Consider the following 57,671-nt stretch of genomic DNA (forward strand, 5'->3'; position numbering starts at 1 on the left):
GAACAACCACACACCATCAGAACACCCGACCAACAGGCACCCCTCCGGGGAACAACCCGCACCCACCTCGCGGCGAGCACTTTTACTACGTTACCTTACCGTCTGGCCCGTGTCAACCGGTGTGTCCCGGTACGTCACGCTTCTGGCGGTTCGGCATCCGTGATCAGGCACAGCGGTGACCGCTTCGCTCGATCGTCGGATTTGGCAGGCCGGCCGCTGCGGTCTCCCGCTAGCTCGCCCGGTTCCCTGCCGGTCGTGAACATTACCCGGTCGTTTCCGCTCCGCCAAATCCGCCCCTCGGCGTCTTCGTCGGGCCCCGCCCGGGCCGCGTCCATTGAGGATCACTCCGCACTGAACTCGGCACCGCCTGGTCCGGACCTCGTGGCTTTCGCCCCGTTTGCCCGTTCCGCAGCGGCAGAGAGAAAGTTACGCGTCCACAGGTTTGATCGTCAAATCCGGGGGAAGCGGTCCCCGTCACACTCCGGCGCCCGCGAACGCTTCCCCGGTCCGAAGTGGTCCGTCCGACCAGGCCCACACGCAGCGGCACAGGGGAATCGGGCCGCAGCTCGCCCCGAGGCGGGCCGACTCGTTGGCGACCCGTTTGCCCAGCTCAGCGCGGGACGCGTCGGGACATCCGCCAGGCGCGTACGCCGAACAGACCCACTGCCGTACCGATCGCCAGTGACGCCCCGATCAGCAGCGCGTGCACCCAGAGGAAGCCGGTCGCCGGCCAGTCACCGACCGTGCCACTCGACCAGGACCGCTCGTCGTTCCAGATGGCCACCGCGAACCTCGGCCAGATCACCCAGGTCCACACGCCCACACCTGCGAGGAACACGGCCCAGCCACGCGACACCACCATGGTCGGCGAGTATGCCAGCGGACGACGGGGACAGTGCCCGGATCGGCCGATCGGTACGGTGGGTCGATGACCCCGCCGCTGAGCCGCACCAACGCGGAGGCGCATCTCTACATGGACCTGCGCCCCTGCTCGTGCGGGAACGTCCGCTTCCCTCGTCAGAGCGCGGTCGTCGCGTTGGCCGACGGCGAGCTGGCGAGTCGCTACACCGGCGCCTGCGCGGGGTGCGGCCGGGAACGGGAGTTCGTCTTCCGGCTGCCGCCGGGACTCGGCGCGGCGGGCACCGGGTTCCGTTACGGTGGCGACGAGCCGTCCGAGCTGCTCGACCCGGGCGAATGGCTGCTCGTCGCCGACGCGTACGCCGGACAGGTGCCGGCAACGCTTGCGGACGGCGACGCCGGGCAGCGGGCTCGCGTCGCGTTGACCCGGGCCGTCGCCGCGCTCGACGAGGTCGGCAAGTTCATCCCGGCGGGCGGTGACACGGTGCCCCCGGAGACCTTCGACAGTGACCGGGGGCGTCAGCTGCACCGGCGTGAGCCCGGTCGGTTCCGCCGGGACCGGCTGCGGGCGGTGCGCGACACGTACGCCGGGATGCTGACGCAGCTCGGCTGAGGCGGCCCTGCCGGCCCCCGACGGCGGTGCCGCGGTCAGAGGCCGCGGGCCTCGTCCAGGCAGGCGGCGTTGGTGGCCAGCAGCATGGGCAGTGCCCCGAGGAACTCCCGCAACACGTGACGGGGATCGTGCTCCCGCTCGTCGACGAAATCGACCCGTGCGCCGGCCTCAGCGAACACCTCGCACACCTCCCACAGGCTGTCGCCGACGCTGCTCCACTGCCAGACGTCGTGCACGAGCGTCGGCACCCGGATCACCGGCTCCATGCCGAACAGGCCGATGCCGTAGTTCAGTGGGTCGTCCGGACTGTTGCCGAGTGACACCATCAGCGGCAACACCCGATGCGCCCGGGCGAACCCCTCCAGATCGGGATCGTCCGGGCTCACCTCGATCAGCAGACCGTCCTCCAGGAACCCCTCGACGATCCGCTCCGGATCGGTGACCCCGACGGCGGTGGCGGACTCCACCAGGGCGCTCCTGGTCCACGCCCGAGCCGTCGCGTCGGTCGGAGGATGGGCGGCAGCCCAGACGGCGAAAGCCTGCGGGTCCTCCATCGTCACCACGAGGCGACCGATGCCCAACGAGTAGTAGGCGACCGGGGCGCCCGCCTCCGGATGGAACTCGCCGGTGTAGCGGCCGACCGGCAGGATCAACGGCTGGGTCATCGGCGGCGTCCTCGTCTCGGTCACGGCTGCGGCTCCAGGTAGACCACGCTGGCCAGCAGCAACGGGTGCAGGGCACGGAAGAGCGCGGTGAGCAGCAACTCCGGCTCGGTCAACTCCGTGTCGGTGCCTCCGCTCTCGCGCTCGTCGGCGGCCAGCGACTCGCACACGTCCCAGAGGCTCTCCCCGGAGCGCCCGCTCTCCCAGAGGTTGTACACGGTGCGGGTGACCTTCACGATCGGCCGCTCGAAAAAGCCGATCGACCACAGCCAGGGCTCGTCGGCGCTGTTGCCCAACCCCACCATCCGTGACCCCAGCCGGTGCCGCTGGGCGAAGTCGACCGCCGCCGAGGTGTCCGGCGTCACCTCGGCGAGCAGACCCTCGGTGAGCAGGCTGTCGAGAAGCGGTCCGACGTCCACACCGGGAAGGTGTACGGCCGCCGCCTGCCGCACCGAGGCGAGCGACCAGGGTTGCTCCTCCTCGCGGTCGGCGGTGCTGTGCGCCAGCGCCCACAGCGCGAAGCGTTGATCGTCCAGGTCCCAGACGTCCGGGCCGAGCCGGACGCGCTGGTAGCGCTCCGAGGCGCCGACCTTGGGGTGGAAGGTGCCGAAGAACTGCCCGAGCGGAAGCAGCAGGGCCTCTGGGGTCGGCGTACTCATGGCTGCCCGTCCTGGTGGTTGCGGGGGTCGGTGAAGGTGCCGGGTGGCAGCATCTGCGCCGGCGGGAGGTGGTCGACCTCCACGGGGGTGAGTCGGCCCAGCAGATAGCCCATGGACCTGGCCACTCCGCGTAGCTTCCTCTCCCGGGCGGCGGAAGCAGGTGGACCGGGCGGGCCGACCAGGTCCAGTTCGTGAACGAAGTACACGATCGAGTCGCCCGACTGCGTCGAGACGACCAGCAGTCCGCCGGAGGCGTTCGCGATCACCAGCCAGGCCGGCGACAGCCACAGGTCGCGGTGTCGGCGCTGGGCATACACCAGATCGAAGAACGGATAGTCGGGGTGCACTCCGAACAGCGGGCGTTCCGGCGTCAGGGCGAACGGCACGCCGGGTACGTGGTGCGGTACCTCGGGCTGCGCGCCGTTGTTGCGGCGCAACCATTCGCGGTAATCCGCGGGCAGACGGAGCCCTAGGGCGGACTCGACCGACTGGAGCTGTGTCTCGTCGAGTTGGCCGTAGGTCCGCAGCCGAGCGGGCTTCCACAGTCGTCCGGTGGGTGGATCCATCACCTCGTTGGCGTCCACCCGACGAACCGTGACCTCCCACTGGTCCTCGCTGGCCATGTCGAGGTCGGCGAACCGCCAGGTCTCGTCGCCCACCGGGAACGTCTCACCCAGCCTCACCTCGTGATGCGTGGACTCCTCGGCCCAGTGCGGAATGACGATCATTTCGGCGCGCACCGGCGGCCCCACGTCGACCCATCGCACCGCGAGGCGGGCGTGCCCGATGTCGACCGGGACGTTGTTCGGAATGGAGGTGATCTCCGTGAAGGAGCGCAACGGCCGTTCTCCCTGTCCTGTCGTCGGCATCGTCAGCCGTTCACCATGTCGTGCAGCACGGACTCCTCAGGGAGCCTGAACCCGAGCACGTCCTGCGCGAGCTGTTCGGCGGCCTCCCGACTCACGGGCATCGATCCACCGACGCCTGGTTGCCCACCGTCGGCGCTCCAGTGGGCCGTGCGCTGCCCATGCTCGGAGAAGACGACCACGAGCAGACCATTCACCGTACCGTCGGCGCCGAGCAGGGCGAAGTAGCCGACCGTCGTCGGGTGCTCTTCCAGGAAGGTCCGACCGAGCGAATGACGGTGCGAGCGTTCCGACTCTCTCTGAGCAGGCACCTTCGGCGCGGCACCAGGCGTGTCGAGCCGCGCCGGGGCGGCATCGGTGACGAGCGGGCCGGAGGCTGCTTCGGCTGGCCCGGCCGCGACTGCGGGCGCGATGTCCAGGTGAGCGTAGGAGGCACTCATCAGTTCCAGGAAGTCCCGGATCGGCATCGCCGCCGGATGATCGAAGTTCCACGGATTTCGTAGCGACACGCGACCATCGGCGACCGCAACCACTTCGTACGCGTGGCCGGGTACCAGGCCGAACGGGAGATCATCTCGGATCTCCTCGGGGTAGTCCCGCTTGGGCAACGTGCAGATGATGACAGGGCTGCCGGAGGCCAGAAGTTCGCCGAGTCTCGCCGCGACCGCAGCCTCCTGTCCTGGCCGGGCGTCGAACGTCGACGCACGACTAGGAGCACCCGTGATCTGGGTCAACAGTTGCGCCTGCATGTCTGCGGTGCTTCCGACGTCCAGTCGCGCGTAGCCGGTCGGCGCCGCCTGGTGCGGATCGTTCGGGCTGTGCCAGGCCAGCCATCTCGACTGCCAGAGTTGGCGCTGCTCCGCACTCCAGGTCCGGTCGACGGCCGCCAGAGCCTTCTCGAGCAGGGAGGCCCAGGCCGCCCCATTGAACGACTGGTCGGCGTAGGCCGTCGATCCGGCCGCCACGGATTGTAGAGGTACGTCAGGGGTCACTGTGATGCGCAGTCGACGACCTGTGGGCGCCATCGTCTCACCGAGCATGGTGCTCTCGTGCAGCAGCACGTCGACGGTGCCGTCAGCATTCGTACGGAAGAGTTGCGCCAGCACGTCCGGCCGGTGACCGGCGACGGCAGCGATGCTGGCGAGCATTCCGCAGTCACCGAGCATGCCCTGTCGTACCTGGTCACGGCGTGGTGGACCGTCGAAGACCGGTGCTGGTCGCCCAGTCCTGGCATCCATCGGTCGCCCGTACTCGACGGGGCGTCGGGGAGCAGGGTCGGGCAGGGTGAGCCGATCGGCTGCCACCACTACCTCGTTGCCGGTGTCGACGGAGGTGACCTCGATGTCGACCTCGGTCTCCGGCGGCATCATCAACCGCAGCGCCTCGGTCAGCGCGTTCGGCACCAGCGCCATCCGCCGCGCGTCGGTCTGGTAGTGGAACGCGTGGGTGGCGAGTGCGGCCATCGTGGCGGAATTCGTGTCGTAGGCGGCCCGGAAGGCGGCGTCGACGCGGACCCGGTCCTCGGCCAGGAGGGCCTGGCGGCCTGCCGGGGTGCGCAGGTCGTACGCGGGGGCCGACGAGCCGAGTGTGAACGCCGGTACGCCGTCGAGGGTGTACGGGCGCAGGTCGAAGCGGCCGGTCAGGTCGACGTAGACGCCTTCGGCGGCCACCCGGTCGGCCAACCGTGGATCGACCTGGCGGATCTGGTCCAACAGGTTCGGCGGCAGATGGATGAGCTGCCCGGCCAGGGCTGGCATCCGGGGCATCGAGGACTGGCGCTGTTCCCCGTGCACAGCCAGCTCGCGCAGCTTCGCGGTCAGTTCGGCAGCCTCCGGCGGCGGCCGGAAGTCCGGGGCCAGATGATCGCGGTAGTCGATCGCACGGTACCGCTCGACGAGCGTCGGGTCAGGTTGGTACGCCAGGACGTCGGTCACCGTCTCCGGTGTCATCGCCGGCAGGCTGAGCATCAGCACGTGGTGCCAGACGTCACCGGGCACGACCGCCAGGCGTTCCTGTACGTCCGGCGTACCCCAGCGCAGGCCCAGGTGGTCGACCAGCGCGTCGATCTCGGCGCGCAGTGCCACCCGGGTCGCCGGTTCTCCCTGCACGTACCAGGCGGCCATCACGCGCAGCTCGGCCAACCGCCCCCGGTCGGCGGCGGTGAGACCGGCCGGGTCGATCGGTCCGTCGACGGCGTCCAGGTCGAAGAGGCCGACCTGGGCGTCACCGGTCTCGTGCCGGGCCAACAGTTCGGCGGTCTCGTGCGCCAGCGCACGGTCGACCGCGCTGGCGGCGGCCCGGTCGGAGACGGTCAGGGTGAAGGTGCCGTCCAGGCTGCGGATGGTCTGCGCCACCGTGCCGGTGGCCAGTTCGCCGGTGGTGACCCGGACCCGCAGGGGATCCAGGCCGTCGGCCCGCACCTCGAAGACGTCGGGGCCGACGGCGACGACCTGGGTCGCGCCGATCGTGTCGGCGAGGGTGGGCAGCACCAGTCGGGCCCGGTCCAGGACCGCCGTGGGATCGGCCCCGGGGCGACCGTGACCGTGGAATCCGGAGTCCGGCAGCGCCGTGACCGTGCTGCGGGCCAGTTCGACGTGCGCGTACGTGGGGCTCGTCAGGTCGAGGAAATCGCGGATCGGCATCGGCGCGGGGTGGCTGTCGTTCCACGGGTTGCGCAGCCGCACCTTGCCGTCGGTCACCGACACGACCTCGTACGCGTGCCCGGCGTACAGCCCGTGGGGCGGTTTGCCGTGCTCGTACGACTCGTAACTCTCGGCGGGACGCGTACCGGTGATCACCGGGCTGCCGGCGGCGAGCAGCTCGGCCAGTCGGGCCTGGGCGTCGGCCTCCCGTCCGGGTGTCGGGTCGAATTCGTTCACCCTGGTCGGCAGGCCGGTGAGCTGGCTGAGCAGTTCCGCCTGCATGTAAGCGGTGCTGCCGTTGTCCAGCCGGGCGTAGCCGAGTGGGGCGGCCTGGGCGGCGTCCACGTCGGGTTGGGCGCTCCACCCGCGCTGCCACTGGTCGTGGCGTTGCGGGGTCCAGGTGCGATCGACGGCTGCGATCGCCTTCTCCAGCAGGGAGGCCCAGGACGTGCCGACCGTCGACTGGTCGGCGTAGGCGCTGCGTCCTCCCGCGGCGGCGTGCACGGGCACATCCGGGAACACGGTGACCCGTAGCCTGCGTCCGGTGGGGGTGTTCGTGCTGCCCGACCCGTCGGTCTCGTGCAGCAGCACGTCCACCGAGCCGTCCGGGTTCGGCTGGAACATCTGCGCGACGGTGTCCGGCAGGTGACCGGCGACCGCGCCGATCACGGCGATCATGCCGCAGTCACCCAGCCCACCCTGCTGCACGTCCGCCCGCTTCGGCGGACCGTCGAACAGTGGCGCCGGTTGGCCGGTGCGAGCATCGCGCGGCGAGCCGTAGACCGGTCCGCCGCCGGTTGTGTCGGAGGGGAGCGTCACCCGGTCCGCGGTGACCGAGACGTCCCCCGACGGCTCCTGGGTCGGGACGGTCTCGGCGGCGACGACGCTGTCCCGTGGCACGGGGGTGATGGCGCGCAGCGCCTCGGTCAGGACGTCGGGCACCAGCCCCATCCAGCGGGCCGTGCCGTGGTACTGGAACTCGTGGTCGGCGAGCAGGACGGCGGCCTGGTCGCCGTGCAGCGCCCGTAGGGCGGCATGGGCACGTTGCCGGTCCTCGTGCAGTTGGGCCCGCCGGCCGGACTCGGTGGTCAGGTCGAACGCCGGCCGGGCCGCGCCGAGGTCGATCTCCGGAACGCCGTTCACCATGTACGGGCGCAGGTCGTAACGGCCCGCTACGTCGACGTAGACGCCGTCACGGGCGACTCGGTCGGCGAGGTCGGGATCGACCGCCCGGATCCGTTCGATCTGTCCGGGGCGCAGGCCGACGATCTGTCCCGCGAAGGACGGCATTCGGGGCAGCCCGGTCTGTGCCCACTCGACCTCGACGGCGAGTTCCCGCAGCCGCGCCGTCAGATCCGCCTGCTGCGGCACCTGGAAGTCCGGTGCCAGCCGGGCCCGGTAGTCGAACATGCGAACCCGCTCGACCTCGGTCAGGGTAGGTGCGCCCGCCAGCACCGCCGACACCGCGTCCGGAGTGAGGGCGGGCAGGCTGAGCTGCACCAGGTGGGCCAGCACGTCGCCGGGGAGCAGCGCCCACCGGTCCCGGACGTCCGGATCGCCCACCCGGAGGCCGAGGTGGTCGGCGAGGGCGTCGATCTCGGTACGCAGTGCGAGCCGCCCGGCCGGGTCGGCGTCGGCGTACGCGGCGGCGAGCAGGCGGATCTCGGCCATCCGGCCGAGGTCGTGGGCGCTGAGCCCGGCCGGGTCGATCCGGCCGTCCACGTTGCCCGGGTCCAACGGCCCGACGAGTGCCTGCCCGGACTCGTGCAGGGCCACCAGCTCGGCCACCTCGTGCGCGAGTGCCCGCGCCACGACCTGGTCGACGGCCCGGTCGGACACGGTGACGGTGAAGGTCCCGTCGGGCTCGCGGGTCGACTGGGCCACCACGCCGTCGGTCAACGTGCCGGTGGTGAGGCGCACCGTCAGCGGGTACTGCCCGGCCGCGCGGATCTCGAACAGGTCCGGACCGACCTGCACCACGGCGTCCACCTGGGCGTACGGCGCGATCTGCGGCAGGGCGGCCCGCGCCAGATCGAGTACGGCCGCCGGGTCGGCGGTCGGACGGCCCAGTCCGTGGAACCCGGAGTTCGGTACGGGAGCTGCGGTGATCCGGCCCGAGTCCGGGTCGGTCCCCCCGTCCGGCCGACCGGCGGTCGGGTCCGGCGAGGTCGGGTCCGGCGAGGTCCGACCCGGAGCGGTCGGGTCAGGGGCGGCAGGGTCCGGCGAGGTCGGGTCGGCGGCCGGGTCGGCTGAGCGCTGGAAGGCACCGAAGAGACGCCCGAGCACGCCGTTGCGCTGCTGTGCCCCGGCCAGGCGCTCGGTGAGCCGGTCGGCCGCCGACTCGGCCGCGTCGAGCCGGGCCTCCAGGTCGGCGGTCGCCTGTTCGAGCTCCCGGACCGGTTCCTGCAACTGGTCGACGACCTGGTCCACCCGGTCGGCCGCCGACCGGGCGTCACTACGGGCGTCGAACCGGGTCCGTACGTCGTCGGCGGCGAGGCCGGCACGTTTCGCGTACCACTTGGCGGCGCCGATCACCGGGACGGCGGCGAGCGCGGCGACCGGGATGATCGGGGCGAGCGGACTCGACAGGGCGATCGCGATCGCGGTACCCCCTGCGGCGGCCAGACCGGTCGTGGCGATGCTGGCACGCAGGTACGCCTTCAGGCTCGGCACGCCCGGCGGACGGTCGACGCCTCTCTGTTCGGCGCGCAGCGTCCGGAGCCGGACCGACCGGCTGGCCCGGTCGCCGCCGTAGTCGACGACCACCTGGCGCGCCTCGGGTGGCAACTGGGCCAGCCGCTCCGCCCGGCCGAACATGCCCTCGCGCAGACCGAGTCGGTCGATGACCGCGTACAGCTCGCGCAGGGCGGGCTTGAGGGACATCGGGTCGGCGTTGCGTACGTGGCTCTGGGCGACCTGCAGTTCCCACGAGTCCGCTCGACTGAGGACATCCCGGCCCTCGGTCGTGGTGGTGTCGCCGTCCTGAGAGGTCGGCGGGGTCGGTGCCGGCGGTCCGGTCTCCGAGCGATGCGCCGCCAGTCGGTCGACCGCCGCGGTGACCCGGTCGAGGTTCGCCACCGCTACCCGGAGCCGGCGGGCCGCGTCGGCGACGACGACCTCGGTCGGTGCGGCGAGCCGGTCCACCCGTGCCGACGAGTCCGCCGCCGGGTTCGGATGGTCCAGGTCCCACTTGCGGCGGGCGTCCTTGACGCTGGTCTCCATCCGCTTCAGCGCCAGGTCGCGGACCGGGCCGAGGACGCCACCGGCGGCCATGTTCAGCGGTCCCGCCCCGGCCGCGACCTGGACGACACCCGCCAGACCGACGGTGGTGGCGGCCTGTACCAGCGGCCCGGGGCTCTGTTCCACCGCGTACACACCGGCGTTCGGCACATTGCTCGGCCGGGCGTCGCTGTCCGTGGCGTCGGCCGGTCGGCCGACGAAGATCCGTGCCATCCGGTCGGCCAGCAGTCGACGGCCGTGGCGCTCCGCGACCGGCCGCAGCTCGGCCGGCAGGTGCTCGCGTCGCTGCTCCGCCCCGGGAGTGCCGTCGCGCAGGCCGAGCTGGTCCAGCAACGCCCGCAGGTGACGGGCGTGTCGGATCCGGGCCGGACCGCTGGCCGCGTCGTGCTGGGCCGCCAACTCGGCGAGCTGCGTGAGCGCCGCCGCGTCGCCGGGATCGCGGGTACCGGTCGACGGATCAGCGGTGGTCGTGACAGCACCCGCCGGATCGCCGGGTCGGGCCGACGACGTGGCGTCGGGGGCGGTGAGCCCCGCCCAGGCCGGATCGCCGAAGAGCAGTCGCCGGAACGAGTCGGCGGCCCCGTTGCGGCGGTGCGACTCGGCCAGCCGCCGGTCGAGGTCGGCCACCCGCTGTTCCAGGTCGGCGGCGCGGCGGGAGACGTCCGCGACCCGTTCGGTCACCAGGTCCACCGGACCGGCCACGGCCTCGGTGAGCTGGGTGAGCTGGGCGTCCGCCGGCATCGCCGGGTGGTCCGTGTCCCAGGTGTCGCGGGCGTCCTTGGCCGCCGCCTCACGACGAGCCATGATCGGGTCGACCACGGCCCCGCTGGCCATCGCGGTCAGACCGGCGGTGATCGCGAACCAACCGAGCCGGAGCTGACCGATCAGGTCACCGACGACGGCGATGCTGCCGGCGGCGAGCACGCTCGGCGTGTTCTCCACGGTGCCCATCCACCAGGGCGCCACCTTGCCGGGCCGGTCCCCTTCGGCCGGTCGCCCGTCCGCGACCGCCGCCAGCCGGTGCCGCACCATCGCCGTACGCGTACCGCCGAAGCGGTCCGCCATCGACCGAAGGTCTTCCGGCAACAGTTCCCGGCGCTGCGCGACGCCGGGCGTGTCCTGCCGCAGACCGAGTGCGTCGAGCAGGCCCCGGATCTCGCGGGTCACCCGGGGACGGGCGAACGTCGATGCGGCGTCGCGTTGCGCGGCGAGGGCCCGCAACTCGGCGAGCCGCCCCTGTTCGTGCGGGGTGAGGCCGACCGGGTCGGGGGAGGCCGTCGTCGCGGCCGGATCGCCGGGCAGGTTGGTGGTCGGTGCGGGGGCGGTGCCCGCCGACGGGCCGGGATCCGGCGGGGCGAAACGTCGCGGCCGGCCGATCAGTCGACGGCGGCGCTCCCCGGCGTCGAGCCGCTGTCCGAGCGCCTCGACGTGGCTCTCCAGGCTGACAGTCGCCGAATCGGCCGCCCGGGAGGAGGCACCCACGTCGTCGGCCCGGCCGGCGACCTCGCGGCCCGTGGTGAGATCGGAGTCGGCGGCGGAGCGGGCGTCCTGACGTGCGTCGTGCCGGGCCCGACGGTCCTCGGCGGCCAGACCGACCCGCTTCGCCAGCCATTTCGCCGGGCCGGTGGCGACCGCGCCGATCGCCCCTCCGACGCCGAGCATCAGTGCCAGCTCCGGTCGACCTGCGTCCACGGTCAGCTTCACCGCCAACGCGGCGAGCAGCGAGTTGGTGGCGAAGTGGGTGATCACATACGTACGCAGCCGGGGCAGACCGGTCGGACGGGGGTCGCTGGTCGGCGCGGCGGGCAGACGGTCCAGCGCTTTGCCCCTGCGGTCGGTGTACCAGTCCGGGTACACCTCGGTCAGGGCGGTGCGCGTCGCATCCGGCACTCCGGCGAGGCGCTGCTCCGCGCCGAGCATGCCGTCCCGCAGGCCCAGGCGGTCGACCACCGCGGCCAGTTCGCGTCGGGCCGCGCCCAACGACCAGCGGTCGGCGACGGCGACCTGGTGCGCGGCGGTCCGCAGCTCGGCGAGGTCGGCGGGCGAGAGCGGGGCGACCGTCGGTGCCCCCGGGTCCATCGGTCGCCCGAGGGCCGACAGCTCGGCCACCTCGTGCGCCAGCGCCCGCTCGACCACCCGGTCAGCGGCCTGGTCCGAGAGCGTCACCACGGCGACGCCGTCGCTGCCGAACCGGCCGGTCGCCACCGCGCCGTCCGCCACCGGCCCACTGGTCAGGCGGAGCGTGAACGTGCTGCCGTCGGCCCGGGTGACCTGGTACGTACCGTCCGGGCGGATCGACACCTCGGCGACCCCGGCGTGGGTCGCCACCTGGCCGGCGACCGTACGTGCCCGGTCCAGCACCGCGTTCGGGTCCGGGTCCGCCCGGCCCTGACCGTGGAAGTCGGTACCGGGCAGCGCGCTGGCGGTGATCACCGTGCCGGCGCGGTCACCGTTCGCCCGGGCGTCGCCGACCTCGGTCCGGTCGGCTGGTCCGGTCAGGCTGTCGGTTCCGCCTCGGGCCACACCTGCCGGCCCCTGGTCCGTCCCTCGCGTCGCGCCTGGGCGTACTCCTGCATGACCCGCCGGGGCGGCAGGCTGGGGTGAACGGTGATCACTCCCGAGCGGTCGATGATGTAGCTCCCCTGGCCCACGTGCGTCCCCGAGGCCCGTTCCTGCTCCGAGAGTCTCTCCCGGGCCAGCCAGCCGAACTCGAACTCCCGGAGCACGATCGGATTCCGGGTCGCCAGCAGACGGCTGATCAGTGTCAGCGCCTCGTCCTCGGTCAACTCGCCCCTCTCCGTCAGGCATCATCATCGCCCAGAGGGCATGGGTTTCCCGGATGTCCGCGGCTGGCATGTCCGTCGACGTCGTCCCGCTCTGCGGATCCCACCACACCGGCGCGTCGGCGCCGATCGGGAAGACGATCACGAACGCGTGGGCACCGTCGATGTCCAACTGACCGCTGGCGTCCAGGACGGGCTGCCCGGCGGAGTCGACGTACACCCAGTCGGCCACCACCAGCGCCGATGCGCCGGGCCCGGCCTCCACCACCTGCTGGTAGAGGTCGGCGTACTGGTCGGCGACCGCCTCGGTCCGGGCCGACAGGTCGGTGGGCAGGATGTCCGGCCCGCCGATCCACTCCCCGCCGATCCACGCCTCGGCGCGCTGGAGGCCGCCCCGCTCACCGGAGACCAGGTCGATGGCGCCGTCGTCGGCGCGGTCCGCCCAGCGGGGCACCGACACCTGCGGGTCGCCGTGGAAGCTGGCCAGGGCCGCCAACGACGCGTCGAGACAGTTGTTGGCCCGGCCCGGCTGCTCCGGCCCGCCGTCGTTGACCAACTGACCGTACGGGTGCGTGGACGGGTCGGCGAAGACCGCGTACCCCTCCGGTGTGGCCAGGCTCGCGGCCAGATCGTCCTGGAAGCGCGGATCCTCAAGTGGTGCCAACGCGCCCGGCCCGTACCGCCGGCTCTCCGGCAGCGACGGCGCGGGACCGACGTCGGTCAGGCCGTCGGTTCCTCCGTCGGCCAGACCTGGCGGCCGGTGATCCGGCCCTCCCGGCGGGCCGTCGTGTACCGCTTCATGACCAACGGTGGCGGCAGGCTGGGATGCGCGGTCACCACTCCCGTCCGGTCGATGATGAAGACCCCCTGGCCCATCTGTCGTCCCTGGGCCCGCTGCTGCGGGGAGAGCGTCTCCTGGGCTGCCCAGCCGAACTCGAACGGGAAGACCGCCACCGGGTTGTCCGTCCCGAGCAGCCGAGTCATCAGCTGCTGGGCTTCCTCCCTGCTCATCGGCATAACCGGGGTGCACCTCCATCGACCACAGGTTGTGCGTCAGTCCAACATAGTCGCCGGGGTGCGGGTCGGTGGCGGTGCTGGCGTACAGCGGGTCCCACCACACCGGCCCGTCCGCGCCGTCCGGGTACACCAGCAGGAAAGCGTGCTGGGCCGCCGCCTGGGTGTGACCGTCGGCGTCGAGCAGCGGAGCCGCGTTCCCGTCGAACTGCACCCAGTCCACCACGACCACCGCCGCCGCGCCCGGCCCCGCGTCGCGGACGCTCTGGTACAGCTCCGCGTACCGGTCGGCCATCGCCTCGGCCCGCTCGGCGGGCGTACCCGGCATCGCGTCGTTGGCACCGTCACCGACCCAGTCGCCACCGATCCAGTTCGCGATCCGGTCGACGCCGGCCAGCTCGCCCAACTCGGCCTCGATGGAACCGTCGTCGAGCCGATCCGGCCAGCGCGGGTGGGACACCTGCGGGTCACCGTAGAAGCTGGCCAGCGCGGCGAGCGTGGAGTCGACGCAGTTATTGCTCCGCCCTGGCTGGTCCGGCCCACCATCGTTGATCAAACGCCCGTACGGGTGCGTGGACGGGTCGGCGAAGACCGCGTACCCCTCGGGGGTCCACAGGCTGTCCGCGACGTCGTCCTGATAGCGCGGATCCTCCAGCGGCGCCAACTGCTCCGGCCCGTACTGCCGGGTGTCCGGCATCGGCCAGCCCTGCATGTCAGGCCAGATCGCGGCGTTCGGATCGGTGAACCTCGGGTCGACCACCGACGCAGGATCGATGCTCTGCTCGATCCTCGGACCGTCGTCCGACGCGGTCGAAGCCGGCGGCAGGACCGCGCTCGTGGTGCCGTCGGTCTGGGCCGGCAGAACCGGGTCGCCCTCGGCGTCGAGGACGATGACCCAGACGTCGCCCACCCTGTCGGCGTACAGAGGCTCACCGTCAGACAAGGTCGCGTTTTGGCCATCGAGCCAGATGATCGTTCCCTCGTGGTTGACGGCGTTCCATGTGTGCCCACGCTCGTCGGAATCCGCAAGGTTGGCCGCGACCAGGGCCGCCGAGCCGGGTCCCGCCTCAAGAAGCCGCGCCGCAACGGCCTCCAGAGCCGTATTGCCGCTTCCCTGATGGGAGAAGCGTGCCTGCAATGCCTGTTCCTGACGAGCAGTACTGCCAAGCTCTGCCTCTGCCGAAGGTTCCGTCAGCGCTGCCACTTCTGGACGGCCGTACCAGGTTGAAAGGACAGAAAGGCCGACGTCCGCGCAATTCGTACTCCGACCTGGAACGGTGGGACCACCGTCGTTCAGTAGTCCAGCCCAAACTCCAAGACGGGGATCTGGGTAGGGCGTCGGGCGTCCGGTTACCGGTTCTCGGGGCACGGCATCGGCTAGAGCATCCTGGTCGGCCTGCTGCGGCGCTACCAGACCCTCCGGTCGCCCATACGGTCGAGTCTCGCTCAGCGGTCGTGCGTTACCCACCAATCCGGGCACCGGTGGTTGGTATGTATCGACGCTCCGTTCTGAGTCTGTTAATGGCTCTACATTGAACTGCGGCAGAAAGTGTGCGCAGGACCGGCAAGGCGGCCGATAGTGCCCGAGTTCATAGGGAACACCGTCTACCCATGCGGACTTAACCTGGTGAGTGACGATCTTGGCGCCGTTCAGTGCTGTCAGCGCGTATTGCTCAAAGGCGCCGGGTTTTCCCGCGTCGTGCCACTGCTGCTCGATTTGGTAAAGCTGATCGGAAACCAGAGCTACCTCGGCACATTTCCCGTGGCCTCCTCCCTTTCCTTTACCGAGTTGCGCTGCAATACGATCAAGCGCAGCCTGGGCAAGGGGGTGCACTGCAGGCTGCGTTGGAGGACTGGTGCTCCTGTCTGCAGTCATGCTGGTGTGGGTCGTAATGACACCACCGGGCATGAGTAGCGCTCCAGCCATGCCCGGCTGTTTGCTCTTGGAAACAACCGCGCTTTTGATCGCCCTTCGGACGGTCTCGGCCAGCGTCCGCGAAGCCTCTACGAGGCTGCGTTGAGCATCTGGACCTGCAGGGTCACCATCCACCGATGTCGGATCGAGCTGCCAGCTGTGCGTACCCCGGCCGGTCGGTGACTCCGAGCGTCGGAGAGTCTCCGGGTTCACCTGCCCGGTGTCCGCCCCCGGCCCGACCGGCCCGCTGTTGACGGTGCTGCCCGTACTGCCCGGAACAGGAACGACGACCGGCCCGTCGGTCTGCGAGACCTGGTCGGTCCGCCCCAGCGCAGGATCGCCGGCGGTGTCGGGAGCGGTCGGCCCGCTGGTGTCGACGGTGGTGGCTGCCGGATCGCTGCCGGCCGTCTGGGCCGGCACCGTGGGTGCGGTCGGCACACCCGCGTCCGCCCGGCCCGGAGCGGGTCGATTGTCCGGGCGGCTCGTGGTGTCCTGCTGGGCCGGCACGCCCTGGGCCGGGGTGGCCTGCTGGTGGGGGGCGCTCTGCTGGGGACCGGTGCCAGGCTGGTTGGGGCTGGTGGAGGTCGGGCCGGTGGACGGGGACAGCGATACCGATCCCGCCGAGTTCGCCGCCGCCGGATTGACGGTCGGCCCGACCGGAGGCGTACGGTTCGCCGCCGGCTGCGCGGTGGGGTTGGTGGTGCTGGGCGCAGTGGTGGTGGCCGCATTGTTCGTGCCGGTCGTCGGCGGGCCGGCGGTGGTCGGCGGTGCGGTGTTGGCCGGCGGTGCGGCGTTGGGGCCCGCCACCACCTGGGGACCGGTGGACACCGTAGATCCGGCCGGGGGAGCCGAGTTCGTGGCGGGCGGGACCGTCGCAGCGACGTTGCCCGGCGTCTGAGCGGCCGGCGGCGCGGTGACCGAGTTGCCGGGAAGCACGGCTGGTGGCGTGTCCGCGACAGTGGGATCGGCGCGAACATCGACAGACCTGGTGTCGGCGAAGCCGTCCGTGGTGGGTGTCTCGGTCACGCTGCGGGCGGGTCCGGCCGCGCTGTCTCCGGGTGTGGTGGTACCCGCTTCGGGCCCCGGAGCCGTCACCGGTCCACCGCTGGCCTGATCGGTGGAGCCGCTGCCGAGTCGGTCGGCACCGACCGAATCGGGGGTCGGGGCGACCTGCCCGTCCGGGACACGCTGTGTAGTGGTGTCGCTGGCGGGTGGGCTCGTAGCGGCGGTGTCGCCGGCAGGCGCCGTGGCCGGGCCCTCGGCGACGACACCGGCCGGAGTTCCGGTCACGCTGTCCGTCGTGGTCGGAGCACCCGTCGTAGCCGCGTCGGCCGACGGGACCGCCGAGGTGTCGGCCGGCGAGGTGACCGCCGTGTCGGCGGTAGGCGGCGCGAGGCTGATCGAGCCTGAGCCACTGTCCGGCACGGTGTCTACGGGAGTGGTGTCGATGTTCCCGTCGCCGGGGACGTTCAGCGCACCGTCGGTGCCACCGGTGACCGTCGCGCCGGAATCGGCACTGGTGCTGCCGGTCGCGCCGGACGCCGTACCACTGGTGTCGGTGTTCGTCGCGCCGGTGCTGCTTCCCGACGTCGCGTTGGTGGCGGCACCGCCGTTGGTGCCACCTGTGGCACCGCTACCGGTGGAGCCGGCTCCGGCCGAGCCGGTGCCCGCGCCGCCGTTGACGCCGCCGACGTTGCCGAGACCGTTGGCGCCGCCGACGTTCAGCGCCGGGTCGATCCCGCCCGCCGGGAGACCGGCGCCCGGGTTGAATTCCGCACCCGTCCGGCCGAGGCCCCAGTTGGTGACGTTCGCACCCACGTTGCCCATGCTGCTGCCGATCATGGTCAACCCGGTGCGGCCGGCGCCGCTGGTGAACCCGCCGAGGAACGCTTCCGCGCCCGGCATCGCCCACTGCCCGTTGACCGTGCCGTTGGCGAGCACGCTGGCCGCAGGGGACACGACCGCGTTCTGCATGCCGGAGGCGAGACTCCTGCTGCCCCAGCGGACCACCCCACTGCCCGGGAAGGTGAGACCGGAGGGGCTGAACGAGAAGGGCATCCGGGGTGCCAGCCGCCGGCCGGCGAAGCTCATACCGGTGCCGAGCACACCGCCGAACGCGCCGCCCACCCCGGCGGTCAGCGTGCGGTTGCCGTCCCACTGCCGCCGCTCGCCGGTGTGCATCTGGTACGCCTGGGCGCCCACGTCGATGATCAGCTCTTCGCCGATCTCCTCGACAAGTTCCAGGCCGAGCCGGGTCATCCCCTGACGGAATCCCTGACTGCTGACGATCTGCCCGAGCCGGGTGCCGGCGGCGCGCAGGGCTGTCTGCATGCCGGCGCGGGTGAGCAGTTGCCGGCCCATCTGGGCGATCAACCGGCGGAAGGCGACCGTCACGGCCTGCCGTCCGGCCGCCAGGATGCCCGGAATCGCGCCGGCCGACACACCACCCAGCCAGGCCATCAGCAGCGCGACGAAGACCGCGATGACGGTGATGAAGACCGCGATGAGTACGGTCAGCTTGGCGTACTCGATCTCCAGGGCGGCCTGGTCGCAGCCGGCGGCATACGCTGCGGCGACCTCCTGCATCAACGGCAGGCCGGTGTTCGGGTCGACGGCGATCTGGTTCCACAGCCCGCCGAACGCCTCGCCGGCACCGCCACCCCAGGCCTGCAAGATCTTCATGACCGCCGGGTCGGCCTCGCCCAACGCCTCGGTGATCGCGTCCGCCATCACCTGCCAGGCGTCGGCGAGCTCCCGCATCTTGTCTTCGTCGCCGCTGGGCCACGCCTCGCCCGCGCTCACCCAGCAGATGGCGTCCCAGACCCACGCGTACTCGCCCAGCGAGTTCCTGGGATTGGGTACCGCCACCCCGCGTGCCCTTCCGTCCGATGTCGACCGGTGTACGGCCGCCGGCTACTTCTCTTCGCCGCCGAACAGCGTCCGGGTCATGTCGTCGACGTCGACGGTGCCCTCGACCGCACCCTTGACGGTCGGACCCAGCAGCTCCACCACCGGCACCAGTCCGTGGCCCATCTCGAGGACCTTCTGCGCCGGCTGGTTGTCACCGCCGAGGTAGTTCTTGTTGAACTCGTTGCCCGGTTCGTCGTCGCCCCACGGCCGACCGCCGTTGAGCGTCTCGATCGTCGTGGCCGCACTCCGGAAGCGCATGGCCAGCAGGGCACCGGCGGAGCCCAGTTGGTTGGCACCGTCCAGAGCCGCGTCGGGCTTGACGAAGGTCTCGCGCAGTTCGCTCACCGCTTCTCCTCCCCGGGCAGGTCACTGTCCAACTGTCGGAAGATTCCGTCGAGATCGTGGTCGATGTAGGCCTGGAACTGGCTGTCCGGCACGTACGGCTGGAGGAGCTGCTCGACCTCGGCCATGGCCTTCTCGCTCGCCCGGCGGATCGTCTCGGTGACGGTGGCGGACAGCTCCTTGGAATCTGGCCGGCGATAGATGCGCGGGTCGAACTCGACCTTCGTCACCTGCCCACGGGGCCCGGCGGTCACGGTGACCAGGCCGTCGTCGGAGGTGACCGTGGCCTTCACCGCCTTGATCTTCTGCTGGAGATCACCCACACCGGAACGCATCCGCTCGAACTGAGCCATCAGTTCGTCGGCACGCGCGCGCAGCGCCTGTACGTCCATGGCGTGTCCCTCCCCGCGCACGTCCAGCCCTTCCCGCGCACGTTCCTTCCCGCGAACGTCCACGTCTCGCCCGCGCCTTGGGCGTGGCGACTCGACCATACTGAATGGGCGCGACATCGGGGTGGTCGGTCTGCGGCCGAGCGTCGTTAGGATGCACCCGCACCGGTCGACGGGGAGGTGGGCAGGCAATGTTCCGTGACCGTCCGATGGCGGCGTTTGCCCTCGTGGGAGCCATCCTGGCCACGATGGTGACCGCACCCGCTCCGACCCCGGCCCGGGCCGATCCGACGATTTGCCGGAATCCCAGCGATCCGGGAGAGATGAACATCGAGACCCCGTGGCACCAGCGGTGGTTGGCACCGCAGCGGGTCTGGCCGTTCAGCACCGGCGCACGGGTGAAGGTCGCCGTGATCGACTCCGGCACGGACAGCACCCACCCGCAGATGGCCGGTCGGGTGGCCAGCGGATTCGACGCGTTGCGCGGCGCACCGGGGGGCGATGTGGACTGCGTCTCCCACGGCACCGCAGTGGCCAGCATCATCGCGGCCGGTCGGATGGAGGGGGTCGGGTTCTACGGCCTCGCCCCAGACGCCACGATCGTGCCGATCCGGGTCAGCGAGCGCAACGCCAACGAGCAGCCGGGGACCGGTGGCGAAACCGTCACCGGCGAGGTCTTCGCCCGGGCGATCCGGCGGGCGGTCGACGATGGCGCCAAGGTCGTGAACATGTCGGTGACGCTCTACTACTGGGACAAGGACGTCGAGCAGGCCGTCAAGTACGCCGTGGACCGGGACGTCGTACTGGTGGCCGCCGCGGGCAACCAGCACCAGGACGGTGCCCGTCCCGACCCGGTGCCGTACCCGGCGGACTTCGACGGGGTGATCGGCGTGGGCGCCGTCGACCAGAACGGGGCCCGGATCAGGCAGTCCCAGATCGGGCCGTACGTGGACGTCGTCGCTCCGGGAGGGGCGGTGGTGGCCGCCACCCGCGTGTTCGGCCACAGCGTCTGGGACGGCACCAGCTTCGCCGCCCCGATGGTGAGCGCCACCGCCGCGCTGATCCGCGCGGCGGAGCCGAACCTGTCGGCCAAGGAGGTCACCCGCCGGATCCTGGCCACCGCCGACCCGGCCCGTGGCGACGCCGAAGCCGGGTACGGCAGTGGAGTCGTCAATCCGTACCGCGCGGTCACCGAGCGGCTGACCAGCGCGCCACCGGTGGCCCAGCCTCCGCTGCCCGACGTGCCCTATGACGCCGCATCGGCGGCCCGTGCGGAACGGTGGGCGGTCTTCGGCCGGTGGGCGCTCTGGATCGGCCTGCCGCTGGCCGTGCTCGCGGTCGGCGTGGCGGTGCTGGCGGCGTTGCTGCCGCGCGGGCGACGCACCCGGTGGCAGCCCACCCGGCCGTCCGCGCCACCCGCCCCGATGCCCGAGATCGACGAGCCCGAGGAGGCGTTCTTCCGGGTGCCGACGTCGACGCCACGCGGCTGAGCAGCGCGGCTCTCAAGAGAGGGTGAGACGCCGACGGCCCGGCACAGGGCCGGGCCGTCGAGGTGTCTCTCGGGGGCGGGGTCAGCCGCCGAACTTCTGGCGGTTGGCCGCCTCGCGGGCCTGCATCTTGCCCGCCGACTCGCGCAGCGCGCGCTCGATGCGGGTGAGCAGGTCACGCAGGTCGTTGGCGGCCGACTCCCACTCGCCCTGCCGCTGGAAGTACGCCTCGCGGGCGTCGCCGTCCCAGGTGGCGAGCAGCGGGGCGATGCCGGACTTGAGCCCGTCCAGCTCGCCGGTCATGTTCCGGACCGCACCACCACAGCTGTCCGCCGCCGCGTTCAGGCCGGCGAAGTTGTACCGAATCTCCGTCATGACTTATCTCCCCGTCAGAGCTTCAGCGCCGCGGTGATCTGGCCGGCGGTCGCGCCCGCGCCCTCCATGTCCGACCGGATCTCCTCGTCGCTGACGTCGTAGTCCTTACCGGCCGATCCCACCGCCTCGGCGATCGCGCGCAGCGCGACGTTGAGCCGGGCCATGTCCTGGTCGAACCGCTCACGAACCTGGTGGAAGGAACCCGCGCCAGCACCCTTCCACTGGTCGTACAGCGGAGCGAGCTGGTCCATCAGCGAGTTGAGGTTGCCGGTGAGCCGGTCGGCGACGGCATCGACGTCACCCTCGGTCTTCAGCATCAAGCCGGTGTCGGTATTCATCGACATGGCGGAAGTCACCCCCGTCCTCGTTCGATCGCCCCGCGTCACCGGGGGCGGCGTGTCAGTCGGCGCTCACGCACCATCGTCGTACGAACGGTAACGGGTCGTGTCCAGTCGACGCTAGACCAGGAACCCGGCCCGCCATATCCATTGTGGCTGGTCGGGTCATTCCGGGTCGAGTGCTCGCTTGGCTATCGCCGGGTCGAGGGCGGGACCGGCGGGCAGCCGGACCACCAGGCTGGCCGGCAGGCGCACCGGCTGCACACCGGAGTAGCCGAGCATCGCCGCCACCCCCTGGGATGCCAGCGGGTAGCGGTAGCCGATGTCGGTGACCAGGTTGAGAGTGCCGGTCCGCTGATCCGGCGAGGGCACGGCGTCGACCAGGACGCCGAAGCCGGGTGCGATCACCACCCGGTCGGCCAGCGGGATGCCGTCGCCGGTCTGCTCACCGGTCCGCACCGGCTCGCGTACCGGTTGCACCTGGGCATCGAGCAGCAACGTCGGCTCGTCCTGGTCCGGCTGGTACGCGGCACAGACGGCGGGCTGGTCACCGGTCAGTCGGGCGATCTCGGGCCGCTGCTCCGGGGCACGGTGCCGGCCCTGGGCCGGTGCCTCGCCCTTCGGCGCGGCGGCGGCGGTGCCGGCGGCGAGTTCCAGCGCCCGGGGCTCCGAGGAATCCGGGTACGCCGCGCGGGTCTCCGGGTCGGCCAGCACCACGTCCGCCTGCACCGGAGTCAGCGGTACGAGCCGGTTCCGCTCGGCCTGGTAGTGCTGGCGCGTGCCGTTCTGGCTCTCCACCACGAAGACCTGACCGACCCGGGCGTTCGCCAGCGCGGTCGAGGTCGTACCCCGGTCGGAGACCCGACGAGGCGCGATCGGTTCTCCGGCGGGCAGCGCGTTCAGCCAGGCGCCACCGACCTCCACCACCGGTTCGGCACTCATGGTGAGTCCCTCAAGCACGATCTTCTCGTTGCGGATCTCGTACCGGTGGTCGCGCCAGACCAGGTGCAGTCGCTCGGTCTTACGGTCGCGTACCAGCAGCGCCGCGTCGCCGGGCTCGCGCCCGCCCTCGGGTGCCCGGCCGACCGTGAGCACGGTGGTGGCGACGATCCCGCCGGCCGGGTTACGGGCGGGCTGCGTGCACAGCGTCCACGGTCCGTCCAGGATCCGGTTGGCGGCCGGCAGCGAGTCCGGCGCGAACGGGATGCCGAGGCGGGGGCCACGGGGAGTACCGACCAACGAGTTGCGCGAGACCGACACGGTCGGTGCTGCGGACTCCATGGCCAGCAGGGCCGAGGCGTAGTTGAGCACCGGGTGCAGGCGGCCCTCCCGGTAGAGGTAGCGGGTGCCGGTCTCCTTCTCCAGGATGACCGCGCCGCCTTCCTTCCACTTCGTGGCACCGCCGGGACGCAGCAGGCCGTAGACGCCGACCGCGCCCAGGAACAGCACCGCCACCATCACGCTGGCGAAGCCGGCGCCGCCGAGCCGACGAAACGGCGCGGACTCCGGATCGGGCTCACGCGCCACCAGCGCGGAGGTCATCCGTTGCACGAAGAACTGGTACGACTGGACCTGGTCCCGCCGCGACGGCATGGCACCCCTCCCCCTGGCGTACACCGGCACGGTCACGTGGGCCGCGCCGCGCGGTGCCTACCATATGCAGGGCACCGGAGCAGCCGATGCCCGCACCCGGCCCCGCCCGGCGAAACCGAACTCGGCAGTCCGAGGAGTCGTTCGATGATCAGTCGCGAACAGGCCCTGGCCATCGCACGCCAGTGGGCCTCCGCCAGCCGACCCGGCCCCGAACCCGACATCGAACTGTACGAGTTCGACCTCGGCTACGTCGCCTGGCGAGTAATGCCGGCACGACCGATCACGGACGGACCACCCGTTCCTCCGGCGTCCACCGGCTACCCCAGTGCGGTGATCGACCGCGAAACCGGCGACGTGTCACAGTGGGCATCGCTGCCTGCTCAGTTGGTTGCCGAGCAGTACCGACAGCATCGCGCCGCCGAGGGACGTTTCCCGCCGGACGTACGACATGTACTGGACAAAGCCGGCTGGCGGCCCGGCCGCGACGCCACCTCCGCCGTCAACCACTGGATGCGACGCTTCGCCGACGAACTCACCGGACTGGAATGCTCCCCCGCCGCCCGCGCCGCACTGATCGAATTCGGCGGACTGCGACTCCCCCAGTTCGGTGATGATGACGACCTAGGCGGAGGTTTCACCAGCTTTATCCATCCCACCTTAGGTGGCGTGGCAACAGAGGGCGCCCGGGAATTCGTGGAGGAGTTCAACAACCCGGTCTTCCCGTTCGGCAACAACGAGGACGGCCCCTCCGAACTCGTCATCGACGCCCAGGGACGCGTCTTCATGCTCCACTGGGCCGACGACTTCTTCGTCGGCCCCGACATCGACACCGCCATCGTCAAACTCATCCGAGGCGGCCCGATGACCGAGGCCGCCGACCTCGACTGGCAAACCTGAACGTCGACGGAGCCGGCATCGCCTGCAGTCCGAGGAGTCGTTCGATGATCAGTCGCGAACAGGCCCTGGCCATCGCACGCCAGTGGGCCTCCGCCGGCCGACCCGGCCCCGAACCCGACATCGAACTGTACGAGTTCGACCTCGGCTACGTCGCCTGGGAGGTGATCCCGCCGCCACCACCCACCGACGGACCACCCGCCCCTCCGGCGTCCACCGGCTTCCCCAGCGCGGTCATCGACCGCGAGACAGGCGAGGTGTCACGCTGGCGTTCGGTACCTCCCGATCTGGTCGCCGAGGAGTACACCCAGCACCGAGCCGCCGAGGGACGCTTCCCGCCGGACGTACGACATGTGCTGGACAAAGCCGGCTGGCGCCCCGGCCGCGACGCCACCTCCGCCGTGAACCACTGGATGAAGCGCTTCGCCGACGAACTCGCCGGACTGGAATGCTCCCCCGCCGCCCGCGCCGCACTGATCGAATTCGGCGGCCTTCAACTACCGCAGTTCGGTGGTCATGGCGAGCCCGGCGGCGGCTACATGAGCTTCATCTTTCCCACGATCGGCGGCATCGTGACCGACAAGGCGCGCGGCTTCTCGGAGGAGTTCGACAACCCGGTCTTTCCGTTCGGCAACAACGAGGACGGCCCCTCCGAACTCGTCATCGACGCCCAGGGACGCGTCTTCATGCTCCACTGGGCCGACGACTTCTTCGTCGGCCCCGACATCGACACCGCCATCGTCAAACTCATCCGAGGCGGCCCGATGACGGAAGCCAGCGACCTCGACTGGCCGGACGCGACGGACCAGGGCAGCCGAGAGGTGGCTCAGTGATCGACCACGAACAGGCCCTGACGATCGCACGCCAGTGGGCCAGCGTTCACGAGCCGGTACTCGATGTGATCCTCTTCGAGTTCGATCTGGGCTACGTGGCGTGCCTGGTCGAACCGGTGGCGACCACGACCGGCGGGCCACCCGCACCGCCGCCGTCCACGGGCTACCCGCGCGCCGTCGTGGACCGGGAGACCGGCGAGGTGTCCCAGTGGCCCTCGCTGCCATGGCAGGTGATCGCCGAACGGTACGCGCAGCGCCGCAGCGCCGAGGGACGGTTCCCGCCGGACGTACGGGCCGTGCTGGAACAGGCGGGGTGGTTCCCGGGCCGTGACCTGAGCGCGTCGGTGGACCACTGGATGCGACGCTTCGCCGACGAAGTCGCCGGGCTGGAATGCTTCCCCGCCGCCCGCGCGGCGATGGTCGAATTCGGCGGCCTCCAGCTTCCTCAGTTCGGCCGCAGCGGTCGGCTCGGCGGGGGGTTCACCAGCTACATCCACCCGACCCGGGGTGGTGTCACCACCGAGGGCGCCCGCGAGTTCATCGAGGAGTTCGACAACCCGGTCTATCCGATCGGCAACAACGAGGACGGACCCTCCGAACTCGTCGTGGACGCACAGGGACGCGTCTTCATGCTGCACTGGGCCGACGACTTCTTCGTCGGCCCCGACATCGACTCGGCCATCGTCAAACTCATCCGAGGCGGCCCGATGACCGAGGCCAGCGACCTCGACTGGCCGAAGTGAGGGTCAGCCGTTGATGGCGCGCATGAAGGCGTACAGGCCCAGCACGCTGCACGCCACCGGCACGATGGCGAGTTGGAGCAGGATGTCGCACACGTCGCCGAGGCGGGCCAGCCGGGGTGACGGGGGACGTCGGCTGTAGGCGAGCCCGGCGGCGGCAGCGAGCCCGGCCGCAACCAGGGCCACCGGCAGCACCGCCAGCACCCGGGCGGCGGTCGACGCGTCGGCCGCACCGACCAGGGGCAGCAGGCCCAGACCGGCCAGGCCGGCGGCGAGCATCGGCACCCGGTGCCGGACCGTCGACACCAGCCGGGCCCGGAGCAGGTAGCCGAGCGAGATCACCCCGGCCAGCAGCAGCGCGGAGACGGTGCCGGTGGCGGTGAGTACGACCAGGCAGCTCACGGTGATGACGAAGGCCCCGAAGATCATGCCGGTGAGCACCTCGTCGGCCCGTGCGGTGGCCTGGTAGACGATCTCCCGCTTCGGCTGCGGCTCGTCCCGCAGCAGGTCCTCGGCGGTACGCGGCAGTGCCGGCATCGGCATCTTGCCGAGCCGTACGGAGAGCAGTGGCATCGCCGGCAGCAGGAGGGCCACCGCGCCGACCACGACGGCGGTGCCCTGGGCGGCGTCCATCGAGCCGAAGGCGAGCAGCCCGCCGACCATGCCCCAGAACCCGACGAAGACGGCGGCGACGAAGACCCTGGTCGCGTCACCGACGCCGAGCAGTCCGAGCAGTCCGGAGAGCAGCAGCACGGCGGAGCCGAGCAGCACGTGCGGCGCACCAAGCGCCCAGACCGACTCACCGGAGCCGATCACCAGCACACCGCCGACGAAGGCGTAGGGCAGCCCGGCGGCGGCGACGACCGCTCCGGCCAGGGAGTCGGCCATCGCCCGGGACAGCACGATCCCGCCGGCCAGCAGCACTGCGGCCGTGCCGAGCGCGACCGCGCCACCGAGCCATCCGGGTTCGGTGGAGGTGACGATCACGACCAGGCCGAGCAGGAGCAGCACGCCCGCCACGATCAGGCCGGTCAGGCGGGTCGCGAACGGGGTCCAGGCGACACCCCGCCGCCGGGCGCCGTCGGCGACGGCCTCCATCAGGTCGTCGTACGCCAGCTCCGGCCACTCGGTGCGGCGCGGCACCAGGTGCAGCGTCTCGCCGTCGCGGATGCTCTGGGCGGCGAGCGTACGCGTCAGGTCGACGACGCTGCCGTCGCTGCGGCGCAGCATCCACCCGCCGTGGCCGGTGCCGTCCGACGGTTCCTCGTCGGCCTGGCGCAGCACTGCGGGCATCAGTCCGACGAGCGGCAGATGCTCGGGCAGGGCGAGGTCCAGCCGTCGGTGCGGGGCGACGACGGCGATGCGCGCGAGTCCGGTTCCGGCCTGGGTGACCACTGACGACCCCTCGGTACGAGGAGCGGGCCGATGGGCCCGCGGCTGTCCTGACGGGAGAAGGCTACCTACCATGTGCCGGTGACGCGGGTGCCGGTTCTCCGCGACGGCCGAGCGCACGGGGGTGTCGGGCGTACGCACCACGCCCGCGAGAGGCAACGGAGGTCTGTCACGTGAGCACCGTGGTCGTCAAACGACCCGCCCGGCAGCCGGAACCGGAGTACCCCTCCGGCGAGGTGCTCCTGGAGGCGCCGCCCGAGGTACCGGCACCGACCGGTAAGGCCTGGGGGCAGATGATGATGCTGCTGCCGATGCTCGCCGGTTCGTTCGCGATGGCCCTGATGTTCGCCGGGCGGGGCGGGTCGACGCTCGGGTACGTCACCGGTGGCCTGTTCGGGCTCTCCGCCATCGGCATGCTCGGCTCGCAGTTGAGCAACAACGCGGGCGGGCCGGGCAAGCAGGAGATGCTCCAGCGACGCCGGGAGTACATGACGCACCTGTCGCGGCAGCGTCGCCGGGTGCTGAAGACGATCCGCAAGCAGCGCGAGGCGGCCTTCTATCGGCATCCGGACCCGGACATCCTCTGGTCGCTGCCGTTGGGGCAGCGGTTGTGGGAGCGTCGGCGCGGCGATGTGGACTTCGGCACGGTCCGGATTGGCCTGGGCCCGCAGGAGCTGGCCACGCCCCTGGTGCCGCCGCCGGCCACGTCGTTGGAGAAGTTGGAGCCGATGTGCGCGCTGGCGTTGCGTCGCTTCCTCACCACCTACGGTGAGGTGCCCGACCTGCCGGTGACCATGGCTCTGAACGGGTTCGCCCGGGTGCACCTGCGCGGCGACGTCGAGGCCGCGCGGGGCATGGTCCGGGCGGTGCTGGCCCAGGCCGCCGCGTTCCACGCACCGGACGACATGCTGATCGCGATCTGTGTGGCACCGGATCGGCGGGCCGAATGGGAGTGGACGAAGTGGTTGCCGCACGCCCTGCACCCGTCGCGTACCGACGCGTTGGGGCAACTGCGGCTGGTGTCCCCCTCGGTGACCGGCCTGGAGGCGATGCTCGACGACGTGCTCGCCAGCCGGCCCCGGTTCAACGCCAGCGGCGGTGGCCCGCAGGTTTCCGGGCCGCACGTGCTGGTGGTCGTCGACGGCGGTGACACCGCCGGTTCGGACCACCTGATGACCGAGGGCGGGGTGGAGGGCGTGACCCTGCTCGACCTCTCCACCCCGGCGCCGCGTCTGCTCGACCGGGCGCGGCTGGTGCTGGAGGTGTCGGCCGACCGCAAGCTGGACAGCGTCACGGTGGACGGGCCGGCGGAGATCGGGCGGGCCGACGACTGCCGACCGGCCGAGGTCGAGGCGTTGGCCATGCAGTTGGCTCCGCTGCGCCTGTCGGCTGCCTCGCGGGGCGGCGGTGACACGCCGCTGACCAGCGAGTTGGGCCTGGCCGACCTGCTCGACATCGGCGACCCGTACGAGTTCGACGTCGACCGGGCCTGGCAGCCGCGACCCAACCGCGACAAGTTGCGGGTGCCGATCGGGATCGGCACCGACGGTGGGCCGGTGGAGCTGGACCTGAAGGAGTCCGCGCAGGACGGCATGGGTCCGCACGGGCTGCTCATCGGCGCGACCGGGTCCGGCAAGTCCGAGCTGCTCCGCACGCTGGTGCTGGCGCTGGCGGCGACCCACTCGTCGGAGAGCCTCAACTTCGTCCTGGTCGACTTCAAGGGTGGTGCCACCTTCACCCGGCTGGACGGGTTGCCGCACACCAGCGCGGTGATCACCAACCTGGCCGACGAACTGCCGCTGGTGGACCGGATGACCGACTCCATCAACGGGGAACTGGTCCGCCGGCAGGAGCTGCTGCGGGCCGCCGGCAACTACGCCTCGCAGCGGGACTACGAGAAGGCCCGGGCGGCGGGTGCGCCGCTGTCGCCGTTGCCGAGCCTGCTCATCATCTGTGACGAGTTCTCCGAGCTGCTCACGGCGAAGCCCGACTTCATCGACATGTTCGTGCAGATCGGCCGGGTCGGCCGCTCGCTCGGCGTGCACCTGCTGCTGGCCAGCCAGCGGTTGGAGGAGGGGCGGCTGCGGGGGCTGGACACCCATCTGTCGTACCGGATCGGTCTGCGGACCTTCTCCGCGATGGAGTCGCGGGTGGTGCTCGGCGCGACCGACGCGTACGAGCTGCCTCGGTCGCCGGGTCACGGCTACCTGCGGTTCGGCACCGAGCCGCTGGTGCGGTTCAAGGCCGCGTACGTCTCCGGCGCGTACCGGAGCAAGACCGCCGCTGCGGTCGCGGCGGGTGACGGCGGGGACCGGGTACGCGAGTACACCACCGCCTACGTCGCCCCGCCGGTGACCCGGACGCCGAAGCCGGAGGAGGAGCCGGAGCCGCTCGACGGGGTCGGCGAGAGCGTGCTGGACATCCTGGTCGGCCGGCTCGCCGGTCGGGGCAAGCCGGCCCACCAGGTGTGGTTGCCACCGCTGGCCGAGCCGCCGACGTTGGACCAGTTGCTGCCGCCGTTGACCGCCGACCCGGCGCGCGGGGTGACCGTGGCGCACGCCGGCCTGCTGGGCGAGTTGCAGGTGGCGGTGGGCATCGTCGACAAGCCGTTCGAGCAGCGTCGGGACGTGCTCTGGTTCGACCTGGGCGGGGCGGCCGGTCACGCGGTGATCGTCGGTGGTCCGCAGAGCGGCAAGAGCACGTTGCTGCGTACCGTGGTGACCTCGCTGGCCCTGACGCACACCCCTCGGGAAGCCCAGGTGTACTGCCTCGACCTGGGCAGCAGCGCGCTCTCCTCGCTGCGCGAGCTGCCGCACGTCGGTTCGGTGGCGACCCGACTCGACGCCGGTCTGGTGCGGCGTACGGTGGCCGAGTTGCAGTTGCTGATGGGCGAGCGGGAGCGCCGGTTCGCCGAGCGCGGCGTCGACTCGATGTCCGAGTACCGGCGGGCACGTCGCCACGGGCAGCACGACGACGACCCGTTCGGCGACGTCTTCCTGGTCATCGACGGCTGGGCCACGCTGCGGTCGGAGTTCGAGGACCTCGAACCCACCATCAACGACATCGCCAACCGTGGGCTCTCCTTCGGCATCCACCTGATCGTCACCGCCGGACGCTGGATGGACCTGCGTCCGGCCGTCCGGGACGTCTTCGGCACCCGGCTGGAGCTGTGGCTGGCCGACGCGAGCGACTCCAACCTGGACCGCCGGGCGGCGATGAACGTGCCGGACAAGTCACCGGGACGCGGCATCACGCCGGACGGCCAGCAGTTCCTCGCGGCGCTGCCCCGGGCCGACAGTTCGCAGGAGGCGGAAACCCTGCCCGAGGGGGCACGCAAGCTGGTCACCGATCTGGCCGCCGCATGGCAGGGCCCGGGTGCCCCGCCGATCCGGTTGCTGCCGCCGGTGGTCCCGTACGGCAGCCTGCCGGACACCGGCCGGCCGGGGGTGCCGATCGGCATCGCCGAGGTGGACCTGCAACCGGTGCACCTGGACTTCGCCGCCGACCCGCACTTCATCCTGTTCGGCGACGGCGAGTCGGGGAAGAGCACGTTCCTGCGGTCGCTGGCGCAGACGATCGTCGACCGCAACGAGCTGACCCAGGCGCGGCTGGTCCTCGTCGACTACCGGCGCAGCCTGCTCGGTGACATCGACTCGCCGCACCTGATCGGGTACGGCTCGACGGCACAGGTCACCGAGGGCATCGTGACCGAGGTCGCCGCCGTGATGCGGGACCGGCTGCCACCACCGGACATCAGCGCGGAACGGCTGCGGGCCCGCGACTGGTGGAAGGGCCCCGACCTGTACGTGCTGGTCGACGACTACGACCTGGTGGCGGGCGCGGGCAGCAACCCGCTGACCCCGTTGCTGGAGTTCCTGCCCCAGGCCCGGGACATCGGCCTGCACCTGGTCATCGCCCGACGCACCGGTGGCGCGAGCCGGGCGTTGTACGAGCCGGTGCTGATGCGGCTACGGGAGATCAGCACGCCGGGCATCGTGATGTCCGGCAACCGGGACGAGGGGGTGCTGCTCGGCACCGTCCGTCCCGGGCCGCTGCCGCCCGGCCGGGGCTGGCTGGTGTCCCGGCGCGGCGGGACCCGACTGGTGCAGTTGGTGCACCTCCCACCGCGTTCCTGAGCGCGGTACGGGGTTGCCCGGACGGGCTACCGTCGGCCAGAGTGGATTACCGTGCGCGGCTGCGGGACCGTCACCCGGGTGCGAAGCCGCAGGCGCTGACTCCGGCGCAGGGCCCGGCCCTCACCGGGAGGCAGCGGCCGGCCGCGCCGGTGCCAGGTGAGTGATCGGGGGAGGGACATGGGCGACGAGTGGCTCGTCGACGAGGAGATCAACGTCGACATCCTGCAGCTCAAGGACTTTGCGCAGGCGATTCAGAAGGAGCTGGACGAGAACTTCCGGCCCAGTTTCGAGGGCGGCCTGCAACCCATGCTCACCGTGCAGGCGCCGTTCGGCGGCGGCGGGATGAAGGAGGCCGCGTTCTTCCGCGGCCGGCACGACGAGAGCCGGATGGCGGTGTCCCACTTGATGGGCGACGCGATGAAGGGACTCGTCGCGCTCAGCACCGCCGCCATCTCCATCTCGGCGGAGTACCTGACCGGTGACGCGCTCGCCCAGGCCACCAACGACGACGTCCTCAACGCGTTCCACGGGGTCGACGGTCAGGAGACGCTCAGCGGCGCCTGGCAAGAGGGCAACGCCGACGATCCGGCCGGAACCGTTCCTCAGGAGGCCGCCAACCCCGTGCCGATGGACCCCTACTACGGCATGGACTCCTGCCCCACTGGTGACCAGCGGGAACAGACGCCGGAGTGGGCTCAGCGGGAGGTCGTCGGCGAGGGCCCCGGCGCGTACGTGATCCCGGGCGACAGCGAGCGTATGCACGGTGAGGATCTCCGACTGGACCAGTCGAGTCTGCAGTGACGGCGGGGCGGAACGTGGGACCTGAGGAGCGGGGATGAGCGACTACTACGGCTGGCAGCCGCCGAGCTACCACATGTATTCCGGGGTGTCGGACGACTACGCGGCCGAGCGGGCCGCCCAGTCCACGCCGTACGAACCCACCTCGTGGGACTCGGTGAACATCGAGCAGATGTGGGAGTACGTCCGCAAGGAGAGCGACGAACGCACGACCGCGCTCGCCGAGATGTGGCGACGTGCCGCCAGTCTGCTCCAGTCGACCCGAGACAACCTCCAACGCCACGCGGACGCGCTCGACGCCAAGTGGCAGTCACCGGCCGCCCGCGTCTTCATGGGCCGGGTCGGCGCGACCCTGCACTCGCTGGACGAGTGGAAGACCGTGGCGAGCAACAACGCCACCGGTCTGGAGCAGCTCGCCAGCAAGATCAAGACCACCCAGACCGAGATGAAGACCCTCTGGGAGGAGTACCGGGCCGAGCAGGTCCGGCAGGGCGAACGGCGCTCCGACGACAAGGGTTTCCAGGCCTCCGACCTGGTGGACTGGATCCCCGGCGTCACCGGCAACAACGGCAGGTCGTACGAGGACGTCCAGAAGGACTACCACCAGCGCGCCAAGAACATCGTCAAGCCGCTGGCCGACTTCTACATCGACACGTACATCACGAACATCTCCCGGGGCGGGAAGTTCAAGGGCCCGACCGACGCCGTGCTCTTCGACCAGTCGAGTGTTCCCCGGCCCACCGGGCCGGGCGGACCACCGGGCGGTCGCCCCGGCGCGCCCTCGCTCAACGGCGCCCGGCCGAACCGGCCGGACATGCCGAACCGGCCGAACACGGGCGATCGGCCCACCGAACCCGCCGCTCCGCCGCCGGGTACGCCGGACGGCGTCAGCCTCGCCGGCACCACGGCTCCGGTCGCCCCGGCCGGTCCGCCGCCGGCCGCACCACCGCCGGTGAACACGCCGAACACGCCCGTCGCACCCGGCCCGGCCCCGCCGCCGGTGACGGGTCCCGGACTTCGTCCGGCCAACCCGGGCCTGAACCAACCGGGCTCGGGCGGTCGACCGAACGCGCCCCGCACCTCGCTGCCGGGCGCCGGTGGACCCACCACGCCGGGCAGCCGAGGGCCGGCACCGAACCGTCCCACGCTTCCTGGAGCCGGTGGACCGGGTAACGGCGCCGGGGCGCCTCCGGGCGGCAAGCGCGGTCCCGCGCCGAACCGTCCGACCCTGCCGGGCAACACCGGCGCACCGGGCGCGCCGGGTGCACGTCCGGGCCGACCGGGCGGGCTGCGGCCGACCGGTGCACCCACCCCACCGGCGTCCAGCCCGCAACTGCCGGGCTCCACGGCCCGTCCGGGCCAGCGGGGTGCCGCGCCCGGCCGTCCGGCCGCCTCGCCGCCGCCGAGCCTCGGCGGCCAGCGCGGCACCGCACCGGGCACGCCGCCCAAGGCGGGTGCCGCTCCGGGTGGCCGGGGTACCACGCCCCCGGCCACGCCGTCCGGCAAGCCCACTCCGGGCACCGGTGCCCGGCCCGGCCTGACCGGTCGCACCGGCGTCGCCCGCCCGGCTCCGACCACCGGCCCGGCACCTTCCCTCGGTGGACGCCGCGTCGGAGGCTCGGTGCCCAAGCCGCGTACCGGTCAGGCGCGCGACGGGGAGCAGGAGACCTGGGAGTACGGCGAGGGCGACGACGAACTCTGGGTCACCGAGTCGTCGGCGGTCGGTGTGGTCGAGGCGCCGGCCGAGCAGCGCCCTCGCGAGCAGGGACGGGCGCTCGGGCAGGCCTGAGCAGCGGCGGGCCGGTCACCGGAATTCCGGTGACCGGCCCGTACCATGCGGTGACCGTCCACGTTCCTCGCCGTCGGACGACCCGGCGGCCCACAGCGGAAGGCTGACGGGTATGCGAGTCCTCACCCGACCGGTGACCACCGTGGCGATGACCGCCGTGGGCGTCCTGGCCGCTCTGGTCGTGCCCGCCGCACCCGCGCTGGCCGACTCCACCAGGGACGACTCCTGGCACGTCCAGGCCCTGGAACTGGCCGAGATGCACCAGGTCAGCCGGGGCGAGGGCGTCACCGTCGCGGTGATCGACACCGGGGTGGACGCGACACACCCGGATCTCAAGGACAACGTCGTGCCCGGCGTCGACCTCTATGACGACGAGGCCAAGGGGCGCGTCGACCGGGAGGGGCACGGCACCGGCATGGCCTCGCTGATCGCCGGGCACGGACACGGACCGGGTAACCGCGACGGCGTACTCGGCGTCGCACCGAAGGCCCGCATCCTGCCGGTCACGATCAAGAGTCCACGTGCCGCCGTGATCGCGCCGACCGCGATCGCCGCCGGCATCAACTGGGCGGTCGACAACGGCGCGGACATCGTCAACGTCTCGCTGGGCGCGAGCCACAGCGAGGAGCTGAACCGGGCGGTGGACCGCGCGTACCAGCGGAACGTCGTCGTGGTCGCCGCGGTCGGCAACCGCAAGGACGCGATCATCGGTAACCCGGCCCGGCACCCCGGCGCGATCGCCGTCAACGGCACCGACCGGGCCGGTGTGATCAGCAAGGAGGCGGCGCTGCCGGCCGAGGAGGTCGACGTCGCCGCGCCGGGCGAGGACATCGTCCAGGCCGCTCCCGGCGGCCGGTACGTCACCGCCGTCGGCAACAGCGGATCGGCGGCGATCGTGTCCGGGGCGTTGGCCCTGGTCAAGGCGAAGTACCCGAACCTGACCGCGTTCCAGCTCTTCGAACGGCTGCTCGAGACCACGCGGGACGCCGGTGACCCGGGCAAGGACCTGTACTACGGATGGGGTGCTCTGGACCTGCGGGCCGCCCTGACCGGTGAGCCGGACGGCCGGGGCCGCAACGTACCGGCCCCCGCCGAGCCGGACCTCGACGCGGATCTGGCGGCGGCCCGTGCCGTCGAGGGGCCCGGCCCGGCGGAGACCATGGTCGTGGTCCTGGTCTGGGTGGGGATCCTGGTGCTCCTCGTCGGGGTCGTGACGGCCGTCGTGCTGCTGCGTCGCGCCCGTCGGGGCAGGGCCGTCGCGGACGACGACCGACCCGCACCCGTCGGACCGGCACCTGGGACGCCCGTCCCATCCGGTGCACCGGACTCCGACGAGCCCGTCGACGACTCGGTCTGGCGCCGGCCGCCGGGCTGACCGATGCGCCCCGAGGAGGAACCCGTGACGTCGCCGCCCACCGGTGGATCTCCGTACCCGCCTCCCGGCCCCCCGCCGGTCTCCGGCCCGTACCCCGCGCCTGCCCCCTCTCCGATCCTCGGCCCGGCGCCGACGGTGGCCGGGTCGGTGGCGGCGGCACCGTCCCACGGCGCCCAGGGTGAGCCGCCCGTCCTTCCCGGCCCCGAACGGACGGCCGCGCCGCGCCCGCCCGTGGTCACGCTCGCGGTGTTGCTGATGCTGCCTGCGGTCGTCGTCTGGCTGGTCGCCGGGATCGCCTTCTTCCTGGCCATGCTGCGCACGGAGGGCACCGGGATCGGTCGGCTGCTGGTGGTGGGCATCGGCGGCGCCGTCCTCGCGCTCGCGCTGCTGGTGGTGTTCCTCGCCTCGCTCGGGATGATGATGGCCTGGCAGGGCGACGGCGCGGCCGGATTGACCGTGCCGGCCGGCTTCACGTTCGGGATCTTCGTCGTCGTCATCGTGACGCTGCTGGCACAGGGCAAGCTGACCTTCCAGCCGACGATGGTCACCCCGCTGGTGGTGGGCGGGCTCGCGGGCGTCTCGCTCGCCCTGGTGTGCAGCCCGCCGGCCCGCGCCTGGTTCGCCCGCCGCCGCTCCTGATCAGGCCGGGGACCAGCGCCGGGCGGTCGCGTCGAAGCGGGCCAACAGCTCGTCACGACCGTCCTGGTGCAGGCAGTGCAGCGCGGTGCCGTCCGGTACGACAAGCGACTCCATCCGTGGCCCGCCCTCGCCCCACTCCGGCGGCGTGGTCTCGCCCGGCGGCCAGCGCAGCACCGCCACCCACTCGTCGCCCTCCTCGAAGGGCGAGCCCTCGCCGAGCAGCCCGAGGCGGCGGTAGAGCCGTGCCGGGGTGTCGCGTCCCGGGCCGTGCCAGGCGTGCACCAGCCCGGCTGCCCGGTCGTACCCGTCGTCGAGGTAGGACGGCAGGTAGCGGTGCGGGATGACCAGTTGCAGCAGCAGCGGTACGTCCGGATCCGGCCCCTCGTCGACCTCGGGTTCCGAGGGCGTACGCGGCACCGGCACGCCCCGCCGCGACGGCTCGGCGTACGCGGCCGTCTCGCGGCGACGCTGCTCCTCCTCGGTCGCCTCGGTGATCACCTGCCGCAGCTCGCCGACCCACTCACGCAGCTTCAGCAACGCCTCGCCGGGCAACGCCGCCGCCAGCGCGGTGTCTGGGTTGAGCAGCAACTGCCAGGAGAGGTCCGGCCAGTGGTCGGTGAGCTGGAGGCTGTTGATCACCACCAGATCGTGCTCGCCGAACGCCTGCCGCATCCGCGCCTCCGAGGTGAACACCGGAAGGCTCGTCCGGCCCTGCTCGTCGGGCAGGCTCCACCAGGGGAACTCCGGGTCGGAGAGGTCCCGGGTGACCGGGCCGTCCGGGCGCAGCGGCAGCACCAACTCGGCCCGGAACAGTGCCGACATGAGCGCGTTCGGGTCCTGTCGGCGGACAGCCTCGCGCAGCGGCCGTTCCACCTCGACCACCGGCGCGGCGATCGACCGCAACTCCTCGGCGGTCAGCCGCAGCGCGATCGGCAGCCCGGCGTCGACGGCCAGCATCCACGCGTCGTCGGGCCAGTCGACGGCGAGGTCGGCGAGCCCGAACACGTGGTAGTTGACCGACCGGCCGGGTAGACCGGCGGCGACGGCCGCCGCCGAGGTGTAGGCCAGCACGTGGGTGATCCCGTCGTGGGTGCCGGTGGGCCAGGCCACCGGCTCCAGACCGGCCGCCGCCGACGGCGACACCGGCAGCAGCAGCGGACCGTCGGCGAGCGCGGCGAGGAAGGCCCCCCGGTCGTCGGCCTCGGCGGCGGCCAGCATCGCCCGCTCGGTCGCGGTGCTGGGCTGCCAGTCGATGGTGGGCTGCCCGTCGGCGCGTTGCCGGTCAGGGGTGGGTTGCCGGTCGGCGATGGGCTGGCGGTCGGTCACCAGCCGCCGTCCCGGTCCACCCGCTGCGGCTGCCGGCCGAGCACCAGACCGGTGATCGCCTCGTCCAGGTCCGCACCGAGGAACCAGTCACCGGTGTGGTCCAGCACGAACACCCGGCCCTGGGCGTCGACAGCGAGGATGCCGGTGCCGTCGCCCTCCTCGCCGAGCGGGCTCAGCGGCGCGCCGATCGCCTCGGCCAGTTCGGCGAGCGTCTCCACCGACTGCCGCACCAGGAACGGGTCCAGGTGGAACTCGCTCGGCGCGATCTGCTCGCCGTCGCCCCGTGGGCTGATCCGCAACCCCCCGAACTCGGCGTACGCGGCGATGGCCGCTGCCGTCATCATGTGCTGACGGCCGCCGGGGCTGGCCTGGGCGGCGATCCGCAGCCCCCACTCGCGGCCCCGGTCGTCGTCGCGGCCGTCGGGTGACCAGCCCGCCTCGGTCAGAGCCTCGGCCACCAGGGCGGGGAATCGTTCGGTCACGTCAACGCCTCCATACCGAACCAGTCGAGCAGCGCGGCGCAGGATCGACAGGGCGGCTGGACCTCGCCGTGGCGCGGGTCGCCCTCCTCGCGTACCCGGGTCACCCGCACCTTCGCGCCCCAGAGCAGCGCCCGGGCCCGCGCCGCCTCGATCGGCGGACCACCCTGCTCGGCGGCGTACAGGCGGTCGGAGACCAGCACCGCCTCGGCACACCAGCCCGCGAAGCGTTCGCGCTGGTCGACCGACAACCCGTGCAGGAAGCGTCGGACCACCGGGTGCAGGTCCGGCGGCACGTCCCCGCGTACCGACGTGTGGGTGTAGACGGTGCCGTCGGCCAGCAGCGCACCCGCCGCCAGCGGCAGCATCCGCGGCTGCGTCATCCGTCCTCCCGGAGGTCGTCGTCTCCCGGGCCGACCGGCCGGGACCGCCCGCCGAGCCTAACCAGCGACGGCGCTGCGGCGCGGCCCGGTCCGCGTCGTCCCGGCCAGGCGCGTCGCCCGTCGCAGGAGCGTGCGGGGCTCACATTCGGTGGAGCGGCTGGGATATCGTCGGTCCGACCCCCCGCCTGCTCGCCGCACGAAGCCCGGAGCCATGACGCGCACCCTTCTCGTCTCGACCGACCAAGCCGGCGCCTACCCGTCCATCGGTGAGGCGCTGGCGGCAGCGGGCGACGACACCGTCGTCGCGGTCAGCCCCGGCACCTACTACGAGGCGCTGTTCGTCAACGACCGTGGCGCCACCGTGGTCGCCGCCGAGGGGCCGGGCACGGTCACCATCGACGCCTCCTCCGGGACGTACCCGACGGTCTCCTGCAACTCCGGTCGTCTGGAGCTGCGTGACCTCGTGCTCAAGGCCGGTGACGCGCCGGTCGTGGTGGCGGACCGGGCGAAGCTGACGCTGACCGGTTGCGAGCTGAGCGCCGGTTTCGGCGCCGCCGTCCAGGTCGCCGGTCGGTCGGAGTTCAACCTGGCCCGCTGCCGGGTCACTGGGGGACGCTACGGCCTGGTGGTGGAGGACTCCGAGGGCAGCGTCGAGGGCTGCGAGTTCACCGACCTCGCCGAGGACGGCATCATCGTACGGATCGGCGCCGCCCCGACGATCCGCACCACCACCGTCACCCGCTGCGGCAACCGGGGCATCTACATCTACCAGTACGGCAAGCCCACCATCGAGGCGTGCGACATCTCGCAGACCGGTCAGGCCGGGATCGCCGTCGTGCACCAGAGTGCACCGGTGCTGCGCCGCTGCCGGATCCGGGACACCCGTGGCCCGGCGGTCTCCTTCGGCCGGGGCTGCCAGGGCTCGGTCACCGAGTGCACCACCGAGAACACCGCCGAACCGGCGATCGAGATCGCCGAGGGCGCCTCACCGACCATCGTGGAGGGCCGGGTGCACCGGCAGGCGGCCTTCGGTGCGGCGGCGGCCCGCGCCGCCACTCCGCAGGACACCGCGCGGGTGGAGAAGCTGCTCGCCGACCTGGAGGCGATGGTCGGCCTGGAGTCGGTGAAGGAGGAGGTCCGCGCCCTGATCGACGAGATCCAGGTCAACGAGTGGCGACGCAGCGCGGGGCTGCCGGTCGGTGCGGTGAGCCACCACCTGATCTTCGCCGGTGCGCCGGGCACCGGTAAGACCACGGTGGCGCGCATCTACGGCGAGTTGCTCGCCGCGCTGGGTGCGCTGCCCGGCGGCTCGTTCCGCGAGGTGTCCCGCCGTGACCTGGTCGGGCAGTATCTCGGCCACACCGCCGAGAAGACCGCCGCAGCGTTCGAGCAGGCGCGCGGCGGCGTGCTCTTCATCGACGAGGCGTACACCCTCTCCCGGTCCTTCGGCAGCGGCGGCGACTTCGGCCAGGAGGCCATCGACACGCTGGTCAAGCTGATGGAGGACCACCGGGACGAGATCGCGGTGATCGCCGCCGGCTACACCGGTGACATGGTGACGTTCCTCGACGCCAACGCCGGTCTGGCCTCCCGTTTCGCGAGGACGATCGAGTTCGGCAACTACTCGCCGGAGCAGTTGGTGGTCATCGTGGAGCGGATGGCCTCCGGCGACGAATACCTTCTGGACGACGGGGCGTCCGAGGTGCTCCGGCAGCACTTCGGCACGATCGAGCGCGACGAGAACTTCGGCAACGCCCGGGAGGCGCGCAAGCTGTTCGAGGGCGTACGCAAGGCACAGGCACAGCGACTGCGCCAGTCCGGCCAGCGACCCAGCCTCGACGAGCTGCGTACCGTGACGGTCGCCGACGTCCAGGCCGCGATCGGACGCTGACCATGCCGGGCCGGTCAGGGAGGGACGTGCGGTGACGCATCCGGGTGCGGCACGGCCGGGCGAACCGGGTTGGCAGCAACACCCGGGGGCCACGGCACCGCCGCAACAGCGCACGGCACCGCCGCAGCAGGCCGCCACGCCGGCACCGACGCTCGGCGGGGCCGGGCCGGGGCAGGCGTGGGCCGCTCAGCGTACGCAGGGGCGGGCGACCGTCGGGACCGCGTACACCAGCCAGGCCGCCGCGCTGGCCGCAGCCGCTCCGGCCGCCGAGCCGGCGGTGGAGCAGAGACCGGCGCCTCCCGCCCAGCCCGACGTGGCGGCCCGACCGGAGGGCCTCGACACGGCGGCGACCGCGCCCGACGCGGCCACGATTCCGGTGGTACGCCCGCACCGGCGTCCGTTGCGGGTCGGCGGGATCCACGTCGCCCAACTCGTGGCCTGGCAGGCGGGTGCGGCCGGGGTGCTGGCCGCGAGCGCGCACGGACTGCCGTTGACCATCGCGGTGGCCACCGGTGTGGTGCTGCTGCTCTCGCCGACCCTGCTGCGGCATCGGGGCCGGTGGCTCTATCAGTGGCTGGCCGTCTGGTGGGGCTACCGGGGTCGACGTCGGCAGCTCAATGCCACCGGCACGGACGCGGCCTGGCAACTGCTGACCAATCTGGAGGGCAGCGTCGAGCTCGACCAGGTCGAGATCGACGACCAGCCGGCCGTGCTGCTGACCCACCGGGGCGGCCTGAGTGCCGTGCTGGAGGTGGACCCGACCGAGGGTGCCCTGCTGATGGGCGCGCCGCAGGCCCTGCCGTCGCCGGTGTCGCTGTTGCCGGCCGCCGACCCGGACACTCCGGCCGTGGCGGTGCAGGTGTTGATCCAGGTCACCCCGGCACCTCGGGCCCGCTCCGCAGCGGTGGACCGGGCGTACCGCGAACTGACCGGCGGGGAGGTGCCGGCGAGCCGGCAGGCGTGGGTGGTGCTCCAGGCACCGCGTACCCCCGACTTCCATGCCGACCGCGACCTGCGCCCGGCGCTGACTGCGGCGATCCGCCGCACCCGGCGGCAGTTGCGCCAGGACCGGGTGGCCGCCCGGCTGCTCAACCGGGACGAGGTGCTGGCCGCCGTCGCCAGCCTGACCCATCTCACCGACGGGCCGGCCGGCGGTGACCGGCCGCTGGCCCGGGAGGGCTGGCGGCACTGGTCGGCGCAGGGCGTCCCGCAGAGCTGCCACCGGCTGCTCGACTGGCCGCGCCGGTCGTGGGAGGTCGATCCGCTGCTGCGTGGGTTGCCCGCGGCGGCCGGCGTGGTGTCCATCGCGGTGGCCCGGGAGACCGGTCGCACCGGCGCCGCCGACGCCGTGGTGGAGGTGGCGTTCCGGCTGATCGGCGCGGACGCCGACGCGCTCGCCGCCGCCGACCGGGCCCTGGAGGAGGCGGTCCGTGGTCACGGTGGCCGCCTGCAACGACTCGACGGCGAGCACGCGTACGGCGTGGCCGCCACCCTGCCGTTGGGAGGCTTCCTCAGGTGAACGGCGTCGCGTTCCCCGGCAGCCGGATGGGGCTGCACGTCACCGACGAGGCCGCCGTCGCCGGCCTGCACCTGGTCGCCGGGGGCGGCGGGCTGGTGGTCGGGCGCAACCGGCAGCAGGAGCCGGTGGGGCTGCGGGTGTTCCGGGCCGAACCGACCCGGCTGATGCTGACCGGCGGGGTACGCGCCGCCGAACTACTCGCCTTCCGGGCCCTCGCGCTCGGTGCCCGGCTGTTCATTCAGACCGCTCGCGAGCAGGAGTGGGACGCCTTTCTGCGCCGCTGTGTGATCGGCCGGGAGATCGCCTCGTTCCTTCCACCGGGAGTGGCCCCGCCGGTGCCCGCCACCCCCACCGAACCGCAGCTCGTGGTGATCGACACCGGTCCGGTCACCGGCCCGGACACCAACCTCAGCGCACCCTGGCGGGCCACCCTCGTGGTCCGCGACGACCTGGCCGGTTGGGACGTCGAGGTGCTGGTCCGCAGCGACATCGTGGTACTCCAGCGGCTCACCGAGGCCGAGGCGGCGACCGCCGCCACCGCCCTCGGTCTGGTCAGCGTGCAGGGCTGGTTCACCCAACTGCACCCGGAGATGGTCGGCCTGATCACCAAGGGCAAGGTGCAGTGGGTGATGCTCAGCATGACCGGCACCGAGGGTCAGCTCATCGGACCGGTGGCCCGGGGCGGCTGAGGCGATGGTTGCCCCGGCGACGCTGACGGACGGCTCACCCGGCGGCGCCCTCGCCGGGCAGCGCGGCGGCCCGGACCCGTCCCACCAGGACGATCACGGCCAGCACCATCACCAGCACCACCACGAAGGCCAGCCGCAGGTCGAGCGCACCGGCGAGCAGACCGATGACCGGCGCGGCCAGCAGCGCGCCGGGCCACTGGCCCATCGCCACCACCGAGACCCCCTCGCCGGAGGTCAGGCCGGGCTGCTCACCGGCGAAGCCGAGCACCGTCGGCGTGACGCACGCGAGACCGAAGCCGAGCAGGCCGAACCCGGCCATCACCGCAGCGGGATGGGGCACGGCCAGCGGCAACGCCAACCCGGCGGCGGCGACCAGCGCGGAGAGCCGGACGAACCGGATCCGGCCGAAGCGCCCCGCGAGCGAGTCGCCGACCAGCCGGGCACCGGCGGCGGCCAGCGAGAGACAGGTGTACGTCGCGGCGGCCAGCACCGCCCCGGCGGCGGCGACCTCGGTGGCGTACAGGGCGCTCCACTGGGCACCCGCCATCTCCACGAACGACGCCAGGAACGCGATCGCGGCGAGCAGCAGCAACTGGGGCGTGAACCGGTCGCGCAGCCGGCGGAGCGCCTCACCCTCCTTCGTCTCCTGACGGGGCGTGTCGGGCAGCCAGCGTTGGGTGCCGATCAGCACCGCACCGAGCAGGGCGCTGGTGATCGCCATCTGGATCGACGGGGAGAGGCCGACGGCGGCGGCTCCGGTGCCGCTGAGTCCACCGGCGAGCATGCCGATGCTGAACCCGGCGTGGAACGTGGAGAGGATCGGGCGGCCGTACTGCTTCTGCACCTCGACCGACTGCGCGTTCATCGGGGTGGCCAGCAGGTTGGCCGCGAACCCCCAGACGGCGAGCCCGCCCACCAGCGCGACCACCGTGGTCGAGGCGGCGAGCAGCGGCGCGTTGACCAGGATCAGGGCGGCACCGGCCAGCGCCAGGCGGCGGGTGTTGATCCGGCTGATCAGCACCGCGACCACCACGAGCGAGATCAGCTCACCGGCGTTGGTGGCGATGTTCGCCAGGCCCCAACCGGTGTTGCCGAGGCCGACCGCGTTGCGGACGTCCGGCACCCGGGAGGACCAACCGCCGATGGCCAGGCCCATGATGACGAAGAGCAGCACCACCGAGTAGCGGGCCCGGACCGCGCTGCGCGGCACCGGCGGCGTCTCGCGGTCGGCGTGCTGGTGCGTCGAGGTGTCCGTCATGATCGTCGTACCTCTCCCGAGTCGGCCTGGATCCTGGTCCCCGCCCCTCTCCGCGCCCCTTCTACCCCGCCGCGTGATCGAAGAAGCACGCGCCGTCAGGAAGCCGGAGCTGCGCCGGGCAGCGGTCCGGGTCGTCGACGAGTGCGGCGACGACCGCCAGGTAGTCGTCGATCAGCCCACGGACCAGGTCGTCGTCGAAGAAACTGCGGTTGCGGATGAAGACCCCGCCGGCCCGGTCGTCGTCCACCACCACGATCGGCGACCCCCGCTTGAGCCAGACCGGCAGGCAGTCGGCGGGTACGTCGGCGGCGACCACCGGCGCCGGTGTGCCGGGTACGGCCCGTGCGGTGATGTCGAGCGGCTCGACCCGCAGCCCGGGGCAGTGCAGCACCGGTGAGGCGGTGGCCGCCGACTGGAACCAGGCGTCGAAGAGGTGGCTGTCCGGCCAGGGACGCTGTCGGGCGAAGTCGGGATGCACCGCCTCGGCCACCCGGTGGAACGGCGCCACGTGGGCGATCGCCTCGGTCAGCGCGGTGTGGGCGGCACGCACCACCGCGCCGAGTGGCGCGTCCGGCGCGATCTCCACCGGCACGTACACGTTGTTGGTGAACTGGCAGATCAGGCGCTGCGACAGCGGGCTCTCCCGGCCGAGCGTGGTGGTGCCGAGCACGATCCGCTCCCGACCGGCACGCAGCGACAGCATCACCAGATAGGCGGCGAGCAGCAGGACGTACGGGCTGGTCCGGGCACGTCGGGCCGCCGGGCGCAGGCGGGCGGTCACCTCGGGCGGGATCGCGAAGCGGGTGGCCACCTCGGCGCTCAGGTCGGCGTCGGGGGCGGGCGGGGTGGCCGGGAAGAGTTGGTACGGCGACACCGGCCGCAGCCGATCCCGCCAGTGGGCGGCCCGGGTGGCTGCGTCGACCCCGCCACCGGCCAGTTCCGTCTCCTGGATGGCGGCGAGCCGGGCGAAGTCGACGCCGAGCGGCGGTTGCGGGCGGACCGCGCCCAGCCGGGCCGCGTACGCGTGGCAGAGGTCCTCCACGAACAGCCGGCACGACCAGCCGTCGGAGACCATGTGGAAGAAGCAGAGCGCGAGGACGTGTTCGGTCGCGGAGAGCCGGATCAACGCGGCCCGCCACAGTGGCGCTTCGGTCGGGTCGTACGCGACCGTGCGGTGCTCGTAGGCGATCTGCTCGATCCGCGCCTGCTGGGCGGCCGGCGACTGGCCGGTGAGGTCCACCTGGACCAGGGGTGACCGGACCCGGGGCAGAATCTCGATCTCGGGCCGGACGCCGATCTGGACGAACCGCATCCGCAGCGCGTCGTGCCGGTCGATCACGTCCTGCACGGCCTGCGCGAACGCGTCGACGTCGAGTCGGCCGGAGAGTCGACGGAACTCCACCACCACCAGCCGGGCGGCACCCGGGTGGGCCGGGTCGAGGGCGGTCATGAACTCCCACATCATCTGCTGGCTCGGAGCCAGCGGCAGGGTGGTCGGCACACCGGCTCCTCTCACGCCGCGACCGGTTCGGCCCGCGACGGGGCGACCGGCTGGTAGTCGTCCTCGTTCGGGGCCCGGAACCCGGTGAAGAGCAGATCGGGGCGGCGCATCCGGAGTGCGGTGACGAAGGCGGCGCCGTCGAAGAGGGTCTCGATCGCGGCACAGGCCACCGACTCGGCGAGGGCGCGCGGGCCACGGTCGTCGCCGAGCCGACCGGGTGTCTTCGCGGCCACCAGCGCCGCCGCGACGGCCGGCACCGCGAGCAGGCTGCGTCCGCCGGTACGCCGAGCCGTGGCCAGCCCGACGGCGGCGGTCACCGCGAGCGCGCTGACGGTGTTCAGGACGAACCGGCGGCGGTGCGGGTGGGCCACGCAGAGCCACTGTTCGGATCGCCCGTACGTGGTGAACCGGTATGCGACGGCTCCGACGGTGTCGGCGACCGAGGTGTCGTGGGTGACGACCGCCTCGGGCTCGGCGAGCAGCGCGTACCCGGCGTCGGTCAACAGCAGGCCGAGGTGCAGGTCCTCGCCGCCGATCGGCATCGGGGAGTCCTCCGGGAAGCCGCCGACGGCGTCGAACGCGACACGTTTCACGGCGGTGTTCGCCCCGGCGCCCCAGGACACCCGCTCGTGGTGCAGGGGCCGGGTCAGGTCACCGAGCAGCAGGTAGGAGCGGCTCATCACCCGGAAGAAGGCACCCTCGCCGGGTTCCACCAGGACCGGCCCGGTGACTCCGGCGACCTCGTCGCCGCTGGCGCGCAGCCGGGCGGCGTACCGGGTGATCAGGTCCTCCGGCACCCGACAGTCGGAGTCGGTGAACAGCACCAGGTCGTGGCGGGCGTGCCGGACGCCCAGGTTCCGTTTGGCCCCGACGTGCCGGGGACCGCGTACGTAGCGGGCACCGTACTGGGCGCAGGCGGCCCGGTGCGCGGCGGCGGCCGCCGGTGCGGAGTCGTCGACCACCACCACCTCCACCGGCTCCGGGCAGTTCCGGGCCGCGCGTTGCAGGCTGCGGAGCTGCCGGCGCATCTCGGGCACCCGGTCCTTGACCGGGATGACCACCGAGACGCCACGCTCGACGCCGGGTGGTGCGGTCGGCTCGCTGCGGGATGACTGCGGGGATCGGCTCATGTCCCGAGGGTCGGCCAGGCCGATACAACGCCGATACACGGCATCGAACTCGGTCGGTATCCGACGTGTACGGAGGATGTATCGAGCGGCAGCAGTGTCGACGGCATGACGACCTCCATCCGTACCGACCGACGGCTCGCCGTCGACGGCGGCCGACCGTTGCGGCCGCCGGACCGGCCGTGGCCCCGCTGGCCGGTCCCCGCCCCGGACGCCGAGCGAAACCTCGCCGCCGTGCTGCACGGTGGCCGGTGGGCGATCAGCAGCCCGACGTGCGGCGACACCCCGCTCTTCGAACGCCGGTTCGCCGCCGACTTCGCCCGCTACGTCGGCACCCGCCACTGCGTGCCCGTGGACCACGGGTCGAGCGCCCTGGTGGTGGCCCTCGAATCCCTCGGTCTCGACTTCGGTGACACCGTGCTCGTCCCGGCCCTGACCTGGACCGCCTCGGCCACCGCCGCGCTGCGTGCCGGTCTGGTGCCGGTGCTTGTCGACGTGGACGCCGACACCGGCTGCATCGGGCCGGACGACCTCGACCTGTCGGTGGACCCGCGCGCCGTGGTGGCCGTGCACTGGGCCTCCAACATGGCCGACATCCCGGCGTTGGACGCGGCCACCGCGACCCGGAACATCTCGATCGTGGAGGACTGCGCCCAGGCGCACGGCGCCACCTGGCAGGGCCGCCAGGCCGGCTCCCTGGGTCGGATCGGATGCTTCAGCTTCCAGCACGGCAAGGTCCTCACCTGCGGCGAGGGCGGTGCCGTGGTCACCGACGACGACTCGCTGGCACCGGTGCTCCAGGAGCTGCGGGCCGACTCCCGCCGCTACCGCGACGGACGCCCCGCCCCGGGTGAGCTGGACCTGGAGGAGAGCGCCGGGATCCAGGGCGCGAACTTCTGCCTGAGCGAGTTCTCCGCCGCCGTGGCCTGCGCCCAACTCGGCCTCCTGGACGAGCAGCACACCGTCCGGAACCGCAACTACGCCCTGCTCACCGAGCTGGTGGCCGACCTGGACGGGGTACGCCTGCTGCAACCCGCACCGGCGCAGACCCGGATCTCCATCTATGAGGGCACCATCGTCGTCGACGAACTGCCCGGCGGGATGAGCAACGCCGACCTGGCCACCGCGCTCACCGCCGAGCTGGGCAAGCGCTTCTATGTCACCGACGAGCCGCTGCACCGCAGCCCGCTGCTCCAGCCCTGGACCAAGCCGCTGCTCGCGCCGCTGGCCGAGCGGTTCACCGAGATCCACCGCGACCGTGCGTACCCCAAGACCGAGTGGCTCGCCGCGCACACCGTGCAGACCCACCACAGCACGTTCCTCGGCGACGAACGCGACATGCACGACATCGCCGGTGCCCTCGGCAAAGTGCTGGCCCGCTGAAACGCGCCACCGATCCGCGTGCCACCGACCCGGCGCGCCCAGAGAAGGGACCCTTCCGTGACCATCACGCACAGTGAGACCCCGCAGAGCACGTCCTCGTCGCAGACCTCCTACGGGCCGATCGGCCTGTGGCTCAACGGCGCCCGAGGCTCGGTCGCCACCACCGCCGTCACCGGCCTGTTGGCGCTTCGGGCCGGGATGACCCGGTCCACCGGCTGCGTCACCGACACCGACATGCTGCGCGACGCGCCGCTGGCGAGCTGGACCGACATGGTCGTCGGTGGGCACGACGTGGTGGACACACCACTGGAGAAGAAGGCGGAGGCGCTGGTCGACTCCGGCGTGATCCCGGCCCCGGTCCTGGCCGCCGTGCGGGGCAGCCTGCCCGAGGTCGAGGGCGAGCTGCGCACCGGCTACGACGCGCAGTCCCACACCGGCAGCCAGGCCGAGGCGATCGACCGGCTCGCCGCCGACATCGAGGAGTTCCGCACCCGGCACGGGCTGGCCCGGGTGGTGGTGGTCAACGTGTCGTCGACCGAACCGCCCGTCGACTTCCGGCCCGAACACGACGACCTGGAGGCACTGGCCCGCGCGCTGACCGACCCGGACGCCCGGGTGCTGCCGCCCAGCTCGGTCGTCGCGTACGCGGCCTTCCAGGCCGGTTGCGGGTTCGTCGACTTCACCCCGTCGACCGGGGCGCGGTTGCCGGCCCTGGAGTTGCTGGCCCGCCGCCAGCAGGTGCCCTTCGCCGGCTCGGACGGCAAGACCGGTGAGACGCTGCTGCGGACCGCCCTCGCACCGATGTTCACCTGCCGCGCGCTGCACGTTCTCTCCTGGGCCGGGGTCAACCTGCTCGGCGGCGGCGACGGGGCGACGCTGGAGGACCCGGCGAACGCCAAGAGCAAGCTGAGCTCCAAGTCGGGTGTGCTGCCGGCGCTGCTCGGCGAGGACGTGACCGCACCGCTGCACATCGACAACGTGCCGGACCTCGGCGACCACAAGACCGCCTGGGACCACGTCTCCTTCGAGGGCTTCCTCGGCGTCCGGATGTCCATGCAGCTCACCTGGAGCGGCGTCGACTCGACGCTGGCCGCGCCGCTGGTGCTGGACCTGGCCCGGCTGACCGCCGCCGCGCACCGGGCCGGTCACGTCGGCCCGGTCGAGGAGCTCGGCTTCTTCTTCAAGGACCCGATCGGCTCCGACGAGCACGCCCTCGCCGACCAGGCCCGCGTCCTCACCGAGTGGGCCAACGGACTCGACCGCGAGGCCGAGAGCTGAGCCGTCCGCGCCGCCGGCGCGGGCGACCGCGCCGGCGGTTCCGCCCGCCGTAGCCACGAGGAGCCTCCCATGCCCCCACACACCCAGAGCCGGCCGGACCGGCGGACCGGAGATCCGGTGTGGACGCCGATCCTGACCGCCCTGCGCGCCTCCGCGCTGGACTGCCTCCAGACGAGCTTCGCGCTGCTGGCCGACCACGCGCACGGCACCGGCAGCCATCTCGCCCTCGGCGCACGCGTCGAGTTCCGCACCCGGGAACGCGCCGGGCTGCCCACCGTCGAGGCCACGCCGGACGACCGCGCCGCCGAGGCGGTGGACCTGCTCGGCCTGCGGGTCGAGGGCCGGTGGACGCAACTGGACGGGCCGCGCGTACGCCGGCTGTTCGCCACCGGCCAGCCGCTGTACGTCATCGCCGACGCCTACGACCTGCCCTGGTGTCCGTACCAGGGGCACGAGCACATGCGGCACAGCTTCCTCGCCACCGACGCTGGCTCGGGTGCGGTGACCGTGGTGGACGCGTACCACAACGACACCGCCGGGGGGCCGGCGCGCCCGGGGGTGTGGCGGTTGCCGGTGGACGAGTTCGACACAGCGCTGGCGGGCGGTGCCCACACACTGGCCATCACGGCCGGTCCGCCGCCGGTCCTCGACGTGCCGGAGATGCTGGCCGGCAACGCGGAGCGGGCCCGGCAGTCCCGTCCGGCGGTGGCCGGACATCTCGCCTCGCTGACCGAGAGCCTGACCACCGTGGACGGCCTGCACCGGTTCGTCCTCGACGTGTGGCTGCTCGGACGGGCCCGCCAGTTGCACGAACACTGGCTGGAGTCGGTCCGCCCGGAGGCCGCCGCCGCGCTGGCCGGGCAGGCGCAGCGATGGCAGCAGCTCTCCGCCCGCAGTTACGTGGCGCTGCGTCGCGCCCAGGCCGGACGCCCCGCCTCCCCCGAGCTGGCCGACGCGCTGGGTGCCCTGGTCGACGAGTACCTCTCGGCGGTGGAGGCGATCGGGGCCGCGCCGGTAGCGAGCGACGACGAACCACGTACCGCTGACGGCTCGCGTACCGGTGACGGCCCGGTGCAGGCGGCGGTGCTCGGTGCGCTGCGGGACACGCTGCACCTGGACGGGGACCGCCTGCGCCCCACGGACGTACTGCGGGATCTGCCGGGCTTCGACTCGTTCCGGCTGGTCGACGTCATCGACCGGGTCGAGCGGCGGCTGGGCGTCGAGGTCCCGGCCACCGCCCTCTCCGCCGCCGACCTGCGGGACGTCGGCTCGCTGTGCGCGATGTTCGCCGACGCCAGCCGTACCGGAGGTGCCTGATGAGCACCGACCTGCTGCACGGCCTGCTCGACCGGGCCGCGTCGCGGTGGCCGGACGCGGACGCGGTCAGCGACGGCACGGTCCGCCTCAGCCACCGGGAGGTGGACGCGCACAGCCGCCGGCTCGCCGACTGGCTGTACCGGCAGGGCGTGCGGCGCGGTGACCGGGTGGTGGTCGCGGTGACCGCCGACGCCACCCTGCCCGCCCTGCTCTACGCGGTGTCCCGGATCGGTGCGGTCTTCGCGGTGATCCGGGTGCCCGCTCCCGAGGTCGCCCTGGCCCACGTGCTGGACGACGCCGAGCCGATGCTCGTCGTCACCGACGACCCGCTGCTGCGCGAGCTGGCGCGGGCCCGGAACGTCGCCGTCCGCGACTCGGCCGCCCTGACCGGCGCGGCGGAGGGCACCTCACCGCTGACCCTGACCGGCACGCCGCCGCTGGCGGTGGACCCGGTCTGCCTGATCTACACCTCCGGCAGCACCGGCATGCCGAAGGCGGTGGTCTCCACCCACGCCCAGGTCACCTTCGCGGTACGCGCGATCCAGTCGGAACTGTCGTACCGCCCGGACGACGTGGTGCACGACGTGCTGCCCACCTCGTTCGACTACGGCCTGTACCAGATCTTCCTGAGCACGGTCGCCGGATGTCGGCTGCACCTGGGCGACGCCGGGCAGACCGGAGGACGCCTCCTGGTCGCGCTGCGCGAGTCCGGAGCCACCGTGCTGCCCTGCGTGCCGTCACTCGCCATCAACCTGCTGCGACTGCTGCGCCGTCCCGGTGCGGTACGCCCACGGCTGCGCCTGATCACCAACACCGGGGCGACCATGCCGCCCGAGGTGCTCGCCGGTCTGCGCGAGGCGCTACCCGACCTGAAGGTGCAACTCATGTTCGGACTCACCGAGTGCAAGCGTGCCGCCATCATGCCGCCGGACGAGGATCTGCGGCGGCCGGGCGCGTCCGGCCGGGCGCTGCCCGGCACCGAGATCTTCACGGTGGACTCCACCGGTCGGCGGCAACCCCACGGCACCCCGGGTGAGCTGGTGGTGCGCGGCCCGCACGTGATGGCCGGCTACTGGCGACGCCCCGAGCTGACCGCCGAACGCTTCGTCCGTCGCGACGGGCTGTTCCCGCAACTGCACACCGGCGACTACGGCCACGTGGACGCCGACGGTTACGTGCACTACGCCGGTCGGCGCGACGACGTCTACAAGGAGAAGGGGACCCGGGTCAGCGCGACCGAGGTGGAGGCCGCCGCGTACCGGGTGGACGGCGTGGAGGTGGCCGGAGTGCTGCCGCCCGCCGACGGTCGCGACGGCGCCACCCTCTTCGTGGTCGCCGAGCTGGCGGCCGACGACATCCTGCACCGGCTGCGCGGCCAGTTGGAGGAGATGAAGGTGCCCGCGCGGTGCGTGGTGCTGCCGAGCCTGCCGCTCAACGGCAACGGCAAGGTCGACCGCCGCGCGCTGGCCCGGTTGGCGGGTGAGCGCCGTGGCTGACCTGCCCTTCGAGACCCCGGCCTACCGTTACGACCTGGCCGACGTACGCGCCAACCACGCCGCGTTGCGCGCGGCCCTGCCCACGCCCAGCCGCCTCTACTACTCGCTCAAGGCCAACCCGCACCCGGCGATCGTGGCGGCACTGCACCAGGCCGGATGCGGTGCCGAGATCTGCTCCCCCGGCGAACTGGCCACGGCGCTGGCCGCCGGTGTGCCCGGCGACCGGATGCTCTACACCGGCCCCGGCAAGCGCGACGCCGAGGTGGTCGAGGCGGTCGAGGCGGGTGTGCGGTGGTTCTCGGTCGACTCGCCGGGTGCTCTCGACCAGGCCGACCGGATCGCCGGTGGGTTCGGCACCACGCTGCACTGCCTGCTGCGGGTCAACGACCGGGTGCCGAACCCCGGCCAGGGGTTGACCATGACCGGCGTCGCCTCGCAGTTCGGTGCCGACGTGGACTGGATCGAGCGCCAGCCGGAGGCGTTCCGGTCCCGGTCGGCGGCGGTCGTCTCCGGGTTCCACCTCTACACCGGCAGCAACGTCGAGTCGGTGGACGCGCTGGTGACCCAGTTCGCCGCCGCCGCCGCCACCGCGCACCGGCTGCGCGACCTGCTCGGCATCGAGCTGACGCTGCTCAACCTGGGTGGTGGCTTCGGCGCGCCGTTCGCCCGCGCCGGGCACAACGCCGACCTGACCGGGCTCGACGCGCAGGTCCGTAGCGCCCTGGACGGCCTCTTCCCGGGCTGGCCGGACGGCGACCCGGTGATCGCGTTCGAGTCCGGCCGCTTCCTCACCGCCACCGCCGGGACCCTGCTGACCCGGGTGCTGGACGTCAAGCACTCGCACGGTACGCCCGTGGTCGTGCTGGAGTCCGGCATCAACCACCTCGGCGGGATGTCCGGCCTGCGTCGGCTGCCGCCGCTGGTTCCGGCCCTGCACGCGGACGGGTCCACCGATTCGGCCGACGAGCCGGCGCTGACCGGGGCCATCGTGGCCGGTCCGCTCTGCACTCCGCTGGACACCTGGGCCCGCGCCGCGACGCTGCCCGACGTACGCCCCGGTGACGTGCTCAGCGTGCCGAACGTCGGCGCGTACGGGCTCTCCGCGAGCCTGCTGGCCTTCCTCGGCCACCCGGCGCCGCTGGAGGTCGTCTGCGACGGCGAGCAGGTCGTCGAGACGTCCCGGCTGACGCTGACCCGGACGCCGGGAACCGCACCGGACGACCCGACCGATCCACGAGACGAAAGGTGACCGTCATGAACGCCGAATTCACCGAGATGCTCCGGCCGTTCCTCAAGTTCGCCGGCGACAAGGAGATCACCGAGGAGTCCCGCCTGCGTGACCTGGGCCTGGACTCGATGCGGGAGATCGAGCTGCTCTTCGCCATCGAGGACACCTTCGGCGTCGCCGTTCCCGACGACAAGCTGGTCGACTCGACGTTCGCCACGGCGGGCGGGTTGTGGCACGTGATCGAGGATCTGCGGACGCCGGTCGGTGGTGGTGCCCGATGACCGGGTACGCCGAGGCGCTGACCACGGTGGCGGAGGTCGCCGCCGCGCACGCCGAGGCCGCCGACACCACGGCCACGTTTCCCACCGAGGCGCTGGACGCGATGCGCCGTACGCGGCTGCTGGGCCTGCTGGTGCCGACCGCCGAGGGTGGTCCCGGCGGCACGCTCACCGACATGGTCGACGTCACCGAGGCGTTGGGTCGGGTGGACATGTCGGTGGCGATGGTCTTCACGATGCACTGTCAGCAGGTGGCGGCGCTCGCCACGTACGCCGGGGAGAAGCTGCGCGCCGAGGTGCTGCCGGCGGTGGCGCGGGGCGAGGTGTACCTCGGCTCGGTCACCACCGAGCCGGGCAAGGGCGGGCACCTGCTCACCTCCGAGTCGGGGCTGGAGCAGGACGGGGAGATGCTGCGCGTCGACCGGCAGGCCCCGATCGTCACCGGCGGCCCGTACGCCGACGCGTTCCTGATCACCACGCTGGCACCGCAGGCCGAGTCGGCCACGCAGGTCGACCTGGTCTATGCCGCCCGCGACCAGTTGGAGATCGAGGTGACCGGCGGCTGGCAGCCGTTGGGCATGCGGGCCACGCACAGCGTGCCGATGCGGCTGCGCGGCGCGGTGCCGCAGTGGCAGGTGGTCGGCGAACACGGCGGGTTCCGGGACATCGCGACCCGGGTGTTCGCGCCGCTGGCCCACATCGGCTGGGCCGCTGCCTGGCTCGGGACGGCGGCCGGCGCGTACTCGCGGGTGCTGCGGCACGCGCGCAGCGAGGCGGGACGACGGCAGTTCGCCCCCTCGTCGGAGCTGGTGCTGCTGCGCCTGGCCGGGATACGGACCCGGCTCGACGCCACGAACGCCCTGCTGCGGCACACCGTGTCGGTCGTCGACTCGGCACCCGACATGTCCGCCGCGCCGGTGCAGTCGCTGCTCAACACGCTCAAGATCCGGGCCGCCGAGGAGTCCTTCGCCGCCGTGCACGAGCTGGTCGAACTGGTCGGGCTGCGGCACGGCTACCTCACCGGCTCACCGCTGGCGGTGGAGCGCGCCTTCCGCGACCTGCGGTCGGCGTCGCTGAACTACGGCAACGACCGCCTGCGACTGGCCAACGGGGCGCTGGCGCTGCGCGACCCGGGGGTGCGTCTTGCCTGAGCCGACCGCCGATTTCACCGCCGCGCTGCGCAGGACGCTGGCGGGGGTGGACACCGCCGACGCACGGGCCCTGTGGCGGGCACTGGGCGTCGGCGGTGTCGTCGCTGCCCTCTGTCCCGACGGCGGCAACCAACCTGACCCGCGCCGGCTGGCGGCGCTGTTGACCGAGCTGGACGCCCGCTGTCCGCTCGGCGTGACCCTCTCGGTCTGCGTCCAGGTGGCCACCGTGCTGCCGCTGCTCTCCGAGGCGACCACCGCCGGACCGGCCACCGGACCGGTCGCCGAGACGGTGGCCGGCATGGTGCGCGGTGAGACCGTGGTGGCGCTGGCCGTCACCGACGCCGGTGCTTCCGGCTCGGACCTGCTCGACGCCACCACCCGGGCCAAGCTCGGCGACGACGCCGTGACCCTGGACGGCGGCAAGGAGTGGATCACCAACGCGACCACCTGCGACGCCGCGCTGGTGCTCGCCCGGCACCGCGAGCCCCGACACTTCACCAGCTTCTGCTGGCTGCTGGTGCCGATATCGACGCCGGGGGTGACGGTCGAGCCCACGGGGCGCGCCTTCGCCGGGTCCGGCGTGGGACAACTCCGGTTCGACGGCGTGGCCCTGGAACCGAACGCGCTGGTAGGGCGGCCCGGTCGGGCGCTGGCCGGATTCGCCCGGCAGGTCGGCGTCGAGCGGCTGGCCGGTGCCCTCTGGTCCCGGGCGATCTGCCGCCGACTGTTGACCGGGCTCGGGAAGTGGCTGCGGGCCCGACCGGCCGCCGACGGCACGCTCTGGGACCACCCGGCGGTCCGCGAGCGGTACGCCCGCTGCCTGGTCGCCCTACGCCAACTGGACGCGCTGTGCGCGCCCCTGCTGGACGGTCCGCCCGGTCCACCATCGACCGTCACCGGCATGGTGCTCAAGGTGGCCGCCGCCGAGACGGTCGAGACAATCGCGGCCGAGGCGGTGCACCTGCGTGGCGCGGACGCGTTCCGCGACGGCGGCGAGGCGGCACTGCGTACCGAGGCGGCCATGTTCGGCATCGCCGGGGGTGCCACCGGGACGATGCTGGCCGGACTCGCCGACCACGCGGACGACCTGCTCGGGAGCGGGCCATGAGCAGCGGCTACCGGCTGCCCGACATGCCGGGCGCGGTGGCGGTCGCGCTGCCCGACGGGGTCTTCGCCGCCTACGCGCCGATCGGTGCCCTGGAGACGCCGGAGCAGGCGGCCGGTGACGTCGGCCGGGGGCTGCCCCGGTGGCGGGTGACCGAACGGGTCGGCGCGCGGCGACTGCTGGCCACGCTGGTCGGCGCGGTGGCACCGGACGGGACCGGGCACCTTGCGGTGGGCAGCCGCGCGGGCGGCCAGCCGTACCTGCCGGACCGCCCCGACCTCGAAGTCAGCCTGGCGCACTCCGGTGGCGTGGTCGCGGCGGCGGTGCACACCCGGGGCGGCGCGGTCGGCGTGGACGTGCAGGAGCCGTACCCGGTGGGTGACGCCCTGGTGTGGCGCTGCTGTCCGCAGGGCGCCGTCGCGCTGCTGCGACACGACCGGTCCACCCGCGACGCGGCGGTGGCCCGGATCTGGACCGTGCAGGAGTCCTGCGCCAAGGCCACCGGGCGCGGGCTGGGCATCCGGCCGTGGCGGATCCCGGTCGGCCCCGACCAGGAGCACGGGGGGTGGCGGCACCTGCGCTGGCGGACGTTACCGCCGACCGGCGGTACGCCGTGGAGCTGCGCCTGGGAACCGATCGACGACAGGAAGGGAGCAACGCCGTGAGTCTGTACCAGTGGTTCCAACGCAGCGTCGCGCGGTCGCCGGAGGAGATCGCGCTGGAGGTGGGCGCGGAGGCGGTGACGTACCGGCGGATGGACGAACTCGTCGTGCACCTGGCCGGGCAGCTCTGCCACCCGACCGGCCGCCCGCCCGCCGCCGTCGGTCTGCTGGCCGCCCGCAGCCTGCCCGCGTACGTCGGTTATCTGGCCGCATTGCGCGTCGGGGCGGTCGTGGTGCCGCTCAACCCCACCTTCCCGATCTCCCGCAACGTGCAGGTGTGCCAGGGCGGCGGGGTCGAGGTCGTGGTGGTGGACGAGACGGGTGCCGCCGTCGCCGCCGACCTGTCGGCCCGGACCGGTGCCGTGCCGGTACGCCTCGACGCCTCCCGCACCGGCACGCCCGTGCCGCCGACCGAGGTCGCCCCCGACGACGTGGCCTACACGCTGTTCACCTCGGGCTCGACCGGGCGGCCGAAGGGTGTGCCGATCCGGCACCGCAACGTCGACGCCTACCTCGCGTACTGCCTCGACCGCTATCCGATCGGGCCCGGTGACCGGCTGTCGCAGAACTTCGACCTGACCTTCGACCCGTCGGTCTTCGACATGTTCGTCGCCTGGGGCAGTGGGGCGACGCTCGTCGTGCCGCAGCCCGACGAGGTGCTGACCCCGGTGCGCTTCGTCAACGACCGGGGCATCACCGGATGGTTCTCGGTGCCGTCGGTCGTGTCGCTGGCCCGCCGGATGCGGATGCTGTCGCCGGGTGCCATGCCGGGCCTGCGGTACAGCCTGTTCGCCGGTGAACCGTTGACTTTGGACCAGGCGCGGGCCTGGGCCGAGGCGGCCCCGAACAGCGTGCTGGAGAACCTGTACGGCCCCACCGAACTGACCGTGACCTGCACCGGTCACCGGCTGCCGGTCGACGTCGCCGACTGGCCGGTCACCTCGAACGGGACAGTCCCGATCGGCGAGGTGTACCCGCACCTGGACGCGATCCTGCGGTCCGAGACGGGCGAGATCGTCGACGACGACGGCGAGCTCTGCGTACGGGGACCGCAGTGTTTCACCGGGTACGTCGACGCGGCCGACGACACCGACCGTTTCGTCACGCACGACGGGCGGCGGTACTACCGCACCGGTGACCGGGTCCGCCGCGAGGACGGTGTACTGGTCCACCACGGACGCCTGGACGACCAGGTGAAGATGCACGGCTACCGGATCGAGCTGGGCGAGATCGAGATGGTCCTGCGCGGCCACCCGGGGGTGCAGGACGCGGTCGTGCTGGCGCTCGGCGCGGGCGAGCGCACCTGCCTCGAAGCGGTCTACACCGGCACCGAGGGGATCGGCGAGGAACTGCGCCAGAGCTGCGCCGACCGGCTGCCCGGATACATGGTGCCGAGCCGCGTCCACCACGTGCCCGCGCTGCCCACGAACGCCAACGGCAAGACCGACCGACGCCGGATAGCCGCCCTGGTCGACACGGGTGCCGGCGAGACGAGAGGAGCGTTGTGATGACCGACGTGTCGCGTCGGGTCGACACCGACCGGGGTTTCCGGTCGGTCGCCGGCCGCTTCGCCACAGGTGTGGCGGTGGCCACCGCACGAGGTTCGGACGGGCCGGTCGGCATGACCGTCAACTCGTTCACCACCGTGTCGCTGGACCCCCGGATGCTGCTGATCTGCCTCAAGCACGACTGCCGGCTGCTGCACGCGGTGCGCCGGACCGGCCGGTTCGCGATCACGGTGCTCGCCGACGACCAGCGGGCCGAGGCGGCATGGTTCGCCTCGCACGGCCGACCGGCGGGGACCGAGGGTTTCGCGGACATTCCGCACGACCCGGAACGGACCACCGGCTGCCCGCTGCTCACCGACGGGGTCGCGTACTTCGGCTGCGAGGCGGTCCGCACCGACCCGGCCGGTGACCACATGGTGTTGATGGGCGTCGTCCGGTCCTCGGGCCTGCTGCGCCCGAAGCCGCCGCTGCTCTTCGTGGACGGCCACTACGCCCGCGTAGCCGACGCCGAGCAGGTGACGGCATGAGCGAGCGAATCATCAGGCCCAGCACAAATGCCGGCCCGCAGCGCAGCGGAGGGACGGCATGAGTGTCGGGGCGGCTCCTACCGACCTGCGGAATCTCAGCGTCCGTGCGGCGCGGGCGGGTGCGGACGCGATCCGCGCGGTGTGCGAGCGGGGAGTGCGGCTCTCCTACAAGGGTGGCGCGGCCCAGAACCCGGTCACCACCGCGGACCACGCCAGCGAGCGGGCCATCCTGGGCCTGATCGCCCGCTCCCGGCCGCAGGACGCGGTGCTGGCCGAAGAGTCC

Annotated in this window: 42 protein-coding genes (1 of these 42 running past the window's edge); 25 read left to right on the forward strand and 17 right to left on the reverse strand. The window is 72.5% G+C overall.

The genetic code is table 11. The features are described from left to right. Positions 1–610 precede the first annotated feature (610 nt). Complete coding sequence (locus ACZ31C_RS30630; protein WP_465798249.1) at positions 611–862, reverse strand: SCO4848 family membrane protein; 252 nt, start codon at positions 860–862, stop codon at positions 611–613. Positions 863–928: 66 nt separating this feature from the next. On the opposite strand from ACZ31C_RS30630, the gene ACZ31C_RS30635 reads away from it, so the two are divergent. Continuing rightward, positions 929–1,471, forward strand: a complete 543-nt coding sequence (locus ACZ31C_RS30635; RefSeq protein ID WP_465798250.1) for a hypothetical protein — start codon at positions 929–931, stop codon at positions 1,469–1,471. Positions 1,472–1,506: 35 nt separating this feature from the next. On the opposite strand, the gene ACZ31C_RS30640 is transcribed toward ACZ31C_RS30635, so the two are convergent. Genes ACZ31C_RS30640 through ACZ31C_RS30665 form a run of 6 tightly spaced genes read right to left on the reverse strand, consistent with a single transcriptional unit; the run spans position 1,507 to position 18,896 of the window. After that, positions 1,507–2,136, reverse strand: coding sequence for a hypothetical protein (locus tag ACZ31C_RS30640; RefSeq protein ID WP_465798251.1), 630 nt, complete (start codon positions 2,134–2,136; stop codon positions 1,507–1,509). Between the two features lie 20 nt (positions 2,137–2,156). After that, positions 2,157–2,792 (reverse strand): hypothetical protein, encoded by a 636-nt coding sequence (locus ACZ31C_RS30645; protein WP_465798252.1) that lies wholly within the window; start codon positions 2,790–2,792, stop codon positions 2,157–2,159. Continuing rightward, positions 2,789–3,631: a DUF6406 domain-containing protein gene (locus ACZ31C_RS30650; protein WP_465798253.1), complete on the reverse strand. Its 843-nt coding sequence runs from the start codon at positions 3,629–3,631 to the stop codon at positions 2,789–2,791. Before ACZ31C_RS30650 ends, ACZ31C_RS30645 begins: the two co-directional genes overlap by 4 nt. 32 nt (positions 3,632–3,663) lie before the next feature. Further along, positions 3,664–18,120, reverse strand: coding sequence for a toxin glutamine deamidase domain-containing protein (locus tag ACZ31C_RS30655; RefSeq protein WP_465798254.1), 14,457 nt, complete (start codon positions 18,118–18,120; stop codon positions 3,664–3,666). 45 nt (positions 18,121–18,165) lie between these two features. Then, positions 18,166–18,507, reverse strand: coding sequence for a hypothetical protein (locus tag ACZ31C_RS30660; RefSeq protein ID WP_396749116.1), 342 nt, complete (start codon positions 18,505–18,507; stop codon positions 18,166–18,168). Then, a complete protein-coding gene (locus ACZ31C_RS30665) occupies positions 18,504–18,896 on the reverse strand; it encodes a YbaB/EbfC family nucleoid-associated protein (protein ID WP_350699159.1) in 393 nt (130 codons plus the stop codon). Before ACZ31C_RS30665 ends, ACZ31C_RS30660 begins: the two co-directional genes overlap by 4 nt. A gap of 188 nt (positions 18,897–19,084) precedes the next feature. Here ACZ31C_RS30665 and mycP (ACZ31C_RS30670) point away from each other — a divergent pair, with 188 nt between their 5' ends. Then, complete coding sequence (mycP, locus tag ACZ31C_RS30670; protein WP_465798255.1) at positions 19,085–20,383, forward strand: type VII secretion-associated serine protease mycosin; 1,299 nt, start codon at positions 19,085–19,087, stop codon at positions 20,381–20,383. Positions 20,384–20,464: 81 nt separating this feature from the next. Here mycP (ACZ31C_RS30670) and ACZ31C_RS30675 read toward each other — a convergent pair whose 3' ends face one another. From ACZ31C_RS30675 to eccB, 3 genes are all read right to left on the reverse strand, one after another. Next, positions 20,465–20,755 (reverse strand): WXG100 family type VII secretion target, encoded by a 291-nt coding sequence (locus ACZ31C_RS30675; protein ID WP_396749110.1) that lies wholly within the window; start codon positions 20,753–20,755, stop codon positions 20,465–20,467. Positions 20,756–20,769: 14 nt separating this feature from the next. After that, the gene (locus ACZ31C_RS30680; protein ID WP_131057127.1) at positions 20,770–21,099 is read right to left on the reverse strand and encodes a WXG100 family type VII secretion target; all 330 of its coding nucleotides are present in this window, start codon (positions 21,097–21,099) and stop codon (positions 20,770–20,772) included. Positions 21,100–21,258: 159 nt separating this feature from the next. Next, positions 21,259–22,686, reverse strand: coding sequence for a type VII secretion protein EccB (gene eccB / locus ACZ31C_RS30685; protein ID WP_465798256.1), 1,428 nt, complete (start codon positions 22,684–22,686; stop codon positions 21,259–21,261). 144 nt (positions 22,687–22,830) lie between these two features. Here eccB and ACZ31C_RS30690 point away from each other — a divergent pair, with 144 nt between their 5' ends. Genes ACZ31C_RS30690 through ACZ31C_RS30700 form a run of 3 tightly spaced genes read left to right on the forward strand, consistent with a single transcriptional unit; the run spans position 22,831 to position 25,156 of the window. Then, positions 22,831–23,583, forward strand: a complete 753-nt coding sequence (locus ACZ31C_RS30690; RefSeq protein ID WP_465798257.1) for an SUKH-3 domain-containing protein — start codon at positions 22,831–22,833, stop codon at positions 23,581–23,583. A gap of 44 nt (positions 23,584–23,627) precedes the next feature. Next, positions 23,628–24,413: an SUKH-3 domain-containing protein gene (locus tag ACZ31C_RS30695; RefSeq protein WP_465798258.1), complete on the forward strand. Its 786-nt coding sequence runs from the start codon at positions 23,628–23,630 to the stop codon at positions 24,411–24,413. Continuing rightward, positions 24,410–25,156 carry an SUKH-3 domain-containing protein gene (locus ACZ31C_RS30700; RefSeq protein ID WP_465798259.1) on the forward strand — a complete coding sequence of 249 codons (747 nt, stop codon included), beginning with the start codon at positions 24,410–24,412 and terminating at the stop codon, positions 25,154–25,156. Before ACZ31C_RS30695 ends, ACZ31C_RS30700 begins: the two co-directional genes overlap by 4 nt. A gap of 3 nt (positions 25,157–25,159) precedes the next feature. Here ACZ31C_RS30700 and eccD read toward each other — a convergent pair whose 3' ends face one another. Next, positions 25,160–26,548, reverse strand: coding sequence for a type VII secretion integral membrane protein EccD (gene eccD, locus ACZ31C_RS30705; protein WP_465798260.1), 1,389 nt, complete (start codon positions 26,546–26,548; stop codon positions 25,160–25,162). A gap of 170 nt (positions 26,549–26,718) precedes the next feature. On the opposite strand from eccD, the gene eccCa reads away from it, so the two are divergent. The 5 genes from eccCa to ACZ31C_RS30730 all read left to right on the forward strand — a co-directional run bounded on the left by eccCa (position 26,719) and on the right by ACZ31C_RS30730 (position 35,282). Continuing rightward, positions 26,719–30,681 (forward strand): type VII secretion protein EccCa, encoded by a 3,963-nt coding sequence (gene eccCa, locus ACZ31C_RS30710; protein WP_350699132.1) that lies wholly within the window; start codon positions 26,719–26,721, stop codon positions 30,679–30,681. A gap of 177 nt (positions 30,682–30,858) precedes the next feature. Continuing rightward, the gene (locus tag ACZ31C_RS30715; protein WP_449951039.1) at positions 30,859–31,482 is read left to right on the forward strand and encodes a hypothetical protein; all 624 of its coding nucleotides are present in this window, start codon (positions 30,859–30,861) and stop codon (positions 31,480–31,482) included. Between the two features lie 34 nt (positions 31,483–31,516). Then, the gene (locus ACZ31C_RS30720) at positions 31,517–33,268 is read left to right on the forward strand and encodes a WXG100 family type VII secretion target (protein WP_465798261.1); all 1,752 of its coding nucleotides are present in this window, start codon (positions 31,517–31,519) and stop codon (positions 33,266–33,268) included. Positions 33,269–33,380: 112 nt separating this feature from the next. Further along, complete coding sequence (mycP, locus tag ACZ31C_RS30725; RefSeq protein WP_465798262.1) at positions 33,381–34,643, forward strand: type VII secretion-associated serine protease mycosin; 1,263 nt, start codon at positions 33,381–33,383, stop codon at positions 34,641–34,643. Between the two features lie 24 nt (positions 34,644–34,667). Next, positions 34,668–35,282 carry a hypothetical protein gene (locus ACZ31C_RS30730; RefSeq protein WP_465798263.1) on the forward strand — a complete coding sequence of 205 codons (615 nt, stop codon included), beginning with the start codon at positions 34,668–34,670 and terminating at the stop codon, positions 35,280–35,282. On the opposite strand, the gene ACZ31C_RS30735 is transcribed toward ACZ31C_RS30730, so the two are convergent. The 3 genes from ACZ31C_RS30735 to ACZ31C_RS30745 form a co-directional block, all read right to left on the reverse strand. Continuing rightward, positions 35,283–36,500, reverse strand: coding sequence for an SseB family protein (locus ACZ31C_RS30735; RefSeq protein WP_465798318.1), 1,218 nt, complete (start codon positions 36,498–36,500; stop codon positions 35,283–35,285). A 104-nt stretch (positions 36,501–36,604) separates the two neighbouring features. Then, complete coding sequence (locus ACZ31C_RS30740) at positions 36,605–37,090, reverse strand: SUKH-3 domain-containing protein (protein ID WP_465798264.1); 486 nt, start codon at positions 37,088–37,090, stop codon at positions 36,605–36,607. Further along, complete coding sequence (locus tag ACZ31C_RS30745) at positions 37,087–37,470, reverse strand: YwqJ-related putative deaminase (RefSeq protein ID WP_131055396.1); 384 nt, start codon at positions 37,468–37,470, stop codon at positions 37,087–37,089. Before ACZ31C_RS30745 ends, ACZ31C_RS30740 begins: the two co-directional genes overlap by 4 nt. Positions 37,471–37,681: 211 nt before the next feature. Between ACZ31C_RS30745 and ACZ31C_RS30750 the strand changes: the two genes are divergently transcribed. From ACZ31C_RS30750 to ACZ31C_RS30760, 3 genes are read left to right on the forward strand one after another with little or no spacing between them, the layout of a single operon-like run. Beyond that, positions 37,682–39,361: a right-handed parallel beta-helix repeat-containing protein gene (locus tag ACZ31C_RS30750; RefSeq protein WP_396749081.1), complete on the forward strand. Its 1,680-nt coding sequence runs from the start codon at positions 37,682–37,684 to the stop codon at positions 39,359–39,361. Positions 39,362–39,392: 31 nt separating this feature from the next. Further along, complete coding sequence (gene eccE, locus ACZ31C_RS30755) at positions 39,393–40,880, forward strand: type VII secretion protein EccE (protein ID WP_465798265.1); 1,488 nt, start codon at positions 39,393–39,395, stop codon at positions 40,878–40,880. After that, entirely contained in the window at positions 40,877–41,569 is a 693-nt protein-coding gene (locus tag ACZ31C_RS30760) for a hypothetical protein (RefSeq protein ID WP_131054478.1), read from the forward strand. The genes eccE and ACZ31C_RS30760 overlap by 4 nt, the downstream gene beginning before the upstream one ends. 34 nt (positions 41,570–41,603) lie before the next feature. Here the strand turns inward: ACZ31C_RS30760 and ACZ31C_RS30765 are convergent, their stop codons facing one another. The 3 genes from ACZ31C_RS30765 to ACZ31C_RS30775 form a co-directional block, all read right to left on the reverse strand. Then, positions 41,604–42,827 (reverse strand): MFS transporter, encoded by a 1,224-nt coding sequence (locus ACZ31C_RS30765; RefSeq protein ID WP_465798266.1) that lies wholly within the window; start codon positions 42,825–42,827, stop codon positions 41,604–41,606. 61 nt (positions 42,828–42,888) lie between these two features. Continuing rightward, complete coding sequence (locus ACZ31C_RS30770) at positions 42,889–44,328, reverse strand: condensation domain-containing protein (protein WP_465798267.1); 1,440 nt, start codon at positions 44,326–44,328, stop codon at positions 42,889–42,891. 11 nt (positions 44,329–44,339) lie between these two features. After that, a complete protein-coding gene (locus ACZ31C_RS30775) occupies positions 44,340–45,458 on the reverse strand; it encodes a glycosyltransferase family 2 protein (RefSeq protein ID WP_396749072.1) in 1,119 nt (372 codons plus the stop codon). A gap of 105 nt (positions 45,459–45,563) precedes the next feature. On the opposite strand from ACZ31C_RS30775, the gene ACZ31C_RS30780 reads away from it, so the two are divergent. From ACZ31C_RS30780 to ACZ31C_RS30835, 12 genes are all read left to right on the forward strand, one after another. After that, the gene (locus tag ACZ31C_RS30780; RefSeq protein WP_465798268.1) at positions 45,564–46,838 is read left to right on the forward strand and encodes a DegT/DnrJ/EryC1/StrS family aminotransferase; all 1,275 of its coding nucleotides are present in this window, start codon (positions 45,564–45,566) and stop codon (positions 46,836–46,838) included. Between the two features lie 57 nt (positions 46,839–46,895). After that, positions 46,896–48,116: an inositol-3-phosphate synthase gene (locus ACZ31C_RS30785; protein WP_465798269.1), complete on the forward strand. Its 1,221-nt coding sequence runs from the start codon at positions 46,896–46,898 to the stop codon at positions 48,114–48,116. A gap of 69 nt (positions 48,117–48,185) precedes the next feature. After that, the gene (locus ACZ31C_RS30790) at positions 48,186–49,433 is read left to right on the forward strand and encodes an acyl carrier protein (RefSeq protein ID WP_465798270.1); all 1,248 of its coding nucleotides are present in this window, start codon (positions 48,186–48,188) and stop codon (positions 49,431–49,433) included. Then, positions 49,433–50,929, forward strand: a complete 1,497-nt coding sequence (locus tag ACZ31C_RS30795; RefSeq protein WP_465798271.1) for a class I adenylate-forming enzyme family protein — start codon at positions 49,433–49,435, stop codon at positions 50,927–50,929. The genes ACZ31C_RS30790 and ACZ31C_RS30795 overlap by 1 nt, the downstream gene beginning before the upstream one ends. After that, positions 50,913–52,178 (forward strand): type III PLP-dependent enzyme domain-containing protein, encoded by a 1,266-nt coding sequence (locus tag ACZ31C_RS30800; RefSeq protein ID WP_465798272.1) that lies wholly within the window; start codon positions 50,913–50,915, stop codon positions 52,176–52,178. The genes ACZ31C_RS30795 and ACZ31C_RS30800 overlap by 17 nt, the downstream gene beginning before the upstream one ends. A gap of 5 nt (positions 52,179–52,183) precedes the next feature. Next, positions 52,184–52,438, forward strand: coding sequence for an acyl carrier protein (locus tag ACZ31C_RS30805; protein ID WP_396749056.1), 255 nt, complete (start codon positions 52,184–52,186; stop codon positions 52,436–52,438). After that, positions 52,435–53,586 carry an acyl-CoA dehydrogenase family protein gene (locus ACZ31C_RS30810; protein ID WP_465798273.1) on the forward strand — a complete coding sequence of 384 codons (1,152 nt, stop codon included), beginning with the start codon at positions 52,435–52,437 and terminating at the stop codon, positions 53,584–53,586. The genes ACZ31C_RS30805 and ACZ31C_RS30810 overlap by 4 nt, the downstream gene beginning before the upstream one ends. After that, positions 53,579–54,694, forward strand: a complete 1,116-nt coding sequence (locus tag ACZ31C_RS30815) for an acyl-CoA dehydrogenase family protein (RefSeq protein ID WP_465798274.1) — start codon at positions 53,579–53,581, stop codon at positions 54,692–54,694. Before ACZ31C_RS30810 ends, ACZ31C_RS30815 begins: the two co-directional genes overlap by 8 nt. After that, entirely contained in the window at positions 54,691–55,356 is a 666-nt protein-coding gene (locus ACZ31C_RS30820) for a 4'-phosphopantetheinyl transferase family protein (RefSeq protein ID WP_465798275.1), read from the forward strand. The genes ACZ31C_RS30815 and ACZ31C_RS30820 overlap by 4 nt, the downstream gene beginning before the upstream one ends. Then, a complete protein-coding gene (locus tag ACZ31C_RS30825) occupies positions 55,353–56,861 on the forward strand; it encodes an AMP-binding protein (protein WP_465798276.1) in 1,509 nt (502 codons plus the stop codon). Before ACZ31C_RS30820 ends, ACZ31C_RS30825 begins: the two co-directional genes overlap by 4 nt. Further along, complete coding sequence (locus tag ACZ31C_RS30830; protein WP_396749044.1) at positions 56,861–57,388, forward strand: flavin reductase family protein; 528 nt, start codon at positions 56,861–56,863, stop codon at positions 57,386–57,388. The genes ACZ31C_RS30825 and ACZ31C_RS30830 overlap by 1 nt, the downstream gene beginning before the upstream one ends. 58 nt (positions 57,389–57,446) lie before the next feature. After that, positions 57,447–57,671 carry the start of an inositol monophosphatase family protein gene (locus ACZ31C_RS30835; protein ID WP_465798277.1) on the forward strand. Its footprint extends 651 nt past the window's final position, so only the first 225 of its 876 coding nucleotides appear in the window; its start codon is at positions 57,447–57,449; the stop codon falls past the right edge of the window.

It is taken from the genome of Micromonospora sp. NPDC023869 (assembly GCF_055559695.1).

Excerpts from the sequence above, each read along its gene's own strand:
- ACZ31C_RS30630 (WP_465798249.1), bottom strand. The coding sequence starts at position 862 with ATGGTGGTGTCGCGTGGCTGGGCCGTGTTCCTCGCAGGTGTGGGCGTG.
- ACZ31C_RS30635 (WP_465798250.1), top strand. The coding sequence starts at position 929 with ATGACCCCGCCGCTGAGCCGCACCAACGCGGAGGCGCATCTCTACATG.
- ACZ31C_RS30640 (WP_465798251.1), bottom strand. The coding sequence starts at position 2,136 with ATGACCCAGCCGTTGATCCTGCCGGTCGGCCGCTACACCGGCGAGTTC.
- ACZ31C_RS30645 (WP_465798252.1), bottom strand. The coding sequence starts at position 2,792 with ATGAGTACGCCGACCCCAGAGGCCCTGCTGCTTCCGCTCGGGCAGTTC.
- ACZ31C_RS30665 (WP_350699159.1), bottom strand. The coding sequence starts at position 18,896 with ATGGACGTACAGGCGCTGCGCGCGCGTGCCGACGAACTGATGGCTCAG.
- mycP (WP_465798255.1), top strand. The coding sequence starts at position 19,085 with ATGTTCCGTGACCGTCCGATGGCGGCGTTTGCCCTCGTGGGAGCCATC.
- ACZ31C_RS30675 (WP_396749110.1), bottom strand. The coding sequence starts at position 20,755 with ATGACGGAGATTCGGTACAACTTCGCCGGCCTGAACGCGGCGGCGGAC.
- ACZ31C_RS30680 (WP_131057127.1), bottom strand. The coding sequence starts at position 21,099 with ATGTCGATGAATACCGACACCGGCTTGATGCTGAAGACCGAGGGTGAC.
- eccB (WP_465798256.1), bottom strand. The coding sequence starts at position 22,686 with ATGCCGTCGCGGCGGGACCAGGTCCAGTCGTACCAGTTCTTCGTGCAA.
- ACZ31C_RS30690 (WP_465798257.1), top strand. The coding sequence starts at position 22,831 with ATGATCAGTCGCGAACAGGCCCTGGCCATCGCACGCCAGTGGGCCTCC.
- ACZ31C_RS30695 (WP_465798258.1), top strand. The coding sequence starts at position 23,628 with ATGATCAGTCGCGAACAGGCCCTGGCCATCGCACGCCAGTGGGCCTCC.
- ACZ31C_RS30715 (WP_449951039.1), top strand. The coding sequence starts at position 30,859 with ATGGGCGACGAGTGGCTCGTCGACGAGGAGATCAACGTCGACATCCTG.
- ACZ31C_RS30720 (WP_465798261.1), top strand. The coding sequence starts at position 31,517 with ATGAGCGACTACTACGGCTGGCAGCCGCCGAGCTACCACATGTATTCC.
- mycP (WP_465798262.1), top strand. The coding sequence starts at position 33,381 with ATGCGAGTCCTCACCCGACCGGTGACCACCGTGGCGATGACCGCCGTG.
- ACZ31C_RS30735 (WP_465798318.1), bottom strand. The coding sequence starts at position 36,500 with ATGCTGGCCGCCGCCGAGGCCGACGACCGGGGGGCCTTCCTCGCCGCG.
- ACZ31C_RS30745 (WP_131055396.1), bottom strand. The coding sequence starts at position 37,470 with ATGACGCAGCCGCGGATGCTGCCGCTGGCGGCGGGTGCGCTGCTGGCC.
- ACZ31C_RS30750 (WP_396749081.1), top strand. The coding sequence starts at position 37,682 with ATGACGCGCACCCTTCTCGTCTCGACCGACCAAGCCGGCGCCTACCCG.
- ACZ31C_RS30765 (WP_465798266.1), bottom strand. The coding sequence starts at position 42,827 with ATGACGGACACCTCGACGCACCAGCACGCCGACCGCGAGACGCCGCCG.
- ACZ31C_RS30775 (WP_396749072.1), bottom strand. The coding sequence starts at position 45,458 with ATGAGCCGATCCCCGCAGTCATCCCGCAGCGAGCCGACCGCACCACCC.
- ACZ31C_RS30780 (WP_465798268.1), top strand. The coding sequence starts at position 45,564 with ATGACGACCTCCATCCGTACCGACCGACGGCTCGCCGTCGACGGCGGC.
- ACZ31C_RS30790 (WP_465798270.1), top strand. The coding sequence starts at position 48,186 with ATGCCCCCACACACCCAGAGCCGGCCGGACCGGCGGACCGGAGATCCG.
- ACZ31C_RS30795 (WP_465798271.1), top strand. The coding sequence starts at position 49,433 with ATGAGCACCGACCTGCTGCACGGCCTGCTCGACCGGGCCGCGTCGCGG.
- ACZ31C_RS30805 (WP_396749056.1), top strand. The coding sequence starts at position 52,184 with ATGAACGCCGAATTCACCGAGATGCTCCGGCCGTTCCTCAAGTTCGCC.
- ACZ31C_RS30810 (WP_465798273.1), top strand. The coding sequence starts at position 52,435 with ATGACCGGGTACGCCGAGGCGCTGACCACGGTGGCGGAGGTCGCCGCC.
- ACZ31C_RS30820 (WP_465798275.1), top strand. The coding sequence starts at position 54,691 with ATGAGCAGCGGCTACCGGCTGCCCGACATGCCGGGCGCGGTGGCGGTC.
- ACZ31C_RS30830 (WP_396749044.1), top strand. The coding sequence starts at position 56,861 with ATGACCGACGTGTCGCGTCGGGTCGACACCGACCGGGGTTTCCGGTCG.